This is a genomic window from Enterobacter cloacae complex sp. FDA-CDC-AR_0132 (assembly GCF_003010695.1).
Classification (GTDB): domain Bacteria; phylum Pseudomonadota; class Gammaproteobacteria; order Enterobacterales; family Enterobacteriaceae; genus Enterobacter; species Enterobacter ludwigii.
This window is the reverse complement of record NZ_CP027618.1, coordinates 4070206-4127876: the sequence shown is the minus strand read 5'-3', so window position 1 is coordinate 4127876 and position 57671 is coordinate 4070206. Positions and strand designations below refer to the sequence as shown.

52 protein-coding genes and 2 pseudogenes (2 of these 54 only partly in view) are annotated in these 57671 nt (G+C 53.8%); 33 read left to right on the top strand and 21 right to left on the bottom strand.

The annotated features are described in order from the left end of the window. Positions 1–748, top strand: partial view of an SDR family NAD(P)-dependent oxidoreductase gene (locus AM379_RS19990; protein WP_020884087.1) — the 3' portion only. It extends 2 nt beyond the left edge of the window; 748 of the gene's 750 nt are visible here — the last part of the coding sequence; its start codon straddles the left edge of the window (only 1 of its three bases is visible, at position 1); its stop codon occupies positions 746–748. 29 nt (positions 749–777) lie between these two features. Here the strand turns inward: AM379_RS19990 and AM379_RS19985 are convergent, their stop codons facing one another. The 7 genes from AM379_RS19985 to AM379_RS19955 are packed head-to-tail and all read right to left on the bottom strand — an operon-like array spanning position 778 to position 7612. Next, complete coding sequence (locus AM379_RS19985) at positions 778–1707, bottom strand: oligopeptide/dipeptide ABC transporter ATP-binding protein (protein ID WP_106504143.1); 930 nt, start codon at positions 1705–1707, stop codon at positions 778–780. Beyond that, positions 1700–2686, bottom strand: a complete 987-nt coding sequence (locus tag AM379_RS19980; protein ID WP_020884089.1) for an ABC transporter ATP-binding protein — start codon at positions 2684–2686, stop codon at positions 1700–1702. Before AM379_RS19980 ends, AM379_RS19985 begins: the two co-directional genes overlap by 8 nt. Continuing rightward, a complete protein-coding gene (gene ddpC / locus AM379_RS19975; RefSeq protein WP_020884090.1) occupies positions 2683–3579 on the bottom strand; it encodes a D,D-dipeptide ABC transporter permease in 897 nt (298 codons plus the stop codon). Before ddpC ends, AM379_RS19980 begins: the two co-directional genes overlap by 4 nt. Further along, on the bottom strand, positions 3576–4598 hold the full coding sequence (locus AM379_RS19970; protein ID WP_014170162.1) for an ABC transporter permease: 1023 nt from the start codon (positions 4596–4598) through the stop codon (positions 3576–3578). Before AM379_RS19970 ends, ddpC begins: the two co-directional genes overlap by 4 nt. Before the next feature lie 23 nt (positions 4599–4621). Next, the gene (locus AM379_RS19965; protein WP_106504142.1) at positions 4622–6154 is read right to left on the bottom strand and encodes an ABC transporter substrate-binding protein; all 1533 of its coding nucleotides are present in this window, start codon (positions 6152–6154) and stop codon (positions 4622–4624) included. A gap of 15 nt (positions 6155–6169) precedes the next feature. Then, positions 6170–6745 (bottom strand): D-alanyl-D-alanine dipeptidase, encoded by a 576-nt coding sequence (ddpX, locus tag AM379_RS19960; RefSeq protein WP_014170160.1) that lies wholly within the window; start codon positions 6743–6745, stop codon positions 6170–6172. 12 nt (positions 6746–6757) lie between these two features. Continuing rightward, a complete protein-coding gene (locus tag AM379_RS19955) occupies positions 6758–7612 on the bottom strand; it encodes a MurR/RpiR family transcriptional regulator (protein ID WP_106504141.1) in 855 nt (284 codons plus the stop codon). Between the two features lie 266 nt (positions 7613–7878). Here AM379_RS19955 and AM379_RS19950 point away from each other — a divergent pair, with 266 nt between their 5' ends. The 12 genes from AM379_RS19950 to AM379_RS19895 all read left to right on the top strand — a co-directional run bounded on the left by AM379_RS19950 (position 7879) and on the right by AM379_RS19895 (position 23312). Then, positions 7879–9360, top strand: coding sequence for an alpha/beta hydrolase (locus tag AM379_RS19950; RefSeq protein ID WP_106504140.1), 1482 nt, complete (start codon positions 7879–7881; stop codon positions 9358–9360). Between the two features lie 93 nt (positions 9361–9453). Beyond that, a complete protein-coding gene (locus tag AM379_RS19945; RefSeq protein ID WP_025204149.1) occupies positions 9454–10665 on the top strand; it encodes a diguanylate phosphodiesterase in 1212 nt (403 codons plus the stop codon). Positions 10666–10754: 89 nt separating this feature from the next. After that, positions 10755–11660: an aminoimidazole riboside kinase gene (locus tag AM379_RS19940; RefSeq protein WP_106504139.1), complete on the top strand. Its 906-nt coding sequence runs from the start codon at positions 10755–10757 to the stop codon at positions 11658–11660. A 173-nt stretch (positions 11661–11833) separates the two neighbouring features. Further along, positions 11834–13351: a carbohydrate porin gene (locus AM379_RS19935; RefSeq protein ID WP_014170154.1), complete on the top strand. Its 1518-nt coding sequence runs from the start codon at positions 11834–11836 to the stop codon at positions 13349–13351. Positions 13352–13418: 67 nt separating this feature from the next. Next, a complete protein-coding gene (locus AM379_RS19930) occupies positions 13419–14789 on the top strand; it encodes a sucrose-specific PTS transporter subunit IIBC (protein ID WP_025204151.1) in 1371 nt (456 codons plus the stop codon). Beyond that, positions 14789–16195, top strand: a complete 1407-nt coding sequence (locus tag AM379_RS19925) for a sucrose-6-phosphate hydrolase (protein WP_106504138.1) — start codon at positions 14789–14791, stop codon at positions 16193–16195. Before AM379_RS19930 ends, AM379_RS19925 begins: the two co-directional genes overlap by 1 nt. A gap of 28 nt (positions 16196–16223) precedes the next feature. Continuing rightward, complete coding sequence (locus AM379_RS19920) at positions 16224–17240, top strand: LacI family DNA-binding transcriptional regulator (RefSeq protein WP_063924926.1); 1017 nt, start codon at positions 16224–16226, stop codon at positions 17238–17240. A 97-nt stretch (positions 17241–17337) separates the two neighbouring features. After that, on the top strand, positions 17338–18888 hold the full coding sequence (locus AM379_RS19915; RefSeq protein ID WP_059306097.1) for a methyl-accepting chemotaxis protein: 1551 nt from the start codon (positions 17338–17340) through the stop codon (positions 18886–18888). Between the two features lie 484 nt (positions 18889–19372). Further along, complete coding sequence (locus AM379_RS19910; RefSeq protein WP_106504137.1) at positions 19373–20662, top strand: SIR2 family protein; 1290 nt, start codon at positions 19373–19375, stop codon at positions 20660–20662. Then, positions 20662–22503, top strand: coding sequence for an ATP-binding protein (locus AM379_RS19905; protein WP_106504136.1), 1842 nt, complete (start codon positions 20662–20664; stop codon positions 22501–22503). The genes AM379_RS19910 and AM379_RS19905 overlap by 1 nt, the downstream gene beginning before the upstream one ends. A 15-nt stretch (positions 22504–22518) precedes the next feature. Next, entirely contained in the window at positions 22519–22728 is a 210-nt protein-coding gene (locus tag AM379_RS19900; RefSeq protein WP_106504135.1) for a KTSC domain-containing protein, read from the top strand. A gap of 371 nt (positions 22729–23099) precedes the next feature. Next, positions 23100–23312 (top strand): DUF2158 domain-containing protein, encoded by a 213-nt coding sequence (locus tag AM379_RS19895; RefSeq protein WP_106504134.1) that lies wholly within the window; start codon positions 23100–23102, stop codon positions 23310–23312. A gap of 40 nt (positions 23313–23352) precedes the next feature. Here AM379_RS19895 and AM379_RS19890 read toward each other — a convergent pair whose 3' ends face one another. Together AM379_RS19890 and AM379_RS19885 are read right to left on the bottom strand one after the other, a co-directional pair. After that, positions 23353–24372 (bottom strand): phage portal protein, encoded by a 1020-nt coding sequence (locus AM379_RS19890; protein WP_106504133.1) that lies wholly within the window; start codon positions 24370–24372, stop codon positions 23353–23355. A gap of 1 nt (position 24373) precedes the next feature. Then, positions 24374–25150: pseudogene (locus tag AM379_RS19885) on the bottom strand (phage terminase large subunit family protein); the annotation flags it as partial. On the opposite strand from AM379_RS19885, the gene lysB reads away from it, so the two are divergent. Genes lysB through AM379_RS19870 form a run of 3 tightly spaced genes read left to right on the top strand, consistent with a single transcriptional unit; the run spans position 25142 to position 26163 of the window. Then, positions 25142–25552, top strand: a complete 411-nt coding sequence (gene lysB, locus AM379_RS24415; RefSeq protein WP_106504131.1) for an Rz-like lysis system protein LysB — start codon at positions 25142–25144, stop codon at positions 25550–25552. The pseudogene AM379_RS19885 and the gene lysB overlap by 9 nt on opposite strands. Next, positions 25440–25685, top strand: coding sequence for an Rz1-like lysis system protein LysC (gene lysC / locus AM379_RS19875; protein WP_106504130.1), 246 nt, complete (start codon positions 25440–25442; stop codon positions 25683–25685). The genes lysB and lysC overlap by 113 nt, the downstream gene beginning before the upstream one ends. After that, positions 25648–26163 (top strand): phage tail protein, encoded by a 516-nt coding sequence (locus AM379_RS19870; RefSeq protein WP_106504129.1) that lies wholly within the window; start codon positions 25648–25650, stop codon positions 26161–26163. The genes lysC and AM379_RS19870 overlap by 38 nt, the downstream gene beginning before the upstream one ends. A gap of 75 nt (positions 26164–26238) precedes the next feature. Here AM379_RS19870 and AM379_RS19865 read toward each other — a convergent pair whose 3' ends face one another. After that, positions 26239–27156, bottom strand: a complete 918-nt coding sequence (locus tag AM379_RS19865) for a hypothetical protein (protein WP_106504128.1) — start codon at positions 27154–27156, stop codon at positions 26239–26241. After that, positions 27153–28643, bottom strand: coding sequence for an AAA family ATPase (locus AM379_RS19860; RefSeq protein ID WP_106504127.1), 1491 nt, complete (start codon positions 28641–28643; stop codon positions 27153–27155). The genes AM379_RS19865 and AM379_RS19860 overlap by 4 nt, the downstream gene beginning before the upstream one ends. A 539-nt stretch (positions 28644–29182) precedes the next feature. On the opposite strand from AM379_RS19860, the gene AM379_RS19855 reads away from it, so the two are divergent. The 9 genes and pseudogenes from AM379_RS19855 to dsbG all read left to right on the top strand — a co-directional run bounded on the left by AM379_RS19855 (position 29183) and on the right by dsbG (position 36055). Continuing rightward, positions 29183–29839 (top strand): phage baseplate assembly protein V, encoded by a 657-nt coding sequence (locus AM379_RS19855; RefSeq protein ID WP_106504126.1) that lies wholly within the window; start codon positions 29183–29185, stop codon positions 29837–29839. Positions 29840–30215: 376 nt separating this feature from the next. Next, on the top strand, positions 30216–30644 hold the full coding sequence (locus AM379_RS19845; RefSeq protein WP_106504124.1) for a WapI family immunity protein: 429 nt from the start codon (positions 30216–30218) through the stop codon (positions 30642–30644). A 56-nt stretch (positions 30645–30700) separates the two neighbouring features. Next, a pseudogene (locus AM379_RS24410) lies at positions 30701–30816 on the top strand (phage tail protein); the annotation flags it as partial. Between the two features lie 296 nt (positions 30817–31112). Continuing rightward, positions 31113–31532, top strand: a complete 420-nt coding sequence (locus tag AM379_RS19835) for a hypothetical protein (RefSeq protein WP_014170113.1) — start codon at positions 31113–31115, stop codon at positions 31530–31532. Between the two features lie 5 nt (positions 31533–31537). Further along, the gene (locus AM379_RS19830; RefSeq protein WP_106504372.1) at positions 31538–32095 is read left to right on the top strand and encodes an RNA polymerase sigma factor; all 558 of its coding nucleotides are present in this window, start codon (positions 31538–31540) and stop codon (positions 32093–32095) included. Between the two features lie 87 nt (positions 32096–32182). After that, on the top strand, positions 32183–32554 hold the full coding sequence (locus tag AM379_RS19825) for a hypothetical protein (protein WP_106504123.1): 372 nt from the start codon (positions 32183–32185) through the stop codon (positions 32552–32554). Positions 32555–32601: 47 nt separating this feature from the next. Further along, positions 32602–34635 carry a protein-disulfide reductase DsbD family protein gene (locus AM379_RS19820; RefSeq protein ID WP_032678181.1) on the top strand — a complete coding sequence of 678 codons (2034 nt, stop codon included), beginning with the start codon at positions 32602–32604 and terminating at the stop codon, positions 34633–34635. 7 nt (positions 34636–34642) lie between these two features. Next, the gene (locus AM379_RS19815; protein ID WP_032678180.1) at positions 34643–35254 is read left to right on the top strand and encodes a DsbA family protein; all 612 of its coding nucleotides are present in this window, start codon (positions 34643–34645) and stop codon (positions 35252–35254) included. A 42-nt stretch (positions 35255–35296) separates the two neighbouring features. Continuing rightward, the gene (gene dsbG, locus AM379_RS19810) at positions 35297–36055 is read left to right on the top strand and encodes a thiol:disulfide interchange protein DsbG (protein WP_032678179.1); all 759 of its coding nucleotides are present in this window, start codon (positions 35297–35299) and stop codon (positions 36053–36055) included. Between the two features lie 45 nt (positions 36056–36100). Here the strand turns inward: dsbG and AM379_RS19805 are convergent, their stop codons facing one another. The 3 genes from AM379_RS19805 to AM379_RS19795 form a co-directional block, all read right to left on the bottom strand. Continuing rightward, the gene (locus AM379_RS19805; protein WP_032678178.1) at positions 36101–37393 is read right to left on the bottom strand and encodes a glycoside hydrolase family 10 protein; all 1293 of its coding nucleotides are present in this window, start codon (positions 37391–37393) and stop codon (positions 36101–36103) included. 7 nt (positions 37394–37400) lie between these two features. Next, on the bottom strand, positions 37401–37688 hold the full coding sequence (locus tag AM379_RS19800; protein ID WP_014170105.1) for a VF530 family DNA-binding protein: 288 nt from the start codon (positions 37686–37688) through the stop codon (positions 37401–37403). 153 nt (positions 37689–37841) lie between these two features. Next, positions 37842–39332 (bottom strand): UbiD family decarboxylase, encoded by a 1491-nt coding sequence (locus AM379_RS19795; protein WP_106504122.1) that lies wholly within the window; start codon positions 39330–39332, stop codon positions 37842–37844. A 115-nt stretch (positions 39333–39447) separates the two neighbouring features. On the opposite strand from AM379_RS19795, the gene AM379_RS19790 reads away from it, so the two are divergent. Continuing rightward, complete coding sequence (locus AM379_RS19790) at positions 39448–40332, top strand: LysR substrate-binding domain-containing protein (RefSeq protein ID WP_032678177.1); 885 nt, start codon at positions 39448–39450, stop codon at positions 40330–40332. On the opposite strand, the gene AM379_RS19785 is transcribed toward AM379_RS19790, so the two are convergent. The 4 genes from AM379_RS19785 to AM379_RS19770 all read right to left on the bottom strand — a co-directional run bounded on the left by AM379_RS19785 (position 40323) and on the right by AM379_RS19770 (position 43826). Continuing rightward, positions 40323–41234 carry a LysR family transcriptional regulator gene (locus AM379_RS19785; RefSeq protein ID WP_047744675.1) on the bottom strand — a complete coding sequence of 304 codons (912 nt, stop codon included), beginning with the start codon at positions 41232–41234 and terminating at the stop codon, positions 40323–40325. The genes AM379_RS19790 and AM379_RS19785 overlap by 10 nt on opposite strands. A 13-nt stretch (positions 41235–41247) precedes the next feature. Then, on the bottom strand, positions 41248–42234 hold the full coding sequence (locus AM379_RS19780) for an MBL fold metallo-hydrolase (protein ID WP_106504121.1): 987 nt from the start codon (positions 42232–42234) through the stop codon (positions 41248–41250). Between the two features lie 142 nt (positions 42235–42376). Then, positions 42377–43120, bottom strand: a complete 744-nt coding sequence (locus AM379_RS19775; protein WP_194372958.1) for a 5'-nucleotidase, lipoprotein e(P4) family — start codon at positions 43118–43120, stop codon at positions 42377–42379. 178 nt (positions 43121–43298) lie between these two features. Beyond that, positions 43299–43826 carry a GNAT family N-acetyltransferase gene (locus AM379_RS19770; RefSeq protein WP_014170096.1) on the bottom strand — a complete coding sequence of 176 codons (528 nt, stop codon included), beginning with the start codon at positions 43824–43826 and terminating at the stop codon, positions 43299–43301. A 132-nt stretch (positions 43827–43958) separates the two neighbouring features. Between AM379_RS19770 and treZ the strand changes: the two genes are divergently transcribed. From treZ to glgX, 3 genes are read left to right on the top strand one after another with little or no spacing between them, the layout of a single operon-like run. Then, a complete protein-coding gene (gene treZ / locus AM379_RS19765) occupies positions 43959–45746 on the top strand; it encodes a malto-oligosyltrehalose trehalohydrolase (protein ID WP_106504119.1) in 1788 nt (595 codons plus the stop codon). Then, positions 45743–48211, top strand: a complete 2469-nt coding sequence (treY, locus tag AM379_RS19760) for a malto-oligosyltrehalose synthase (protein ID WP_047356470.1) — start codon at positions 45743–45745, stop codon at positions 48209–48211. The genes treZ and treY overlap by 4 nt, the downstream gene beginning before the upstream one ends. A 16-nt stretch (positions 48212–48227) precedes the next feature. Continuing rightward, positions 48228–50303 (top strand): glycogen debranching protein GlgX, encoded by a 2076-nt coding sequence (gene glgX, locus AM379_RS19755; protein ID WP_047356471.1) that lies wholly within the window; start codon positions 48228–48230, stop codon positions 50301–50303. On the opposite strand, the gene AM379_RS19750 is transcribed toward glgX, so the two are convergent. Further along, a complete protein-coding gene (locus AM379_RS19750; protein WP_014170092.1) occupies positions 50304–50852 on the bottom strand; it encodes a winged helix DNA-binding protein in 549 nt (182 codons plus the stop codon). It abuts the gene before it with no gap. A 244-nt stretch (positions 50853–51096) separates the two neighbouring features. On the opposite strand from AM379_RS19750, the gene AM379_RS19745 reads away from it, so the two are divergent. The 3 genes from AM379_RS19745 to AM379_RS19735 are packed head-to-tail and all read left to right on the top strand — an operon-like array spanning position 51097 to position 53824. After that, complete coding sequence (locus AM379_RS19745) at positions 51097–51819, top strand: DUF969 domain-containing protein (RefSeq protein ID WP_014170091.1); 723 nt, start codon at positions 51097–51099, stop codon at positions 51817–51819. Beyond that, positions 51816–52802 carry a DUF979 domain-containing protein gene (locus tag AM379_RS19740; RefSeq protein ID WP_014170090.1) on the top strand — a complete coding sequence of 329 codons (987 nt, stop codon included), beginning with the start codon at positions 51816–51818 and terminating at the stop codon, positions 52800–52802. The genes AM379_RS19745 and AM379_RS19740 overlap by 4 nt, the downstream gene beginning before the upstream one ends. A gap of 26 nt (positions 52803–52828) precedes the next feature. Continuing rightward, on the top strand, positions 52829–53824 hold the full coding sequence (locus AM379_RS19735) for a DUF2891 domain-containing protein (RefSeq protein WP_047356472.1): 996 nt from the start codon (positions 52829–52831) through the stop codon (positions 53822–53824). A 35-nt stretch (positions 53825–53859) separates the two neighbouring features. On the opposite strand, the gene AM379_RS19730 is transcribed toward AM379_RS19735, so the two are convergent. Further along, a complete protein-coding gene (locus AM379_RS19730; RefSeq protein WP_106504118.1) occupies positions 53860–55269 on the bottom strand; it encodes an MFS transporter in 1410 nt (469 codons plus the stop codon). Positions 55270–55385: 116 nt separating this feature from the next. Here AM379_RS19730 and AM379_RS19725 point away from each other — a divergent pair, with 116 nt between their 5' ends. Next, on the top strand, positions 55386–56309 hold the full coding sequence (locus tag AM379_RS19725; protein WP_032680987.1) for a LysR family transcriptional regulator: 924 nt from the start codon (positions 55386–55388) through the stop codon (positions 56307–56309). Here AM379_RS19725 and AM379_RS19720 read toward each other — a convergent pair. After that, positions 56296–57671, bottom strand: the 3' portion of a protein-coding gene (locus AM379_RS19720) for a Cu(+)/Ag(+) sensor histidine kinase (RefSeq protein ID WP_047356474.1). Its footprint extends 85 nt past the window's final position; only the last 1376 of its 1461 coding nucleotides appear in the window; its start codon lies off the right edge, out of view; the stop codon is at positions 56296–56298. The genes AM379_RS19725 and AM379_RS19720 overlap by 14 nt on opposite strands.

Sequence of the window (57671 nt, the reverse complement as noted above, 5' to 3'; positions counted from 1 at the left end):
GAATACATCTCTCGCAGGTAAAATTGCCCTGGTTACGGGCGGTAGCACAGGTATCGGTCTCGCCACCGCGCAGGAACTGGCGGCCCAGGGCGCGAAGGTTTATATCACCGGACGTCGTCAGGCGGAACTGGACGCTGCCGTTGCACAAATTGCCACCGCGGCGGTCGGCATCCGTGCGGACGTCTCTCAACTTTCCGACCTCGATAAAGTCTATGCGCAGATTGCAAAAGACGAAGGGCGTCTGGATATTCTGTTCGCCAATGCGGGGGGTGGCGACATGCTGCCGTTAGGCGCTATCACTGAAGAGCAGTTTGACCGCATCTTTGCAACCAACGTTCGCGGTGTACTGTTCACCGTGCAAAAAGCGTTACCGCTGTTATCAGCCGGATCGTCGATCATTCTGACCGGATCCACGGTGTCCATTAAAGGAACCGCAAACTTTAGCGTATACAGCGCCAGTAAAGCCGCCGTGCGCAACTTTGCCCGTTCGTGGGCGCTGGATTTGCAGGGGCGCGGTATTCGCGTCAACGTGGTGAGCCCGGGGCCCATCAAAACCCCGGGGCTGGGTGACCTGGTGCCGGAAGAACATCGTCAGGGGCTGTATGACGCGCTGGCCGCCCAGGTGCCGCTGGGACGCTTAGGCGCGCCGGGGGAAGTGGGGAAAGCTGTGGCGTTTCTGGCCTCAGATGCAGCAAGCTTTATCAACGCCACCGAACTGTTCGTCGACGGTGGAATGGCGCAAATTTAAACGTGAAACAGCGCCACCCTGCGTGGCTATTAGCTCAGATTGCGCCAGCAACGCACGCTACAGCCCTCAACTGAAGGCTGTAGCGACTGCGGGCACTCGCATCCTTGCGTTGCCTGCGGACAACGGTCCCGGAAATAACAGCCGGTGGGAAGGTGACGATTGCCAGGAAGCTCTGTTTTACGCAGCACCAGGTTTTCATCCAGCGGTTCACCGGTTCTGGGGACGGAATCAAGCAGCAGCCGGGTGTAGGGATGGCGCGGCCTGACAAGCACCTGATCGGTGGTTCCCAGTTCCACGATCTGGCCCAGATACATCACCGCCACACGATCGCTCATGTGTCTGACCACCGAGACGTTATGTGAGATCAACACATAGGTGAGGTTCCGTTCCTGCTGCAGTTTTACCAGCAGGTTGAGGATTTGCGCCTGCACGGAAATATCCAGCGCGCTGGTGGGTTCGTCGAGCACGATGATGTCTGGATTGGACGACAGCGCCCGGGCGATAGCAATGCGCTGGCGCTGCCCGCCTGAAAAGGCATGCGGTAACCGGTCAAGATATTCCACACGAATACCCACCTGCATCGCCAGCGTCTCTGCAAGCTGGCGCCGTTCGCGTTCACTGCTGCGTTTTTGCACCCACACCGGCTCGGTGATGATGCGCCACACCGGCAGACGCGGGTCGAGGGAGGAGAGCGGGTCCTGAAAAACCATCTGCATGCCGCCCGCGTGATGCGTCCGCTGATAGTCGCCGGTGCTGGGCCTGAGCATGCCCATCAATAGCTGTGCCAGCGTGCTTTTCCCGCAGCCGGATTCCCCAACAATGCCCAGCGTTTCGCCGCGACGGATCTGCAGGTCCAGCCCATTGAGGGCATGCACCTGTTCCGTGACGCGGCCCAGCCAGTTTTTGCGCGCGGGAAAGTTGACATGCACGCTATCCAGTTCAAGCAAAATGTCAGACATGGTGTTTCTCCCGTTGCGGGTACCAGCAGGCAGCCATCTGGCCCTCTGCACCATTAGGAAGCAAGCGCGGTGCCTCACCGCATTTCGTCCCGGCGGCAAAGCAGCGCTCGCGGAACGCGCAGCCTTGAGGAAGCTGGCTGAGATTAGGCACCGTGCCGGGAATGGCCGGAAGCAACTCGCGCGGCGCACCGTTTTCAGGTGCACATTGCAGCAGACCGATGGAGTAGGGATGAACGGGATGGTGGATCAGCGTTTGCGTGGCACCGCTCTCAATTACGCTTCCCGCGTACATCACATACATCCGGTCACAGAGCTGGGAAACCACGGCCATATCGTGGCTGATAAACAGCACCGAGGTTCCGCTGGCCCGCGCCTTGTGCTTCAGCAGACGCAGTACCTGCAGCTGCACGGTCACATCCAGCGCCGTGGTCGGCTCGTCGGCGATGATAAGTTCAGGCTCGCAGGAGAAGGCAAGGGCGATCATCACTCGCTGACGCATGCCGCCGGACAGTTCAAACGGATAACGCGCCATCACCGCTTTTGCGTCCGGGATTTGCATCTCCTCCAGCAGGGCAATCGCTTTTTGCTGCGCCGCGCGACGGTCGAGCGGCTGATGCTGGCGGATCACCTCCACCATTTGCTTACCAATCCGCCGCGTTGGGTTCAGGGCGGTCATGGGCTCCTGAAAAATCATCGCCACTTTTGCCCCGCGCCACTGGCGAAGCTGTTTTTCCGATGCAGTCAGAACATCTTCTCCCAGCAATGTTACCTGACCGTGATGAATTCGGTAGCTGCCTTCCGGCAACAGGCGCATGGCGAGCATGGCGGTAACTGACTTCCCCGACCCCGACTCGCCCACTACGCCGACAATTTCGCCCCGTTTAATCTCCAGCGAGACGTGGTTCAGCGCATGAACCTCACCGCGGTATATCGGGAAACTCAGATGTAAATCCTCGATGGTTAAAACCGAGTCGGTCATGATTGTTTCCCTCCTGATTTCGGATCCAGCAGGTCGCGGATGCCGTCACCAAAAAGATTAAAGCCCACGGCGGTAATCAAAATGGCCGCGCCAGGAAAAGCGCAATACCACCACTGGTCAAGTACATAGTTGCGCCCTACGGCAACCATCGCGCCCCATTCGGCGGTGGGTTGCTGTGCGCCCAGACCGATAAAGCCCAGCGTGGCGGCCATCAGAATGGCGCTGCCAATATCCAGCGAAGCCTGCACAATCAGCGGCGGCAGGGCGTTGCGCAGAATATGCCAGCTGATTAAATGCCAGCGTGATGCGCCGAAGGTGCGGGCCGCCTGAACATAGGTAAACTGGCGCACGACAAGGGTTTGCCCGCGTGCCAGACGCACGTAAAACGGGATACGTACAATCGCGATGGCGAGCATTGCGTTAAACAGGCTCGGCCCCAGCGCCGCTGCCAGTGCCATGGTCAGCACCAGCGAGGGAATGGAGAGCATCACGTCCATAATGCGCATAATAATGGCGTCGCCGCGCCCGCCCAGTACGCCAGACAAACAGCCCAGCAGCGAGCCAATACCGCCCGCAATCACCACGACGGCCAGCCCCGCGCTGATCGACTGCTGGCTGCCGGCGAGCACCCGGCTGAACAGATCGCGGCCAACCTCATCGGTGCCAAACCAGTGTTCGGCAGACGGAGCCTGCAGACGCGCGGTCAAATCCAGCGCATTGGGGTCATGCGGCACAATCCACGGTGATGTCACCATCAACAGGAGCATCAGGATCATGATCGCGGCGCCAATCAGCGTGAGGGGGCTTTTACGCAGCATCCAGAACAGTTTTGCCCAGTTGATGCCTGCTTTCGCTGTTTTAACCGGGACGGGCGTTTCCTGAGTCAACATCATTCGGCACCTCCGCGCCCGATTCGCGGGTCAACCCACAGATAGAGCAGATCGACCACCAGATTAACCAGCACATAGGCCAGTGAGACCACTACCGCGAAGCCCATGACGGCAGGGAAATCGAGTGCCTGAATAGAGGTGACGACCCAGGCGCCCATTCCCGGCCAGGCAAAGACGGTTTCGGTGAGGACTGCGCCATACAGCAGATCGCCCAGTGCCAGTCCAAGCACGGTAATTGACGGGATCATCGCATTGGGCAGGGCATAGCGCAGCACGATGTACCAGCCGGGCAATCCGCTGGCGCGTGCGGTTCGTATGTAATCTTCACTGAGCTGCTCCAGCATGGCCGAGCGAACCTGACGCGCCACAATGCCGAGATGAACAAATGCCAGCGTCATCGAAGGTAAAATCAGATGCTGCAGGGCATTGAAAAAGACCTCCCCGTTGCCTTCAAGCAGCGCATCCACCAGATAAAAGCCGGTAACGCGCGTCGGTGGATCGAGCCAGTCGTCAAGCCTTCCGCCGCCAGGAAGAAGTTGCAGATGCCCGTAGAAGAGGACAATCACTCCCAACCCAAGCCAGAATGCGGGCGTTGAAATGCCCGTCATCGCCATTAACCGCACCAGATGATCCAGCCAGCGGTCACGGTAGACCGCCGATAAAATCCCCAGCGGCACGCCGATAACCAGCGCCAGTAGCAGGGAACAAAAAGCCAGCTCCAGGGTGGCCGGGAAAAAGGCCTTCAAATCTTCCGCAACCGGTCGCCCGGTGCGGATAGAGGTGCCTAAATCGCCATGGGCCAGCGCATCCACATAGCGACCAAACTGGATATACAACGGTTGATCCAGCCCCAGCTGCTGGCGGATACCTTGCACAATGTCGTCGCTGGCGCGGTCTCCGGCCAACAGGCGGGCCGGATCGCCGGGGATCAGGTGTGAAATAATAAAGGTGATGATACAGACACCGGCCACCACCAGGATTAACCCCCAGCAGCGCTGGCGCACAATGCTCCAGAACGTCATACACTTTCCCCCGGCGAGAACCGTTATTTACTCATGGTGGCAATGTTAAAGACCTGCTCCAGCATTGGATTAAAGGTGAAGCCTTTCACCTCTTTGTTCATCGCCAGCTGGTAGTTCTTCTGGAACAGATACACGTAGGCCGCCTCGTCGATCACCACCTTCTGCGCCTGCTGGTAATCGTGGGTACGCTCCGCCTGATCGGTGGTTTTCAGGGCCGCCTTCAGCAGGGCGTCGACCTCTTTGTTCTCGTAAAACGAGCGGTTACCCGGCAACCCTTTTTTGTCCGACTCAAACCAGTAGTTCATGAACATGTACGGGTCGGCAAAGTCCGGACTCCAGTTGCCAATGGCGATGTCATAGTCACCTTTACCGACGCGATCGCGCATGGTGGCGTTAGCCAGTTTTTCCAGCTTCACGTTGATGCCGATCTTGCCGAGGCTCGCCTGCGTGGACAGGGCGATCGGCTCCCAGTTGGGGTCGTTGTCTGAATAGAGGAATGTCAGGCTTGTCGGCTTGTCTTTGACTTTCTCCAGCGCGGCTTTGGCTTTGGCCTCGTCAAAGCTGTACTGCATTGCCGTGGCGTCAAACCCCCACATGCCGTCCGGTATCGGGCCGCGCATCTGTTTACCATTGCCGCTCAGGATGCCTTTCACCATCCCCTGATAATCCGTTGCCCAGGAGACGGCCCGACGTAAATCCACCTGATTGAGCGGGACTTTGCTGTTATTCAGATAAAGATAGGTCACGCGCAGGGACGGATATTCCGCCACCGCCACTTTGCCTTCTTGCTTAAGGGCTGAAAGCTGATCGACGGGCAGTGAATCGGCGATATCCAGATCGCCACGGGAAAGCTGCAGACGGCGTGAAGCGCTTTCACCAATAATTTTCACCGAAACGCGCTTGAAGTGCGGTTTCTCACCCGCCCAGTGTGGGTTCGGAACGAGCACCAGCTGCTGACCTTTCTGCCAGCTTTTCAGCATGAATGGTCCGGACCCGGCGGTGTTTTGCGCTAAATAACCGCGCGCATCATCGGCAGCGTTCGCTTTTAACACCGCCGGGTTAACGATCGACGCACCGTCGTTGGCCAGAGTGTAGAGGAACGGGGCAAACGGCTGGCTGAGGGTGAATTTCACCGTGTGCGGATCGACCGCATCAATTTTGAGGTCTTTCGGGAACGCTTCAGACGGCCCCTGGCTAAGCTTCAGCAGACGTTCAAAGGAGAGTTTTACCGCCTCGGCAGTAACCGGCGTGCCATCGGCGAATTTCGCGTTATCGGTAAGGGTAAAGGTCCACTCTTTCTGATCCGCTGACGCCTTCCAGCCCGTTGACAGGTCGCCCTCCACCTCGGTGGAGCCTGGCTTGTACTTCACCAGACGCTGATAGGCGGGGTAGGTCACCGTCCAGTCGTTGTTATCAATGGTCACCGCCGGGTCGAGCGTTTGCGGGTCGGCCGCTTTCCCGATCACCAGCATATCTTTCGGGACGGCAGCCAGCGCAACCGGGGCGCTGAGTGCCAGCGAGGCGGCGATCAGGGTAGTAAGAAGCGTTGTTTTCATGGCAGTGCTCCAGTTTTAAAGAGGGGTGTGCGTCAACGGGAAACAGGCAAAACGATCGTCAAGCAGGGGATAGCTGGCCGCGTTCGGCAGCTCGAAGTGCCACCATTCGCTGCTGATCCCCACAAAGCCGCCACCGGACATGATGGCGTTAAGCAGCAGGCGATTGCGCTGCGCGTGCGGCGGCACGGACGGGTGCCAGGCGTGCGAGCGGTCGTGCATTTCGTCAAAACCGGCCCCCATATCCAGCACGGTGTTTTGTTCGTCCATCAGCGTAACGTCGATGGCCGTCCCGCGGCTGTGGTTGGAACCAATCGCCACATCAACCACGTATTCCGGGTTCGGGCAGGCATCCCACAACTGAGCCTGCGCTTCCTGCGGGCGATAAGCGTCGTAGACCACCAGCTTCAGCCCGGCCAGTGCGGCGATGCTGATGGCTTTCGCCAGCGCGGTGGCCGCATCAGTATGCAGCAGGCACAGCGCCTCCTGATAAATCGGACGGCCCGTGATGTTGTCGGCTGTGGCGTATTTCAGATCGATATGCAGCGCAGGGAAGGTCTTCGCCACATCAATCAGTTCACTCTCTGGGGGCATAGCTCCGCTCCTTTAGCGTTCGAATTGACCAAACTCTTGTTGTAATTGCCGGTTTACCGCCAGCCGCGGTGGAAGGGCATCACCCAGCGCTTCCACGACACCTGACAGCAGCAGGTTGAACAGACAGCTCACAGGTGCCAGCGAATCCCAGAAATGGCCGGTTTCGGTTTTCACCTGCAGTAAATCAAGCGGGTAATCCCGCGCCCACGGGCACCAGATATCGGTGATCAGGGCCAGCGAAATACCTTTTTCGCTCGCGACCCGACAGTACTGCCGCGCAATGGTGGAATAGGTGCGGGTATCGGTCAGTATCACGTAGGGGTGGGCGAAACCGGAGTTCAGGGATTCAACCCAACTGCCGGACGCGCCTTCGGCGTAGCTGACGCGCGGGCGAAGGTACTCAAGATGACTGAAGAAGGCGTTGGCTATCCCACGTGTCGACTGGATCCCCAGCACGAAAACCCCATCCGCGTGGGCAAGCTGATGAACCACCTGGCGAAATGCGTCGGTGTGCGCCAACTGATAAACCTGAGTGATGGCATCCACCTCCAGCGACAGAGAGTGCTGAAGGCGGTTGGGCAGAGGGGACTGCTGCTGCCATGAGTCCAGCCGCTCGTTCATACCCCAGGGCTGATGCGGGTCGCGCAGGCTCTTTTTGGCATCTTCCAGATTGCGATAGCCGAGTTTTCGCAGAAAGCGTCCCACGGTAATGCCGCTGGTGCCGGTCGCCAGACCCACGCTTTCAGCCGTTTCAAACGGGATCTGTGCGGCATGCGCCAGCAGCCAGCTCGCCACCCGCTTCTCGCTGGGGGTCAGCTGGCTGAAAGTGGCTTCAATACGGCTCAACACCTCGGGTTTCGTCGTCATACCGCCTCGCTGTTAACAGGCTGTCAGTCATCAGGTTTGTGTTATTTGATTAACAATGCATGACGCGTGCCATGTCCACATCGCGACGGGACGCCGCTGTGCTGCAAACTTCATGCAATATTTAGTTAACCAATGATCAACATTTGTGCAGCGTAGTTCACTTTTGGTGCACTGGCTGAGCGGGGAGGTATGAATTTCGTGAATACGTCAGCGTCTTCACATTTTTGATAAGATAGAGACAACGTAAATATGAAAGGGATCCCGGCATGGCGAACTTGCCCTGGCGTATCAGCGTGCGCCTGATGGCGCTCGCAAAGAAAATGGCGATGCTCGCAGGAGTGGTACTGATCGTCCTGCTCGCGGTTCGGGTTTATCTCTCGCAGCAGGGACCGGAACTGCATCTCTGGCATACCTGGCGGGCAGATGAGATGTCCGTACGCGAGATCGATAGGGCGAATTTTGCCCAGTATGTCGCCCGGGAAAACGCCATTTTCACCGATCTGGATAACGCGGTAACGCGCAAAACCCAGGGTGAGGAGCGCACGCCGTTAAACCGCTACTACCGTCAGAGCCTGGTTTGGCCCGGTAAATTTGCACCCGATGCCAACCGCTCCTTTGTGCTGATGCCTGCCGGAACGCCACGCGGCGCGGTGGTGTTGCTGCACGGGCTAACAGATTCGCCTTACAGTGTCCGGCATCTTGCCCGCGATTATCAGCAGCACGGTTTTGTGGCGGTGGTTCCACGCCTGCCCGGTCACGGCACCGCGCCCGGCGCGCTGACGGACGTTGACTGGGAGAGGTGGCTGGCGGCGACGCGCCTTGCCGTGCGCGAAGCCACGCGGCTGGCGGGAGACAATGTTCCCCTGCATCTGGTGGGTTACTCCAACGGTGGGGCGCTGGCGATGAAATATGCCCTTGATGCGCTGGACACGCCTGCGCTTCGCAAACCGCAACAGCTCATCCTGCTCTCGCCAATGATTGGCGTCACGGCGTTCGCCCGGTTTGCAGGATTGGCCGGATTGCCGGCGATGTTACCGCCGTTTGCCAAAGCGGCATGGTTAAACATCTCGCCGGAATATAACCCGTATAAATACAACTCCTTCCCGGTCAATGCGGCGCGCCAGTCATGGCTCTTGACCCAGGCCCTGCAGGAGCAAATGGGGCGGGATGCCCGGGAGCACAGACTGGACCAGCTGCCACCGGTACTCGCATTCCAGTCGGTGATGGATTCAACGGTCAGTACCCGCGCCGTGGTCACCGGGTTATTTGACCAGCTTCCGGCGAACGGCAGCGAGCTGGTTGTATTTGATATCAATCAGGCCGCCAGCTTCCGTCCTCTCTTTAAACCGTCGTCGTGGGCGGCAACCTCTGAGTTACTGCCTGTGGCGAAAAGGCGTTACGGTGTCACGATCATTACCAATGCCAGCGAGGACAGTTTCGCCGCGGTGGCGAAAATAACCCCGGCGGGAGGCACCGATGAGACCGCGGTACCGCTGGCGATGTCCTGGCCGCAGGAGGTCTATTCACTGTCGCATGTCGCCGTGCCGTTCCCGCCTGATGACGATCTCTATGGCCGACATCCTGCGGAGAAAAACCGGTATGGCATTAGCCTCGGCACGATTGCGCTGTGGGGGGAAACCTCCGTGCTGAGCGTAGGCAAAGACGCGTTAATGCGGGTGACCTCGAACCCGTTTTATGCCTACATGCAGGAGAGGATTGACAGACGCATCGGGGATGAGAAAAAGTAGCCTCTCCCGCAAGGGGTTAATCTGTTAGGTCGCGCAGATGAAGTATGTTAAACAGTAATCTCCAACGCATACCTCTTATCGGAACACGTTTTTGTGCTGACTACTCTTATTTACCGCAGCCAGTTGAATTTATCCTGCCGATCCGCCGAACTCCAGGCGCTGGTTGAACAGGCCAGGACGCGCAATGCCGGGTTGAATATTACCGGCGTTCTTCTTTCAAAAGGAGATGATGTCCTGCAACTCCTCGAAGGCTCGGAAGAGAGTGTGGTAAGGCTGTTTCAGAAGATCCGTGAGGATAAGCGGCACAGCGGCGTGGTTGAGCTTATGCGGGATTACGGCCCCCGCAGACGTTTTGAGAATGTCGGTATGCTGCTGTTTGACCTGCAGAACCAGTCGCCGAAAGACGTTCTGCAGTCGGTACTGCACTACAGCAAACTGGACAGTTATCTGACATCTGATGATCGGGTGTTCAAATTTATTCAGACGTTTATTACCGGCAAACGACCGGCCCCGTCGGGGGCGCGTTTTGCCCCGGAGAAATGGACGCTCTCGCGTGAGAAATCGCCGTTTGGCGAGAGTCTGGGTCTGCTGGACAAACAAACCTGCCAGTTCGCCCTCCAGCCCATCGTCGAACCGCTGGAAGGGAAAATCAGTTCGCTTGAGGCCCTTATCCGCGGTAATGACGGGGGAAGCCCGGAGCATTTTTTCAGCCGCCTCGATCAGGACAAAATCTATGAAGTCGATCTCCAGACCAAGGCCTGGGCTTTTGCGCTGGCCGACAAACTGGGGATCGGGAGCCATAAAATCGCGGTAAATCTTCTCCCGATGTCGCTGGTGAAAGTGCCTGGCGCCGTGGAGTTTCTGGTTGAACAGATTAAACAACATGGGCTTCAGCCGGAGCAGGTGGTCATTGAAGTGACCGAAAACGAGATGATTTCCGGGTTCAACAAGTTCAATAGCGCCATTAAACATCTGCGTGCTGAAGGTATTGGCCTGGCGATCGATGATTTCGGTTCCGGTTACGCCGGGCTTTCACTGCTGACCCGATTCCAGCCGGATAAAATTAAAATTGACCGCGAAATTGTCAGCAATATTCATCTCAGCGGGCCAAAACAGGCGATTGTGCGCTCGATAGTCAGCTGCTGCACCGACCTTGAAATTACCCTGGTGGCGGAAGGCATCGAGAAGCTGGAAGAGTGGTGCTGGCTTGAATCTGCCGGGATCCGACGCTTTCAGGGCTTTCTGTTTGCCCGTCCAGCGCTGAATGGCGTAGGCGATATTAGCTGGCCACACCTGGTGCGCTAAGCCAATTTTCCTTCCGTATTATTTCCCCTTCGTCCTGCCTGTGCTTAAATAGCTAAAACGGTTTAATAATGTTTAGCTTAGAGGATCACATGCAAAAAATCTGGGTACTTGGCGATGCGGTAGTGGATTTATTACCGGAGGGAGAAGGCCGGTTGCTGCAATGCCCCGGCGGCGCGCCGGCGAACGTGGCGGTCGGTATTGCCCGTCTGGGCGGGAAAAGCGCCTTTATCGGCAGGGTAGGCGACGATCCTTTCGGTCGCTTTATGCATAAAACGCTGGCTGACGAGCAGGTTGACGTAAACTGGATGCGCCTCGACCCGGCACACCGCACGTCAACCGTGGTCGTGGATCTGGACGAACAGGGCGAACGCTCTTTCACCTTTATGGTTCGCCCGAGCGCCGATCTGTTTCTGGCATCAGCCGATTTGCCGCCCTTTAGCGCAGGAGAGTGGCTGCATGTCTGTTCCATTGCCCTGAGCGCTGAACCGAGCCGTTCTGCAACGTTTCAGGCCATGAACGCGGTCAGGGAAGCGGGGGGTTATGTCAGTTTCGACCCCAATATCCGCCCGGATCTCTGGCCGGATGAGGACGACCTGCGCCGCTGCCTCGAACAGGCGCTGCAATGCGCTGACGTCGTCAAACTCTCCGTCGAAGAACTGGCTTTTTTAACCGCCGATCTTGGGGTCACGGAAGGGCTGGCCGCGCTGATGCGCCGCTGTCCGGCCCGGCTGGTGCTGGTCACTCAGGGCAAAGACGGGGTCATCGCCTGGCATGACGGAACGATGAAACATTATCCGGGAACCCCCGTTGAATGCGTGGACACCACCGGCGCAGGTGATGCCTTCGTGGCGGGACTGCTTTATGGACTGGCTTCCGCTGGGAGTATCGACAGCCACGATCTTCCACGCGTCATCGCATTAGCCCAGCGCTGCGGCGCGTTAGCCACCACGGCTAAAGGGGCGATGACCGCGCTGCCTTATCACCCGCAACTGTAATTCCTCCCGCAACGGGCCGTCTGTCGACGGCCTGAATTGTCGCCTCGATCACACTTACTAAATCGGTTTAGCAAAAAAGATTGCCGATCCAAAATTGGCAGGTTTAGTATCATCAACCTAAACCGGTTTAGCAATTTAGCACTTTCAATGACTTCTTTTAGGGATGCGACAAAATGTATAAAAAACGCAGACTTGCCGTGATGATAGGCATGCTGGCCGGGAGTACCTCTGTTTTTGCCCAAACGGATATGACGAGTATCGAAGCGCGTCTTGCTGCTCTGGAGCAGCGTCTTCAGGCTGCGGAAACCCGCGCGCAGGTTGCGGAGAAACGCGCCACCGACGCAGAACAAAAAACGCAGCAGTTGGTGACTGCCCAGCAGCAGGCGCAAACAACAACCCAGCAAGTGGCGCAGCGTACCGCCGCACTGGAGAAGAAAGCCGATCAGAGCAGTGGGTTTGAGTTTCATGGCTATGCCCGTTCTGGCCTGCTGATGAACGATGCGGCGTCGAGCAGTAAAAGCGGCCCTTACCTGACGCCAGCCGGGGAAACCGGTGGTGCGGTCGGGCGTCTGGGGAATGAAGCCGATACCTACGTTGAGCTGAATGTGGAACACAAACAGACCCTGGATAACGGGGCGACCACGCGCTTCAAGGCCATGCTGGCGGATGGTCAGAAAACCTATAACGACTGGTCCGCTGACACCAGCGATCTCAATATTCGTCAGGCGTTTGCTGAACTGGGCAATCTGCCTGATTTTACCGGCGCGCTGAAGGGCAGTACCTTCTGGGCCGGTAAACGCTTTGACCGTGACAACTTTGATATTCACTGGCTGGACTCCGATGTGGTGTTCCTGGCCGGTACCGGTGGTGGCGTGTATGACGTGAAATGGAATGAATCGCTGCGCAGCAACTTCTCTCTTTACGGGCGTAACTTCGGCAGCGAAGAGCAAATCGACAATAACGTTCAGAACTACATCCTCAGCATGAACCACTTCGCCGGGCCATTCCAGCTGATGGTGAGCGGCCTGCGGGCAAAAGACAACGACGACCGCAAAGACAGCAATGGCGATCTGATAAAAACCGACGCCGCCAACAATGGCGTTCATGCCCTGGTCGGATTGCACAATGAAAGTTTCTACGGCCTGCGTGAAGGCTCAGCCAAAACGGCGCTGCTGTACGGCCACGGGCTGGGGGCAGAGGTGAAGAGCATCGGTTCCGATGGCGCATTGCTCTCTGAAGCCGATACCTGGCGCTTTGCAAGTTACGGTGTCACGCCTCTAGGTGGCGGCTGGCATATCGCGCCTGCCGTACTGGCCCAGAGCAGTAAAGACCGCTATGTCAAAGGCGACAGCTATGAGTGGGTCACGCTCAATACCCGCCTGATTAAAGAAGTCACGCAGAATTTCGCCCTGGCGTTTGAGGGCAGCTATCAGTACATGGATTTAAATCCGGAAGGGTATAAAGACCGAAACGCCGTCAATGGAAGTTTCTACAAGCTGACCTTTGCCCCAACGTTAAAAGCGGGCAAGATCGGCGATTTCTTCAGCCGTCCTGAGTTGCGTCTGTTCGCCACCTGGATGGACTGGAGCAGCAAACTGGATAATTACGCCAGCGATGATGCCTTTGGCAGCAGCGGTTTCAACGCCGGCGGGGAATGGAACTTTGGGGTACAGATGGAAACCTGGTTTTAACCTTTTACGCTCCCGCAGTGCGGGAGCGTTTCTCACATCATAAAAATACAGTCAGGCAGAGGTATCTATGGATTTTGATAATATCGCCCGCGCGCTCATTCCGCTGCTCGGTGGCAAAGAGAACATCGCCAGTGCGGCGCACTGCGCAACGCGTCTTCGACTGGTGCTGGTCGACGACACGCTTGCCGATCAACAAGCCATCGGCAAGGTTGACGGCGTTAAAGGCTGTTTTCGTAACGCCGGGCAGATGCAGGTGATTTTTGGTACGGGGGTAGTTAACAAGGTCTACGCCGCGTTTATCCAGGCGGCAGGGATTAGCGAATCCAGCAAGTCCGAAGCGGCTGACCTGGCGGCACGCAAGCTGAACCCGTTCCAGCGCATTGCCCGACTGCTCTCAAACATCTTTGTGCCGATCATTCCAGCGATTGTGGCCTCCGGTTTACTGATGGGCCTGCTCGGGATGGTCAAAACCTACGGCTGGGTTAATGCCGATAACGCGCTCTATATCATGCTGGATATGTGCAGTTCAGCGGCGTTTATCATTCTGCCGATCCTGATTGGCTTCACGGCCGCGCGTGAATTTGGCGGTAACCCTTATCTGGGGGCGACCCTCGGCGGCATTCTGACGCACCCGGCGCTGACAAACGCCTGGGGCGTGGCGTCTGGCTTCCACACCATGAACTTCTTCGGCCTTGAGATTGCCATGATTGGCTATCAGGGAACGGTATTCCCGGTGCTGCTGGCCGTCTGGTTTATGAGTATCGTGGAGAAAAACCTGCGCCGTATTATTCCGGATGCGTTAGATCTGATCCTGACGCCGTTCCTCACCGTTATTCTCTCCGGCTTTATTGCCTTGCTGATCATTGGCCCGGCCGGGCGTGCGTTAGGGGATGGCATCTCCTTTGTTCTGAGCACCCTGATCGCCCATGCGGGCTGGCTGGCCGGGCTGTTATTTGGCGGGCTTTACTCGGTTATCGTTATCACCGGTATTCACCACAGTTTCCATGCCATTGAAGCCGGGTTACTGGGGAATCCTTCGATTGGCGTTAACTTCCTGCTGCCTATCTGGGCGATGGCTAACGTGGCGCAGGGGGGAGCCTGTCTGGCGGTCTGGTTTAAAACCAAAGATGCAAAAATTAAAGCCATTACGTTACCGTCTGCGTTTTCGGCCATGCTGGGCATTACCGAAGCGGCAATATTTGGTATCAACCTGCGTTTCGTGAAACCGTTTATCGCCGCGCTGATTGGCGGTGCGGCAGGCGGGGCGTGGGTGGTCTCGGTGCATGTTTATATGACCGCCGTCGGGCTGACTGCCATCCCGGGCATGGCGATCGTGCAGGCAAGCTCGCTGCTCAACTATATTATCGGCATGGTGATTGCCTTCGGCGTGGCGTTTACCGTCTCGCTGCTGCTGAAATATAAAACGGATTCTGAATAATGACGTTACCTTCCCGCTGGCCTGCAATCCTGCAGGCCGTCATGAAAGGCCAGCCGCGTGCGTACGCCGACAGCCATTATCCGCAATGGCATCCGGCACCGGTGACGGGGCTGATGAACGATCCTAACGGGTTTATCTGGTTTGCCGGGCGCTACCACCTGTTCTATCAGTGGAATCCGCTGGATTGCGACCATCGCTATAAGTGCTGGGGACACTGGAGCTCCGCAGACCTGGTGCACTGGCAGCATGAACCGATGGCGCTGATGCCCGATGAGGAGTATGACCGCAACGGCTGCTATTCCGGCAGCGCCGTCGATAACAACGGTGTCCTGACGCTGTGTTATACCGGCAACGTGAAATTTGATGATGGCAGCCGCACCGCCTGGCAGTGCCTTGCCACGCAACAGGCTGACGGTACGTTCAAAAAACTCGGTCCGGTTCTTGCGCTGCCGGAAGGCTACACCGGGCACGTGCGTGACCCGAAAGTGTGGCAGCACGACGGGGTGTGGTACATGGTACTGGGGGCGCAGGATCTGCAAAAACGCGGCAAGGTGCTGCTGTTCACATCTGCCGATTTGCACCACTGGGCGTCTTGCGGAGAGATTGCCGGTCATGGCGTGAACGGCCTGACCGAGGCGGGATACATGTGGGAGTGCCCGGACCTGTTTGCCCTCGACGGGACACACGTACTGATCTGCTGCCCGCAGGGGCTGGCGCGCGAACCGCATCGCTATCTCAATACTTATCCGGCCACGTGGACGAGCGGGGCGTTCGACCATACCCGCGCTACGTTTGAACATGGTGAGTTACACGAGCTGGACGCCGGTTTCGAGTTCTACGCTCCCCAAACCACGGTGGCGGAAGACGGACGGCGGATCCTGATCGGCTGGATGGGCGTGCCGGACGGAGAAGAGATGCTTCAGCCCACACGGGCGCAAGGGTGGATCCATCAGATGACCTGCCCGCGAGAATTACACTTCCGTGACGGCAAACTGTGGCAGATTCCGGTGCGCGAACTGCAGGCACTGCGTGAAGAAGAATGTCGCTGGCAGGGTAACGCCAGCGATGCCCCGGTTTTTGATGCGACGCGCCTTGAGTTTGAGCTCACCTCATCTTCAGTAGCCGTGGATTTCGCCGGTGCGTTGCGCCTTATCGTCGAGGACAGCGGGTTGCGTCTGGAACGCGCTAGCCTGAAAAACGGGGAGACATTGACCCGTTACTGGCGGGGCGACGTTCATCATTTACGCGTTCTGTGTGACAGCTCCAGCGTTGAAATTTTCATCAATCATGGCGAAGGGGTGATGAGCAGCCGCTATTTTCCTGACCATCCGGCACGGGTGCGATTCGAAGGTGGGTCCGACATCACATTACGCTACTGGTCGCTACGCGGCTGCATGGTAGAATAAGGGTTTTGGCAGCCGGATCTAAGTCGTTGTGAGAAAAACAAAACGCGTCACAATTAAAGACATCGCGGAACTGGCGGGGGTTTCAAAAGCCACCGCCAGCCTGGTACTGAACGGGCGCAGCAAAGAGCTTCGCGTGGCGGAAGAGACGCGTGAGCGCGTGCTGGCGATTGCGAAAGAGCATCACTACCAGCCCAGCATTCATGCGCGCTCGCTGCGTGATAACCGTAGCCACACCATCGGTCTGGTGGTGCCGGAGATCACTAACTACGGCTTTGCGGTATTTTCTCACGAACTGGAGACGCTGTGCCGTGAGGCAGGCGTTCAACTGCTCATCTCCTGCAGTGATGAAAACCCGGGGCAGGAGACGGTGGTGGTTAATAACATGGTGGCGCGTCAGGTGGACGGGCTGATTGTGGCCTCCAGCATGCTCAATGATGCCGACTACCAGAAGCTGAGCGAACAGCTGCCGGTCGTCCTTTTTGACCGCCATATGAACGACAGCACATTGCCGCTGGTGATCACCGATTCCATTACCCCGACGGCGGAACTGGTGGCCGACATTGCGCGCCAGCATCCTGATGAAATTTACTTCCTTGGCGGGCAGCCGCGGCTTTCCCCGACGCGCGATCGTCTGGAAGGGTTTAAGCAAGGGCTGCAAGAGGCCAATGTGGCGCTGCGCCCGGAGTGGATCATTCACGGAAACTATCACCCGAGCTCCGGCTACGAGATGTTCGCCGAGCTGTGCGCCCGCCTGGGACGCCCGCCAAAAGCCTTGTTCACTGCCGCCTGTGGTCTGCTGGAAGGGGTATTGCGCTATATGGGGCAGCATAACCTGATGCAAAGTGATATCCGGTTAGCCAGCTTTGACGATCACTACCTTTACGACTCGCTCACCATTCCGGTTGATACCATTCGCCAGGATAACCGCCAGCTGGCGTGGCACTGCTTTGATCTGATTGGCAAACTGATCGACGGCGAAACGCCACAACCGTTACAGCGAAAACTGGATGCCACCCTGCTGCGGCGCTATAAAGCGAAAGCATAGCCCTGGCTGCTGAAGGGAAACGTTAATAACTTTAATTAATTTAAGTTTTGGATCGGCCGATAACGATAGGGAATGTTTATTCTTGAGGTATCGGTCCATGTCGTTAAAAAAATCATCCCTGATTGTCCTTTTTGCTCTGCTTTTCTTCTTTGTCGTCAGCACCATTACCAGCGTTGGCCTCATTATTAAAAGTAATAATTCCCTGGATAATGTGAACAAAGAAATCCAGGTTGTGCTGTCGATCATTGATCCCATCAACCACAGCCGTACCTTGCGTGTCAGGGTGATGGAGTACGTGAAGATGGTGGAAGCGGGGAACTCGGCTGACGAGTCGGCGAAACTTTCCGCGGTTAAAGAGGCCCTCACAAAAGCGGATCATGCCTTTGCGGCGTTTATGGCGTCTCCGCGCCTGTCGGATGAAGCGCCGCTGGTGAGCGCGTATCAGGATGCCTGGCAAAACTACCGTAACCAGGGGCTGGCACCGTTGATTGATGCCGCCGCTGCGCACGATGTCGCGAAGTTTAATGCGCTTATCCCGGAGGTGTCCCGCCTCGACCGTCAGTATGAAATCGTTCTCGACCAGGTACTTGCCGTTCACCAGAAATATGCCAAAACCCTGAACGAGGATGCGAGCAGTAATTTCATCTCCGGTCTGGCGATCATTGCGGCGATTGCTTTGTTGTTTGTAATCGTGATTGTTGCCGTCAGCCTGCTGATGAAGCGCTTTGTTTTCGCACCGGTCAACCTGGCACGCGAGCACTGCAGCCAGATTGCCGCCGGTAAACTGGACATTCCAGTGCCGGTAAAAGGCACCTCCGGCAATGAAATCGATCACCTGATGGGCTCAATGGAGCAGATGCGCCAGGCGCTTCTGTCGACTATCGCCCAGGTGCGTGACGCGAGCCATACCGTCACCCACGCCGCGCAGGAAATTGCTTCCGGGAATATCGATCTGGCTTCACGCACCGAGCAGCAGGCCTCCGCGTTAACCCAGACGGCGGCCAGCATGGAAGAGCTGAGCGCGACCGTGGCGAATAACACCGATAACGTTCACCAGGCAGGAAAACTGGTGCAGGACGCGGTGAACAATGCGCACACCGGTGAGGCCGTGACCCGCGAAGTGATCGAAACGATGAATACCATCGCGGCGAACTCTAAGCGCATCGAGGACATCACCAGCGTCATCAACAGCATTGCTTTCCAGACTAACATTCTGGCGCTCAACGCCGCGGTTGAAGCAGCACGCGCCGGCACACAAGGACGCGGCTTCGCCGTGGTGGCCAGTGAAGTGCGCACCCTTGCGCAGAAAAGCGCGGTTGCCGCGAAAGACATTGAAAGCCTGATTGCCCAGTCGGTTTCCAGCGTCAAAAACGGTGCTGAACTGGTGAACCGTTCAGGCGAAGTTATTGATTCAATTATCAGTTCCGTGAATAAAGTGAATACGTTGATGGAGCAGATCTCCGTGGCCTCTGAAGAGCAGAGCCGTGGGATCAGCCAGGTCGGACAGGCGGTGACTGAGATGGATGGCGTGACCCAGCAGAACGCCGCGCTGGTTCAGCAGTCCGCCGCAGCCGCCGCTTCCCTGGAAGAGCAGGCGCAGCAGCTCTCAAGGAGTATTTCGAGCTTTAGTTTGCCGGCGCAGGCTTGATTGATAATGAGAGGCTCCTGAGGGAGCCTTTTTAATGTCTGGCGTAGCTGGAAATCTGCGGAAGCACTCCTATGAGGGAAAGCGTGGGGGCATTTACGGCCAGCATTCGGACTCCGAGCTGGTACAAATTACCTGAGTAGCCGAATGACGCATCGTTCCAAAGCTTTTGGTCGTTAAGTCTTTGACTCCAAAAAGCAGCCTTGCCGCGCCTCGGAGTCCTGTCAATAACTGTGGAATGGGGTGTGACCCCAATCGATATTATCTTGCCCCGCCATCGTTATTGCCCATAGGTTCACGACTAAAATTGATATGACAACTTAGTGTGTAAAAGAATTTTTTAAGTTAGAAAAGAGCACTGAATCACAGTAAAGATTTCTTTCGTTCTCTTGTGAGTTTCTCTTGTTTTTCGCGCAAATCCTTTTGTCTTTTTTAGCTTGTAAGGGTATATGTATGAAAGTCTAAATGGAACTTTTTAGGAATTGATATGCTTCATGAAACGATTCACAATCCTGATCGGTATATGACTGATTTGCGACAAATTTTATCTAAGGGTCGTAAGAAAATAGGTATCCTGTTGGGGGCTGGAGTTCCTACATCGATAAGAGTTGACGAGAATGGCAACCTAGACCAGAGCGGAAAAGCTCTCATTTGCGACATTGCTGGCCTAACAACTTATGTAATTCAGAAACTGAATAAATCGGATTCTGAGGTAATTGACATAATCATACAAGAGATGAAAAAAGTACCAGGGAGAGAAGAGGGGTACTCTCCAAATATCGAAGCCATATTGACTAAAATAAGAAAGTTAGCCCTTGCGATAGGAACGCAAAAAATTAATGATCTTGATGGTGATGGATATAGAGACTTAGGGAGAAGAATTTGCCAGAAAATTGGAGAGCATGTGGCTCCAAAATTGCCTAAAGAAAATAATGCATATAATGAATTAGTGTCTTGGATTTCGGGGATACATAGGGAAAAGGCAGTTGAAATATTTACTCCAAATTATGATCTTTTAATGGAGGAAGCTTTTGAACGTGCAAAGGAGCCTTATTTCGACGGCTTTACTGGTGCGCATTGTCCATTTTTTGATCCTGTCAGCATATCTAATGACGAATTGCCTGCTAGATGGTCTCGACTGTGGAAAATCCATGGTTCATTGGGTTGGGATGTCAAAGATGATGTTGTCATACGAACTGGTAGTCGTGATGCAACAACATTGATTTATCCAGATCATCTTAAATACGACGAAATTACAAGGTTGCCTTATTCAGCTTTATTCGAGAGGCTGCGTAGTTTTTTAACGACTCCTGATAGTCTTTTAATATGTAGTGGTTTTTCATTTTTTGATTCTCATATATGCGCTGTTTTCGATGAAGCATTGGCAGCTAATTCTCACACTGCCATATTCGCTTTTCAATATAAGAATTTAGAGGATGAATTAAACGCGGTAAAATTAGCGAAAAAAAGACCAAATCTGAGTATTTATGCACGTGACGGTGCGGTAATAAGCGGGGTCTCAGGAAAATGGGTACCCGGGGAGCCGCCGAATGATTCTTGGGAAGAAATCAGGAAAACATTTTGGAAGAAAAGCGATAGCTCTGGAATTCATGAGTTCATATTAGGGGATTTTGCTGCATTAGCCCGCTTCTTTTCATTGGCCCAAGCGCTGAATCTTAAAGAAACTTTACTTAGTACTAGCACTCATGCTGGCTTCACCTCGCAACATCCATATGTTGAGAACGAGTCTGAAACTACACTGTATGAGGGCAAGTAATGTTCGCAAATGACCCAACATATGTAGGAAAAGTAGCTGCAGTTACTGGTTCTTCAATCAAAATATTTCTTTCCCATTCAATTTCTTCAGGAATATCGATAATACAGGGGCAAACATATAGTGTTGGACAGGTCGGAAGTTTCATAAGAATTCCTCAAGGATATCAAGATCTTTTTGGTGTTGTCTCAGATGTCGGTGCAAGCGCAGCTCCGGACAACATATACCCTAATGAGCCAGATACTGGCCGATGGATGAATGTTCAATTAGTAGGGGAAGCGTTAGGGGGATATTTCGAGAGGGGTATTAGTCAGTATCCCAATATAGGTGATAAAGTTCATATAGCGATTGAGTCTGATCTAAGGAGGATTTATAACACTAAAGACCAAGGTCATATTCCAATTGGAACATTATCCAGTGCTGAAAATATCGAAGCCAAAATAGCTCTTAATGAACTAATTACAAGGCATTCAGCAGTTTTAGGTTCAACAGGGGCAGGAAAGTCTACGACTATTGCTAGTTTATTGAGGTCCATTACTTCGACAAGCAAAGGGATTCATTTGCCAAGTGCTAGGGTGTTAATGCTGGATATTCATGGCGAATATTCGTCTGCATTAGGTGACGTTGCGCAAGTGTTTAGTGTTGACCCTATTAACAAAGAAGAAAAACTATTGATCCCTTTTTGGGCGCTTGATTCTGATGCTCTGCTCGATTTTTTAACAGGAGGAGTCACTGATAGTCATCAAATTGCATTTACTGATAAAATTAACGAGCTTAAACTAAATTCTCATCATTTGCAGAACTTTGCAGGTATAGATATTCAATCTATAACTGTTGATACGCCTATACCATTTAGCCTTAAGAAGATGTGGCATTCACTTATTAAGTTTGAAACAGCTACTTTTATTGGTGATCAAAGAGATATTTCGACTCTGCAAGATGATGGTGATATTTCAACACTTACAGCTCCAACTTTCACACCTCATGCTATGGGGTCAAAAGGTCCATTTATTAATACCCAAGCACATGGTATTAAACGGCCTTTAAGTCTATTGCGCTCCAAACTATTAGACAGACGTTATGATTTTCTTTTACACCCCGGCCCATGGGAACCTAAAGAGGATGGTAGTGTTGAAAAAGATCTTGATGAATTATTAAAAGGGTGGTTGGGTGGGCCCAAACCAATAACAATTCTTGATTTATCTGGAGTGCCAAGTGGTGTACTTGAGCAGCTTGTAGGGTCAATATTAAAAATAATTTATGAATCATTATTTTGGAGCAGAGAAAAAACTGAAGGCGGCAGAGAACGACCTTTACTGGTTGTTATGGAGGAAGCACATAGGTATTTGTCAAAGCAAAACAACACTCCTGATAACTTAGCCTCTCAAATTGTTCAGAAAATCGCCAAAGAAGGCAGGAAGTATGGTGTGGGAGCAATGATTATTAGCCAGCGGCCTTCAGAAGTGAATGAAACTATACTCTCCCAGTGCGGTACTTTTGTAGCATTGAGATTGACTAACCCTGCAGATCGTAGTCGAATACAAGGTACTTTGCCTGACGGTCTAGTTTCTTTAATGGATGCGCTTCCTATCTTAAAAACTGGAGAAGCAATAGTTACAGGAGAGGCTGCTAAGCTGCCTATGAGGTGTAAGATATACTTACCTGCGCCAGAACATAGACCTCTGAGTGAAGACCCTAAAGTTACAATCAAATGGTCTATCCCGCGAAGAACAGAGGGTTATGATCGTGTAGTTGCATCTTGGCGAGCACAAAACCCAAGAGCAGTGGTAAATACTCTTCTCATAAAACGTGAAGCTGTAGAAGATGAATCCTCAGACGAATAATTTAATGGAGTAAATATGCAACGTAACAATGTCTCATCGTCAAATATTAGCTCGATTGGGTATGATGCGGCCTCTGAAACATTAGAAATAGAGTTTTTGAACTCGTCTATTTACCAATATTATGGAGTACCTTCATTCCTATATGAAAATTTAATGAAGGAAAGTTCTAAAGGGCAATTTTTCAACGCATACATTAGAAATGCATTCCCGTTCTCACGAGTGTAGTTCAGGAACTTCTGAAGGAGTAGATTGACTAGAGAGCTACTCCTTCAGTAATTCACAGATTGGAAGCTTAACGTATGCATTGCCTTGCATGTAAATGCCTGAGGTTTTTATTAGCGAGAATAACTTTCTAGCCAGCTTGGATGCTATCCAGAGGAAAACATGCACCTGCATTAAAACCGCCCCATGAAGCGGGCAGGCGTGGAGGGGAAAGCATTGCGCGCTAAGTTGGCAAATGGATTAAATCATCCGAACGTCTGAGCGCGTTTTTGCCCATTTCAAACTATTAAATCTATGGTGGTTTACGGTCATGCCTCACTGCGATGTCAGGAGGGGCCACGACAGCATTTCATGCATAAAGAATAGGGGGCACTATGGCGTTTGTAGAGGGCAACGTAGTTACATTGAATTCTGGAGATCGTCCGATGACGGTTTTGGGTATCGCTAAAGATATGGGCGCTGCTTGGAAGCATGTTCCGGGAGACTATGTTATAGCAAGATGGATGACCGAAAATGGAGACTCCAAAACTGATGCATTTGACCCTGATACTCTCACTTTTTCAGATCCCGACATCGAATTAGGCTGACATTTGGCAATAGCCGCATTAAGCGGCTATTGCATGTGTTTCATTCATCCTTATCGAGTTTGAAAGGTTTAAATCGTATCACCTCCATTCCGAGCCAGTCGTTAATCTCTTTAAATCGCTTCTGCAGTGGTGACAACTCATTACGCACAAACACCTTTGCCACTTTCTCGACGTCACCCATTGAGCCAATATTCTCGGGCTTGCCGCCCATCAGCTGGAACGGCACGCGGTGCGCGTCGAGCAGGTCAGCGGCGCTCACCTTTTTGATATTGAAAAAGTCATCTTTGGTGGCGACCTCACTCAACGGGGCGATCTTGATGCCGTCCGGTTTCCCATTAAGTGCGTAGAAAAACAGGTTTTTGAAATTCCCGAGTCCCTTTGAGTTGCGCATCGCATCACGCAGCGATTCGACGTCCGTGCTGCTTTGCGCGGCGTCGGTCACATACATGATGTAACCCGCGTGAGCGCCATTCTGATAATACTTGCGACGAAATAGCGTGGCGGATTCATTCAGCCAGGCGGAATTCAATGCGCTCAGGTATTCCGGCATACCGTAAAGCTCCTGATTGATATCCGGCTCCAGCAGGTGAAACACCGAGCCGGGCGCAAATTCGTGCGGATGGGTGAAGCTCGACACGTACCAGTAAACTCCATCCTCGACACCACGGCAGGTGTATTTGGCCGGGGAGGTTTCCAGTTTCAGGAGCTGACCGGTGACTCTCATGCGTTTCTCAAGATAGCCGTTGGCAAAGACCAGATAATCAAGCACAAGGCGGCTGAAATCCTGACGCGACAGCAACGGGGGCGGGATGTAGGTACTCGCCAGAATGTTACGTTTCACGTAAATCGGTGAGCTGTGATGCACGGCGGCGCGCAGGCTTTTCGCCAGTCCCGAGAAGTTGACCGGCGGCTCGTACCATTTCCCGTTATGAATACACTCGACGTAATCGAGAATATCGCGCCTGTCCATCACGGCGGAGGGCTCGCCAAAAGTGAACGCCTCCATTTTTTGCGGTGCACTGGCGGTCGTGGTGGTCGATTTAAATTTTGGTTTTGCCATCTTAATAAATTTCCAGAATAGAGTTTGAATGCATCCCGCTACCGGCGGAAAGCGGTTCGTTTAACAGGGCGTGCATGGTCGCCCACGCGATATCCGCGTGGCTGGTCTCTTCGCTGCGGCTCGCTTCATAGGTCGAGCTGCGCCCGCTGCTGGTCATGGTTTTACGGATAGCCATAAATGACTGCGTGATATCGGTCGCACCGGCGTCATATTCCAGACACCCGCGTCGAATGGTGTCTTTTGCTTTCAGCACCATCGCGGTCTTCATTTCCGGTGTGTAGCGGATGGCGCGCGCCGCCGGGAAGAATGAGCGCACGAGCTGGTAAACACCCTGGCCGATGCCGATCGCATCGATGCCGATATAGTCGACGGTGTATTTTTCAGTGAGTGAACGAATGGCCTCGGCCTGCGCCGCAAAGTCCATGTCTTTCCACTGGTGACGCTCAAGGATGCGGAACTTGCCACCGGCAACCAGCGGCGGAGCCAGTACCGCACAGCCTGCGCTGTCGCCGGTGTGTGACGGGTCATAGCCAATCCAGACCGGGCGCCAGTTAAACGAACGGTCGGCAAATTGTTCGAAGTCATCCCACTCTTCCATCGCATCGACCATGCAGCGCTGCAGCTCCTCGAGCGGGAATACTGACGCCTTATCGTCGACGAACTCACACATAAACAGATTGCGGAAATCGTCGGCACTGTTTTCCTGTTTCAGCTGATCCAGATTGAACAACGTGCAGCCCCCGGCGAGAGCGTCCTCGATGGTGACAATCTGCCGCCACTACCCATCCTAGCCGTGGTGCTGTGGCTGCGCCACGATAACGCGAATTTATCCTGCTCCTTTGAGCGCGCGAACCTGGTCGCCAGTGAGCAAAAGACGACTATCGGGATGCTGAAAAATCAGCTGACCATTTCACAGCGTATTTTCAGGACGAATGAAACCGCGCAGGTCAGGCTCAGTGACGAGCTGACCGCCGCCGGTGAGCTGGCGGCAAGACGAGAACACACCATCACGAGGTTACTGAATGAAAACGAGGAATTACGCCGCTGGTATAGCGCTGATTTGCCTGATGCTGTGCGCCGGTTGCACACCCGAACGGCCTGCACCTCCGCCGGTCATTGTTTACAGCGCCTGCCCGAAGGTGAGCCTCTGCCCGATGCCGGGAAGCGACCCCGTCACTAACGGCGACCTGAGCGCCAATATTCGCAGGCTGGAGGGCGCGCTGGCTGCATGCGCGCTCAAAGTCGAAACCGTCAAAGACTGTCAGGACAAACTCGATGAAGAAAGCACACGGCCTGCGTCAGGCGTTAATTGACGCCGTACCGCAGATAAAAACGAATCCCGAAATGATGCGCATCTTTGCCGATGAGGGGAATATTGACGCGCGTCTCGCGGCCTCGCTCTCGCATGAAAAGATTTACACCCTGAATGTGATCGTGTGTGACTTTGTCGGCGACCCCGATTTGATTTTCGTGCCGGTGGCCGTATGGCTGCGTGAGAATCAGCCGGATATCTGCACCACGGATGAGGGGCGCAAAAGGGGCTATCGATTCCAGATGGTTTTAAACGACGGTGATAGTGTTGATATCAGCATCAGCCTGCAGCTCACTGAGCGCACGCTCGTCAGGGAAGAAAACGGCGCGCTTCACGTCAGCTATGCGCCTGAGCCGCCATTGCCCGAGCCGGTCACGCGTCCGACCGAGCTTTATATCAATGGCGAGCTGGTGAGCAAATTTATCTATCTGCAATTATTTTGCAAGCCCCCATTTTATGACATGAGAATTATAAATTGATTCTTTAAGTTAGCCTCATTGTAGATAATGCTGAGGCTAAGGTAATAATAAAGAAAGTTTTTTAAACTAAAGCTACTATGGTTGTTGTGAATATTGTTTGTAAATACCTTGAAGAAGTTTTCCAAGAAGTTGGTTTTGATAGGCGTTGTGATTAAACATTAATGCCGAGCTTTCATCAATATCTCTGATGATATCTATTTGGTTGTTATTTTTTAATTCATCATAATAAATTTTACAACGAGCAAAATTTACTGCCTCAAAAATAAAACTCTCATACCTTTCTTCAATGATGAAGGTTTTTACTGAGTTGGAAGATTTGGTGTCGTTATTATATTCTACTTTAATATTGAATTCTTTGGTGTTAATGTCTAATAACGCAACTATTTCCTCTCTTGATTTTGTAGTTTCAAGAGAAAACTCAATGCTCTCGTTATCAAATAAAGGGTGTAAATGGGGTTTTTTAGAGAAATTAATTCCTCCTTTTAAACTTGAATTGCAAAGAGAGCAAGATGGTACGAGGTTATATAGGCTTAATGCTAAGTGAGGATAGCTTTCTTTTGGGAAAAAATGATCTAATGTTGGTCTAAATTCTTTTTTAGGCGATCTAACTGTGAAAGCATATGATTGATTGCAATATGGACAACTTCTAGTTTTAGATGCGCTGCATAAATCATAGGCATCATAACTGATGGTTTTAGTGATGAAATTGTTATAATCAAAAATATTAGTTAAATCTTTTTTAAACCCTTTGATTAATTCCCCGTTGTGTTTGTTTTTCCTAATGATGAGATCATAATATTTTGCCGCTAAAAGTAAATCATTAAGTTTATTGGAAATTATGAGGTCTTTTGTCTTTTCGATAAAGTATGTTGTTAAGGTTTTTGGCCCATAACATAGTCCTGCCGTGCTTAAGTGTTTCTCAATTTTACGCATGACAAATGCGTTATGCTTGGATTCTATGGTAGCCCAATTATTCTTAATAGAAATGATCATTTTAAATCCCCGTTTAAAGGAAGTAGTTTCATAATTTCTCTCTCCAGAATATCATTATCTATTGATTGAATAACTAAATAATCTTTTTTTGAGGCTTTTTTTTGTTTGATGTTTATTACAGTCTTATTGATCCGTTGAGATGCGAATTCTCCAATAGTCTTGGTCCCAAAAGATTCATTAAGTAACAAATGAATCGGTGATGCGAATCCTGATGTGGCTTCTGTCTTATCCATTGGGCATATGAAATTTTTAGGAATATCTGTTGCTAATAGTGGCGAATGGGTGGCTAGAATAACCTGTAGGACAGAAATGTTATTGATAGCTTTCACTTTGCGCAAAAAATCATTGACTTTCAGTATATAATTTCTCTGCCATTCTAAGTGAAGATAAGCATCACCTTCATCTATCATTAAGAGTATTTTGCTTATATTTTTTTCAGCAAGTTGATTTATTGCTTTGGAAATTAAGCCCATTTGATGTATGACGGCCAACTGTCCAGAACTCATTTCAATGAGTTTAAACTCAAAGTAATCTTCTACTTCATAATCACTAAGTAATTTCTCTCCCTCATAAGCATCGACAGGGAATGTCATGTATTCAGTGAAGGTGAAGTTACTGTTTATAAATTTCAAAAACGATTCAACTTTTTTTCTTTCTTTCTCAAATTCCTCTAGAGATTTCATTTCGTGACGATTAAGATTTTCGGCCCCATTAAGAAAGTAGTTAAGTATGTTTATTGCTGATGAGTTTTTTATTTTATTTTTTTTCTTAAGTCCGTTAATCGTTATAAGTGATGAAGTAATTTCAATGGGGTTTTCAATTGAAGTAAGGCTTAAATATAGTTCTTGAATTAGTGCGCCAAAAATTGATCTTCTTTTATTTAAGATGCTTGAGTAATTTTTAGTGTTGTCAGGATCCTCATTTTCATTACTCATTTCTCTGGTGAGTTTTTCCAGATGTATTAATTCGTTGAAAATAGAGTGTCGTTGAAGTATTTTTTTTATACGACGATCACTAAGTTTAAAAACTTCATCAAGAATTGATTTTATTATCATCTTTGTGTTGAATTTATATTCAATGCGCGATGCTGGTTTGATATTGAAATATTCAAGTATCTCTTTTGATTCATTTAAGTTGCTTAGCTTTATACCCCTCCCAAATACAGGTGAGGCATCAATGAAATTTTTTGATGGAGAATATCTTTCTCTAAATGGTATTGGTGAGAAATATACAACCCCCCAATATCTAGATTCGTTTTTGACATCTTGTCTAGGTATATTGAAAAAATCAATTTCACAACCTCCAGTAAATGCTCCTATATGAGATGATTTGAATTCATTTATAACCTGACTAAGGAAATGTGTTTTCCCTGTTCCGTTCTCACCTATTAATAAAGAAATGGAATCAATGTCAAAAATATTTGAACTTTCATCCACTGCATTTCTTAACTCTAATTTTTTTTCATCAACAGAAAGGCTGCGTATCAATTTGAACTCCTGAGTATATTATTTATACAAGAAAGAAAAGATTTGGTTGATATGTTACCAAAAATTGCATTGCCAGACTGAAAAATGTTGGTGGTTGCAAGCGAAATACATATTCGCATATTATTGAATCATTTGTCATTAATGTGAACTGAGTTAGTTTAGAATTTTACACCTTAGCGGATAGACACCGCAATTGCGTGGGTCGTATCAATCAGTTTACTTTTGTATTGTCGAGCCTTGTTGTAGCTAGTTATCCTGCTGTTCCTGTGTAGGGAAGTACGTTTTGTATACAGTTTTTGACGCTATAAATTTATCAACATAGTGGTAGAGCTGTTCAAAGTAGAGATATTCTCCATTTTTTTAATTTATGGCAAGATTGTATGTACCGGTTTCAATTCAATACTTTACAGTTTGAGTTCACAAAGATTAAACGTTCAGCAAAAATTTAAATTGGTATTTCTTGGTCGCTGACTGTTGTTTCATCCCTCACCAAACCCCGTTCGATTGCCGCTGACCTTGCCCAGCGGCATGCTTTCCCCATGAACAATCTAAATTCTCTGCAGGATATCGCTCGGGCGATCCGCAACCTTATCCGTACCGGCATTGTGACCGACATCGACCACGTCGAGGGGCTCTGTCGCGTCCAGACCGGCGGGATGGAAACCACGTGGCTAAACTGGCTGACCTCTCGCGCCGGTCGCTCGCGTGTGTGGTGGGCTCCGTCCGTTGGCGAGCAGGTGCTGATTCTTTCTATCGGCGGCGAGCTTGATACCGCTTTTGTGCTGCCTGGCATTTTCTCTGACGACAGTCTCGCGCCGTCTGCTTCCCCCGATGCGCTTCATGTGTCCTTTCCTGACGGGGCGGTTATCGAGTGCGAGCCCGGCAACGGGTCGCTCACCGTATCCGGTATCAAAACCGCAGACATTACCGCGTCGGATTCCCTTACCGCCGCCGTGCCGGTGGTGGTGCTGAAAGCCCAAACCCGCATCACCCTCGATACACCCGAGGTGGTGTGTACCAACAAGCTCATAACCAGCTCACTCGAAGTGGAGAAGGGCGGGACGATGAAAGGTGATATCACGCACAATGGCGGGAAATTTATCTCTAACTGCGTCCAAGCGGATGACCACGCACACGGCAATGTTCAGAGCGGCGGGAGCTGGACAAAGGAGACCAAACCCCGCAAGGCATGCTAGCGGGGCTTCTCATATCGATGTGGTCAACATGTGGGCATGGCCTGAAATAAATCCTTTTATTTCATTATGTTGGAGTATTTTCAAAAGCTCCTGCGGGAGCCTTTTTAATGTCTGACGTAACTGGAAAGTCGCGCCCCCCCCCAGGTCCGCTATGTGCCTTTGCAGATTCAGGAAAAGGCCATTCGATACGGTATCAGAACGCAAGGCCCTCTGTAAAAACCGGGGTTTTTCCGGTACAAAGCACGTATGTATAAGCTTGTGGAAGACAGGAAAAACAAAGGCACTTAGAGTTAAGAGTCTAATCGTTTTGAGGTTCTGTTCAGGGAGACTAACTGGACAATCATGAATTTTCAGTACATGCCGTGAAGAGGGGATCATGATAGATATCACAAGTGGTGACAGGCATCTTAAATTAACACCCTATGAAAGGCTGACTGAAGAGGAGGTACCTGCCTATAGCCGTATTATGGTATGGGTTGAATTCTCGATCCCTGTCTTAAAAACGGAGTTTGCTGCAGAGTTTTTTGTCGGTCAGCTAGAGCAGTTCAGGAATGATACACATGCTCTCCACCAAGCCTTAAAGACAGGGGGAAAGTCTAAGGATATTAGTTTAACCTCGGCATTCGAGCAGGTTATGCTTAAGTTTCATCAGGCGCATTTTGCCGGTGCTGTTGCCGTTAGTATGGTACTGAAGCCCGAAAACCATGCTGACAGTATTACCCTTGACGATTCCTTCGATATTGATGAAAGTTACTTTCCCGGCATGCTCTCAGGTCTGGACGACATCATTTCATGGCAAAACTGATGCCTGGATTAAGCAAAAAAACCGACACTTAAAATGCAGGTCGTTTTATTCCTTAAGAGGAAAACGGCACATTACATGTCAGTTATGCCTGGAGCCTCCGTTGTCGGAGCCCGTCACCCGGCGAAAAGAGCGCTATACCAACGGCGAATTGGTAAGCATATGGTATGAGTGACTTTAAGCCTTTTAACGACCAGCGACTTCACCCGTTTAGGTGGCATGCTAAACACGCTATTATCCTCACTCATCTTCCTTGCGTTGTTGGCAATCATCCTGGCCGCTATCGCCACCGCATTAGTTAAACGAATTTTCGTAGTCGGGAGGCGACGCATAGCGCCCACCCGTCGTGAGCGATATGCGTTAAAATCCGTAAGCACAAAAAATTTTATATTCTCCCCAGCAATATTTCCCCGCCTCATCCGTCTACCTCATCACAAGCCATACTCAATCACTGTAAATGAGGTAAACACCATGAGAGATTTCGATATGCACGGAAGAGGGCACGGACGCGGGTTTGGCCGCCACCGTATGGGTAAAGGGCTGGTGATAGGCGCGGTAATCGTCCTTGTACTGGGACTGGTGGTCATGACCCTGTGGAATGCCTTACTCCCGGCCATTCTTGGCGTGAAAGCCATCGGTTTCTGGCAGGCGCTGGGAATTCTGGTATTAAGCCGGATCCTGTTCGGCGGACTGGGTTTCCGCCCGGGGATGTTCGGCGCGCACCGTCGTATGCACGAACGCTGGATGAACATGACCCCCGAACAGCGTGAGGCGTTTATTCAGCAGCGTCGCGAAGGCTTTGGTCGCCATGGTCGCGGGCATTGCGGCTGGCACGGTCATCGCGAAGATAAACGCGACGACAGCGCGCCAAAAACGCCGGAAGCAGAGTGAGCGAGATGAAAACCGGGCTGGCGGGAGAGTCATTGCTGATGTCGGCGCTTAATGCCTGCCGCGCCCGGCTGAAATCCTTTATCCGCGGACGAACGTCCGTGCGCGATGATGCCGACGATATTTTGCAGGAAGTCACCTATCAGCTGATGAAAGTGGAGCAGCCGGTCGAAAACGTCGCCGCCTGGCTGTTTCGCGCGGCACGTAATGAGATGACCGACCGGGCGCGGAAAAAACGTGAGGTCTCTCTTTCAGGATATTTTACCGGGGATGATGAGGACTTCCCCGAAGATGAACTGGCGGAAACCCTGTTCGGTGTCCCGCATACGCCGGAGGAGGAGTACCTCAAAACGCTGCTGTGGGAAGAGCTGGGCCAGGCGCTGTCTGAACTTCCGCTGCTTCAGCGCGAGGTTTTTGAAAAAACGGAGCTCCAGGGCTACAGCATTAAAATGCTGGCAGAGGAAACCGGGGCCAGTGAGCAGGCGCTGTTATCGCGTAAGCACAAGGCGGTGCTTTTCCTGCGCACGCGACTGCGGGACGTCTATGATGCGCTGACCGGTGACTAACGGCGACAGACAAAACCTTACATTATCAGGACTTGTAGATTCATCACTATCGTTTATGATCGGGGCGTCTGGTAAATTTGGAGCGTTATGCGCAACCGTCAGCTTCTGGGAAAATGGCTTTTGATAATCACATGTGTGGCGATGGCTATTTGCCTGGTGCAGCGTGCGGTTTATCTCAACCATTTTTTGCAGGGACTGGATCCGCAAACGACCCTGATTGCTGATGCCCCGGCTCAAACCAGCGACGCTGAGCCGTCCGGGCCATCGCCGTGTCAGTTAGGCGCACACTCGCTGCTTTGTGCTCAGCCTCTGTTCTTTGATGGTGCGCTACCGGCGATTATCATCTTCTTCGCGCTACTTCAGTTGTTTACGCAAGGGCGGGCATGCGTTCCGAGAGAACAGCCCGTTCATGCACCGCCTCCCCGAATACACCTCAAAAACTGCGTTTTCCGTGAATGAAAAGCATCGTCACCACACGATAATTTTCACTATTCACGGAGTAAAACATGTTTAACCTCTTCAGGGGATTCGTCTTCCTGTGGCTGTCCTGCATCGGCATTGTCCATGCGGCGGATACAGGCTGGCTGGTTTCCCCGCAAAACGATCATGCCCGGATCCGCGTTCAGGCGGAAAGGGAGCAAAACCGCATCCTCGCGCTGCTCACCGTTGAGCTGCAGCCAGGCTGGAAAACCTACTGGCGTTCACCCGGCGAGGGCGGCGTAGCCCCGAAAATCACCTGGCCGGCTGGCGTAACGGATGACTGGCACTGGCCGGTGCCTTCGCGCTTTGATATCTCCGGGATGACCACCCAGGGCTATCACGATAAGGTCATCATCCCCATCACTCTCGACGGTGCGGCGGGGGATGCGCTCGACGGGACGCTTACCCTTTCCACGTGCAGTAATGTCTGTCTGCTGACGGACTATAAGCTGCACCTTGATTTTAACCAGCCGGTGGATGAGGGATTCAGCCACGCGTTTGAACGCGCGATGCAGGCCATTCCCGCGACATCTGGCGTGTCCGCAGACCTGTCAGCCTGGTTATCAGACGACAAGCTGATCATTACGGGAACCACGCAAGGGCAATGGGACAAGCCGGGGATCTATTTTGACCCGCTGGAAGGCGACATTCTTCCCGGTGAACCGACCCTCGAAGCCGACGGCAATCAGCTTCGGGTAACGGTGCCCGTGACCGATGAGTGGGGAGATAAACCCACTTCGCTGCAGGGAAAAGCGCTGTCGTTTGTGCTCACCAATGGCGATAAAGCGCAGCAAACCGTGATGACCGTCGGGGCAACGCCCGCGGAACCGTCAGCGGCGGGCGTGTCTGAGGGAACCGGCAAAATGGTGCTCTTTGCGCTACTGGGCGGGTTGATTCTGAACCTGATGCCTTGCGTGCTGCCGGTGATGGGCATGAAGCTCAACAGCGTGCTCCATGCGGGCTCAGACAGACGGATGATCAGGCTCCGTTTTCTGGCAACCAGTGCCGGGATCCTGGTCTCCTTTATGCTTCTGGCCGCAATGGTCACCGCGCTTAAGCTGACCGGTGCCTCGCTGGGCTGGGGTATTCAGTTCCAGAATCCGTGGTTTATTGGCCTGATGGTTGCGGTGACCTTCCTCTTCGCACTCAATCTGTTCGGGGCGTTTGAGATGCTGCTGCCTTCTGCCGCCGCAGGACGGCTGGCAACGGCAGGGGGAACGGGGCTTGCCGGCAGTTTCTGCGAAGGGATGTTTGCAACGCTGCTGGCCACACCATGTTCTGCGCCGTTCCTCGGCACGGCGGTGGCCTTTGCCCTTGGCGCACCGCTGCATTCCCTGTGGCTTATCTTCCTGATGCTCGGCGTGGGGATGAGTTTGCCTTGGTTGTTCGTTGCACTGGTTCCAAAAACCGCCATGCTGCTGCCAAAACCCGGTCGCTGGATGAACGGCCTGAAGATTATTCTTGGCCTGATGATGCTGGCTTCCAGCCTGTGGCTGGTGACGTTGCTTAGCCCTCATCTGGGTGAGGCGGTGAGCCAGAGCGTGATGTTAGTGCTTATCGTCGTCGCTATCGCACTGCTTGCGATGACCGGGCATAAAACCTCGCCACTGTTCTGGTGCGTGGTGATCGCGCTGTCAGCCTTTGGCGGGTACCAGCTGCGCGGGTTGCTTACCTCACCGCCTGTAACAAACACCGCAAGCGTCGCTCAGGCAATCCCGTGGCAACCGCTAAGTGAAGATGCTATTCAGGGTGCCCTTGCGCAGGGCAAACGGGTCTTCGTGGATATCTCCGCGGACTGGTGTGTTACCTGCAAGGTGAACGAGCATCGGGTGTTGAATCAGCCTGACGTTATTGCCGCGCTTAGCCAGCCGGACGTGGTGGCGCTGCGTGGCGACTGGAGCAAGCCTTCAGCGTTTATCGCCGAATTCCTTGAAAAGCGAAACCGTTACGCCATCCCGTTTAATGAGGTGTACGGCCCGGGCTTCCCTGAGGGGGAGATGCTTTCGCCGCTGCTGGATAAAGACACGCTTATTGCCACCCTGAACAACGCTAAAGGCTAAATGTATTATGAAAAGAATCCTTATTACGCTTCTGCTACTGTTGACCTCAGCGCAGGTGATGGCGGCGCAGACCATGACGCCGGAACAGGAGCAACGTGCACAGAAGATGGTTTATGACTTTCTGTTTAACGACCCGGACTCGCCGCGCATTGGCGCTAAGGATCCGAAGCTCACCCTGGTGGTCTTTACGGATTACAACTGCCCGTACTGCAAGAAATTCGATCCTTACCTGGAAAAGATCGTCGAAAAACACCCGGATGTGGCGGTGGTATTTAAGTTTTTGCCTTTCCGGTCGGAAAGTTCACTGACCTCAGCACGCGATGCCTTAACCGTCTGGCGCTCGCATCCTGAGCAGTTTATGAAATTTAACCATACCCTGATGGCCAAAAAGGGATATCACGATGACGCCAGCATTCAGGAGGCGCAAAAACGGGCCGGGGTGAACGTCACAACGCCTGATGATGAGAGCCTGGTGACGATCAAACGCAGCCTGATCATCGCCGAAAAGATGGGTATCCAGGGAACACCGGCCACGCTGATTGGCGACGGGTTACTCCCGGGCTGGGTTCCTTTTGAACAGTTCGATGAAATGGTCAGTGACGCACTGAAAAATCGTTAACGTGAAGGGGGCGGTTCGCCCCCAATGATCCCGGAGCGGAAAATGAAAAAATTACTGTTACTGTCGGTGCTGGCAACGTCAGGGCTGGCACAGGCCGCTGAAGCGATACCGGATGTGGTGAAGCTCTTCAGCGAGCAGCAGAATATCAAAATCATTAAGAAAATTGATGCGCCAGGGGGCGCGCCGGCCTGGCTGGGGCAGTATCAGGATATGGGCGTTACGCTGTTTTTAACCCCTGACGGCAAGCACGTAATTTCTGGCTATCTGTACGATGAAAAAGGAAAAAACCTGAGTGAAGGCTATTTCCAGAAAGAGATCTACGCCCCGATGGGACGCGAAATGTGGAAGCAACTGAATGCGGCGCATCCCCTGAAAGAGGGGGCGGATAACGCTCCGCGCAAAGTCTTCGTCTTTGCCGATCCGTTCTGCCCGTACTGCAAGCAATTCTGGTCCGAGGCGCAGCCGTGGGTGAAGGCGGGCAAGGTGCAGCTTAATACGCTGCTGGTGGCGTTTCTCAACCCCAACAGTGGGCGTAATGCCTCCGCTATCCTGAATGCGAAAGATCCCGTTTCGGCATGGCGTGATTACGAGCTTTCTGGCGGGAAAAAATTGCCAAAACCGCAGGGCACTGCATCCCGTGAAACCGTCGACATACTGCAAAAACACCAGACGTTAATGGACAACCTGGGCGCGAACGCTACGCCCGCCATTTATTATCTGAATGCCGATAATGAGCTTCAGCAGGTGGTCGGCATGCCGGATGAAAAACAGCTTGAGGCGATGTTTGGGCCGAAGCCGTAGTCAAAAACAGGCAGAAACAGGGTGTTTCTGCCTGATGTTGACCGGTCAGCTACCCCAGCGTCCGCGCAGGTAGCTGACGGCTTCCTGCGTCTGCGGCTGGTTAAGATAATCTTCGCGGAACAGGATCGTGCCATTCACGTTGGGCAGTGAATCGTTCAGATCGAGCTGTTTTTTCAGCTCCGGCACGCCGCCCTGAACCGTCCAGTCCGGTTCATTTTTCGACGGTTCACCTACCTTGTAGAACGCAATGCCGATATACAGGCGGGTATGCGTCGGTTTCACCACCTCTGCCCACCATTTCGTCAGCACGTCATAGCGCGCCGCATCCCGGGAGAAAGGCCAGTAAATTTGTGGCGCGATATAGTCCAGCAGACCCTGCTGCACCCACTGACGCGTGTCGGCATAGGATTCATCGTAGGCTGCGGCACCGCGCGTGTCTGAGCCTGCCGGGTCGAATGAGCGGTTACGCCATACGCCAGCCGGGCTGACACCAAACTCCACGCCCGGTTTCGTCTGCTTAATGGCCCGGGAGACCTGCACAATCAGCTGCTGTGTATTGTGGCGGCGCCAGTCTGCTTTAGAGGCAAATCCCTGACCGTATTGTCTGAAAGTCTGCGCGTCATTGAGCGCGGATCCCGGTGATTCGGTATAGAAATAGTCGTCAAACTGCACGCCATCAATGGGATAGTGCGCAACCACTTCGGTGACCACCTGCGTTATCCAGTCACGCACTTGCGGAATGCCGGGGTCGAGCACAAAACGATCGCCGGCAATACGAATCCATTCCGGGTGCTGGACATAAACGCTGGAAGGCTGCAATGACGACGTGCGGTTCAGCGCGGCAATGGTCGACGGTTTGGTATTGGTTGAAACACGGTAAGGGTTGAACCAGGCATGGACTTTCATGCCGCGTTTGTGCGCTTCATCGAGCATAAACTGCAGCGGATCGTAGCCCGGGTACTCGCCGATATTGCCGGTGAGCATATCTGACCACGGCAGAATTTTAGACGACCAGAGCGCCGTGCTGTCCGGTTTGACCTGGAAAAACACGGTATTGATACCGAGGTGCCTAAGCTTGTCGAGCTTGTTCGTCAGGGCCTGTTTTTGCATCGCGATACGGTCTTGCGCATCGCGGCCATTCACTGAGGCCACCGGGGGCCAGTCCAGGCGTGAGACGGTTGCCAGCCAGATCCCACGCATCGGCTCGTTAGCCTGCTGGGTCGGTTTGCTCGCGGTCGGGAGAGGCGTTACCAGTGATTTTGGTGGTTTTGAGGAGCAACTAACAAGTAAAAGTGCGCAGGCAGTCAGCGCACCAATCCGTTTTACATGTCGCGTCATTTGCGTTTTAGCTCTTGGTTATCCGACTGTTAGCCCAGGGGTTAAAGGCGGGTTCGTCCGGTTCTGCGATCCCCTCATCATTCAGGGAATCAAGATACAGGGCTTCAACTTCTGCGCGAGCCCAGGGCGTGCGGCGCAGAAATTTCAGGCTCGATTTAACGCTTGGGTCTTTTCTGAAACAGTTAATTTTGATTCGATCGCCCAACTCACTCCAGCCATATCGTGCAACCAGGGCATTGACCTGCATCTCCAGCGTTACGCCATGTAAAGGGTCTTTAGAAAGGTGTGCAGTCATAAGCGTCCGGATGTCTCAGTTCTTGTGGGGTTGGGGTTAACGACGAAAGGGTACAAGAAAGCAGGGGAAGCGGCAATTTCCCTTTTTGCCTGCGATGAAAAACAGAAGAGCGTATGACCCGAAAGCCATACGCTCTTTTGTATCGCGAACGCGCTAGTCGTGTTTTGTGTCAAACAAATCTGTTGCCCACGGACGTGGGTCAACCTCCATAAACGGCGCGCGTTCGAAGCGGTCCTTCAGCGCCCACGGTACCGTGCAGTCGAAGATGGTCTTACAGGAAATGCCGTTTCCGCGAATCGACGTGCTGTAATCCGGCGACTGCGACGGATCCAGCTGGTGGCCGCGGATCCCTGGAATAGTGGTGATGCTGACATCTCCCTGCATGCGGGTGGTCATCGCCCACAGGATGTCGTCGCTGTCGAAAATATCCACGTCTTCGTCGACAAGAATGATGTTTTTCAGCTCGGAATAGGTCGCGAGTGCGATAAGCGCCGCCTGTCCCTGACGTCCTTCATCGGATGGCTGGCGTTTTTTCACCTGCAGAATGCCGAGGAACTTACCGCCGCCCGCGGTATGCGCATAGACATTTTGCAGGAAGCCCGGAATGGCCTCTTCAACGGCATTGCGGATGCTGGCCTCCGTTGGCAGGCCTGCGAGCGTGGTGTGCTCTTCACCTGGCCCCACCAGCGTTTGCAGGATTGCCTGGTGACGCAGGGTGACGGCTTTCACTTTGATGACGGGCAAAGAAGGGTTTGCCTCGCCGCAGTAGCCCGGAAACTCCGGCATCGCATGGCCACTGTTGGTATGCTGGTCTTCTCTAACGCGCACGCCTGGCAGCAGTTCGCCTTCGATAATGATTTCAGCCCGCGCGATCGCTTTCTCTTTTACCGCCACGCCCTGCACCAGTTCGACCGGTTTCTGACGCAGCGCCCCGGCAACGCCCAGTTCGTTATAACCAAACGGCGTCGTGGGCGCTTCAAAGCAGGCGCCGATATAAATCGCCGGGTCGAGCCCCATGTTGATCGTCACCGGCAGCGGTTTTCCGGCTGCTTCAGCCTTTTTACGAAAGACCTCAATGTGGCGCCCCGCGGCCAGGAACATGGAAAGCTCATCGCGCTCCTGAACGCAGAGACGGTGAATCGTGACGTCAGTCAGCGAACTGTCTTCCGGATCGCTTGCCAGTACCAGCCCCAGACAGAAGAACGGGCCAGCATCAATCGGCGTGTTGGTCGGGGCCGGAAGCAGTTTACGCAGATCAAAATCAGGATCGTCAGCGTAGAATACCTGCTCCTGGCAAGGGGCCTGCGATGCCGGAACAACAACCGGCGCGATCGGGTTTTTCACGGCCTGACCGACGTGCTGCGCGAGCGTCGAGGGTTCACATCCCAGAAGGAGTGCCGCTCTTTCCCGGCTGGCGTGCATGCCCACCAGGATACGCGAATCCGGATAGCCTTTAACGTTATTGAACATCATGGCCGGGCCCGTTCGGGTAGGGCGTTTCACCGTGCCGCCCGCACCAATGTGTCGATAAACACCCGCCAGCTCCGCGTTGGGATCCACCGGATGATCCGTTTCAATATACTGTCCTTCGTGGCGTTGCAGTAACGCGATGGCACTTCTGAGATCGTTGACTGGGCTTTCCATTTTTTTCCTCCCGTGTTTGCATGCCTCCATTTTTATGGCAATAGCCCATAGCATCAATTGCATCATTACTGCTATTTTGATAATAAATTTATTATCGAAAATTCGGGGAAGCGTTATGCAATTTCGTCAGATGCGTAATTTCATTGTCGTTGCGGAAGAGCTTCACATGCACCGGGCTGCGGAGCGCCTGAACATGGCACAACCCGCGCTGAGTCAGCAGATTAAAACGTTAGAGGAACGGTTAGGCGTTACGCTCTTTAGCCGGGCGAACCGCCGTTTAACCCTGACGCCGGCCGGTGAAGCTTTCCTGGAGAAAGCCAGGCTGGCCATCGCCCTGACGGAACAGGCGGTACTGGACGCCAGACAAACGGCGAGGGGGGAGCAAGGGGTGTTGAATCTCGGGTGCGTATCGAGCGCCATGTTTGACACCAGGCTGCCTGCCGCGCTGCGCCAGATGCACAGTCGGTGGCCTGCCATCACCATGTCGCTAATGACGGGGAATGTGCAGACGCTCTATAGCGCCGTGCAAAGCAACCAGCTGGATGTGGCCATCATCCGGGCGCCGCTGCCGTCTCTGCCTGACGACCTGCAAAGCCGCCCGTTTACGTCCGAGAAAACGGTGCTGGCGCTCTCTTCGCAGCATCCTCTGGCAAAATCGTCCGCGCTTACGCTCGCCTCGGTGAAAGACGAAAAATGGATCTCCCTGCGCGACCCGAAGGGAATGGGCCTCGAACAGTACTTCTATGACGTTTGTTACGGTGCAGGTTTCCAGCCTGAGGTGGTACAAAACGCCACCGACGTACCTACTGTCATCAGCCTGGTCTCTGCGGGGTTTGGCATGGCGCTACTGCCGGTCTCCGCCAGGGCAGTCAGCGTGGAGAATGTCGTGTACGTCGACATCATTGACAGGCTCAGGGAAAGCGAGCTGAAGCTGGTGTGCCACAGGATCATTCGCTCAGAGGTGTTAAAGAAATTCCTGCATACCCTCGATCACATCTGACGTCCCGCGGCCAGCAGCAGTTGCTCGCGCAGCCAGAGGCTTGCCGGATCCTGACTGTTTTTCGGGTGCCAGTACATGCTGATGGTAATCGGCTGCAGCGGCAGCGGCGGGGGAAAGATATCCAGCGTCGAGGCAAAGCGTTGCAGCATACGTTCCGGTAAGGTGCAGAGCAGGTCCGTGCTGGCGACAAGCGGAGGTGCCATGGCGTAGCTCTGCGTGGACATCACCACGTTGCGCTGATACCCCAGTCCGCCCAGGGTTTGATCCACAAAGCCGGTAAACGGGTCACCCTCTGAAGAGACCACCAGATGAGAGAGCGCGCAATAGTGCTCCAGATCCAGTGGCCCGACACCGCGGGGGTGGCCTTTTCGCTGGGCTGTTGCAAACTGGTCATCGAAAAGTTTACGTCTGACCCAGCCGTCGTGCGCGCCGGTGCTCACACCGATATAGACATCCACATCACCCTTTTCCAGCTGCTGTGGCAGGGTTGCCATTTCTGGCAGCGCGAATCGCAAGCGGATCCCCGGGGCATGGGCCCGGAACTGATTAAGCAATTCCGCACCCAGCATCAGAGCCGGATTTTCATGCAGGGCAATCACAAATGTCCGCTGGCTGGTTTGCGCATCAAAGGTGGTGGGGGCAAACATCGCGTTAATGCCCCGCAATACGGTCATGACCTGCGGCCGCAGCGCTTCCGCTCTGGGCGTGGGCAACACCCCACGTCCATGTGGGGAAGGGATAAACAACGGTTCACCAAAGAGCGAACGCAGGCGCGCCAGACGGGCGGACATCGCGGGCTGGCTGATGCCGAGCCGCGCGGCCGCATGGGTGATGTTCTGATCCTGGAGCAATGCATCCAGCGTCAGGATCAGGTCGATATCCATCTCAGCAACGGGCGTCATCGTGTTATCCGTTTTACTTTGCGCTGTGGCTGTCGCGATTGGTGTAGGTGACGGGCACCCAGGCGTAACCGCCGTGCTCGCCTTTCGTGACGTAACCGATACCCGGGAACGGCAGGTGGGGGGCTGCGACAAGGTCTCTGTTTTTCACAAAATCAGCAAAAGCATCCTGGCGGACACGTGCCGCACCGTCCTGATCCTGGTCGTAGGCGATGGTCACGGCGGGCTGCGGGAACTGTACCGCCGCGACGTGGATAATATCGCCGACAAAGGTGATTTTCTCGCCTTTACTTTCCAGCGTATAGAAGGCCGAGCCAGGCGTATGGCCCGGGTGAACCGTGCCGGTTATCCCGGGCAGAAGCTGCGAGGTTCCGGAAAAAGGAACCACCTTGCCGGCATCACGATACGGTTTTAAGGTTTTCAGCGCGACATCGAAGTAGTTCTGGTCGTAGCCGGTTTTTTTCTGATTATCGTTGTTAAAGAAAAAGTCGATGTCAGGTTTGCCGACAAAAACGCGCGCATTGGTAAACACCGCCTTGCCATCTTTGACCAGGCCACCGGCATGGTCGGAATGTGCATGGGTCAGTAAAATCTCGGTGATGTCCTGCGGCGCGATCCCCTGCGTTGCCAGACTCTCAATCAGTCGCCCGCCGTTACCGGGGCCAAAAAGCTGGCCTGAGCCGGTATCCACCAGAATCTTGTGGCCGGGCAGAGCAATCAGAAAAGCATTAATGGACGCCTCTACCGGGTTGGTCTGGAAATTTTGTGTGAGCAACGCATCGGTTTTCTGCGGGGTCGTCCGACGAAGTAATTTGTGCAGGTCTTGCGCCACGGTACCGTCGGTAAACGAGGTCACCATAATATCGCCAACCTGCACGCTGTAGCCCCCGGCAGGCTGTTTAACCACGTGCTGGGGCGTTTCTGCCGAAGCCTGAAGCGCAGGGTAGAACAATAACGAACTGGAAATCAGCGTTGTCAGGGCAAGTTTTTTTACGGTCAGCATAAGGGTCTCCTTCAGAAAGAGCTCATCTTACTTCTCCGTAAAATTATATGAACCCGCCTGATAATGATAGGACCTATAAACGGGATGGATAGGTCGGGTCAAATGTCGGGTGGCAGCAATGTGCCACCCGGCAAGCCAGACGTTATTGCTTCAGCGGGGCTTTCCAGCCTTCAAGCGTGGCTTTTGACCACGAGCCATACGCGGCATTGGGCAGCACAATCCAGTCACTGCCAAAGCGATCGGCACTGGCCTCAACGAGTTCACGCTGCGCTTCGCTCGGCTTTTTGTTTTTAAATTGCGCGGCGAAATCAGGCAGGCTGTCACCGAAGAGCATGATTATCTGCTGTTTCTTCAGGATGCTCTGGCGGCGGGCTTCTTTACTGACCGTATCGAGCAGAACGCTATCCTCTGAAACCTGCGGTAAGCCGAGGGATTTTAACGTATTGAGCGTATCTGCTTTGTTTTCCTGCATCCGGTCAGATACATAATAAATACGGACCTTACTTTGATTCACGCGATCAAGAAACGCCTTCGCGCCAGGAATTAATCCCGGTTTTCCCTGCTTTTCCCAGTCACTCCAGGTGTCCCATTTCGTGTAGTCGTGGCACTGTTCGGCATCACGCGCCAGTAACGGAGTGTTATCCAGCACCGTTTCATCAAGATCCATCACAACGGCATAGTTCTCAGGCGCAGTCAGCCCTTTTATTTTTTCGTTAAAACGCTCGGTGGCGAAACGATAGGTCTGCAGCTGTAGTGCCATAATTTCTGCCGATTTCTGTTGGTAGCGCAGCGCCATCTCATACGCTTTCGGCTCACAGATTTCGTGGTCGGCTGCCGTGGCGGTCGCGCTCATAACAGGTAATGCCAGCAGTAATGCCTTAGCCATTGAATTCACTCTTCTTTCCTTAACGTCATTTTCAAAATCATGTAAGCGTATTGAAATTAAGTGACAGAAAAATGAAGGGAGGCAGGTGAGTCATATTCTGACGCACATTCCCTTGCGCGCCGGGTGGATAATTTTCAGACAAATCGCTTTCGTCCGCCAATATCCGTTAGAGCCAGAGTCAGATCAGCATGTAATACCAGAACAGGGCGATTTCGTCTTTTTCCGGTAATGCGTTGTAGAGGAAACGATCGTATCCGCCTAACGTAAAGCCATAATGACGGTAGAACAGGCAGGCAGAAACATTCACATTCTGGGTTTCGAGCCTTAATCCAGCCGCGTTGACGCTTCGCGCCCACACGTGTGCGGCCGCCATCAATTTTTGCGCCGCGCCAGCTCTGCGTTTCGTGCGCTCAACGGCAATATAGTCAACGGCGATAAATTTATTCCAGCTCATTGACGCGGTGATAAAACCGGCAATTTCTCCCTCATCTGTTTCGGCCACAAGAAATATGGCATCCGGATTAACGCAATGATTTTCAAGGGTCTGCATATCGAGCTCATACGTTTTATGATAAGGCACGGCGACAGCGTCGATATGCAAATCACAATGTATAAAAGGCTCCCGCGCAACGTGACTGACGGTGAATGAAAAGTCACAGCATTCAAGACGTGCGAGGTCGGTATTTAATCCTTTTCGAATCTGCATGGTATTCCTTGTGGCGAATATTTTTATAAATAATAGATGAAGCCATTAAAACCGCTGGCGTAACACTCTTTTGATCCTGAACTAAGCTTGTACTTCATTCCGCGTAAAATGTGGGTCATTCGAGGACAATGAATGGAATTCAGGACATTTCAAAAACACTGGGGTGCTGAGTTTATTTCCAATGACGTTGTACGTTTTCGCGTCTGGGCAGAAGGACAGAAAGAACTTACGCTACGTCTGGCAGAAAACGACTTGCCAATGACGGCGGTCGGCAGCGGCTGGTTCCAGATTGACGTCCCCGGCGTCACGCACGGCACAGAATATCAGTATGTTTTGCAGGACGGCATGGCCGTACCCGATCCGGCGTCGCGCGCCCAGGCTGGGGATGTTAACGGTCCCTCGGTTGTTATCGATGCCAGACGGTATCCGCCCGGCAACCGGGAGTGGGCAGGGCGTCCGTGGGAAGACACGGTGATTTACGAGCTGCACATCGGCACCTTTACCCCGGAGGGCACCTTCCGGGCCGCCATTGAAAAACTGCCTTACCTGGCTGAACTTGGCATTACCCAGATTGAAGTCATGCCCGTCTCACAGTTTGGCGGATCGCGCGGCTGGGGATATGACGGGGTATTGCTGTATGCACCGCACGCTGCCTATGGCACGCCAGAAGACTTCCACGCCTTTATCGATGCTGCGCATGGGCTTGGGCTTTCTGTCGTGCTGGATATTGTGCTTAACCACTTCGGCCCGGAAGGGAATTATCTGCCTGTGCTGTCACCCGCGTTTTTCGACGCGGAACGGATGACGCCCTGGGGCAACGGGATTGCTTACGAGGCTGAGCCGGTCAGGCAATACATTACCGAAGCCCCGTTGTTCTGGCTGACGGAATACCATCTTGATGGGTTACGGTTTGATGCCATCGACCAGATTGAAGACGCGTCGGATAAACATATCCTGCAGGAGATTGCCGAACGCATTCGCGAGGCTATTCCCGGGCGGCAGATCCATCTCACCACCGAAGACAGCCGTAACGTTATCTTCCTGCATCCGCGTGACGCACACGGTGCGACACCGCTTTTTACCGCGGAGTGGAACGATGACTTTCACAATGCCGCGCATGTCTTTGCCACCGGCGAAACGCATGCGTACTACCAGGATTTTGCCTTTGAACCGGAGAAAAAACTCGCCCGTGCGCTGACGGAAGGTTTTGTCTATCAGGGCGAGGTTTCTCTCCAGACCGGCAAGTCACGCGGCGTGGAATGTCACACGCAGCCGCCACAGTTTTTTGTCGATTTTATTCAAAACCACGATCAAACCGGCAACCGCGCTCAGGGAGAGAGACTGATCGCCCTCGCGGGGGCCGATAAAACACGGGTGTTGCTTGCTGCACTGTTGCTTTCGCCCCATATTCCGCTGCTGTTTATGGGGGAAGAGTTTGGTGAAACCAATCCGTTTTTGTTCTTTACCGATTTTCACGGTGAGCTTGCCAAAGCAGTGCGAGAAGGGCGCGCAAAAGAGTTTACCGGCCATGCCGGGCACGATGCGTCCGTCCCCGATCCGAATGACGTGAAGACCTTTGTTCGCTCCAAAATTGACTGGAATAAGGTCGCCACCGATGACGGTAAAACGTGGCTTCGCTTCACGCGAACGCTGCTGACGTTGCGCCATCGTCATATCGTTCCGTTACTGCGAAAGGGCGTCACGGTGGAGAGCAAAGTCATCAGAACGGCACCCGGCATGATTGCAGTGAGCTGGCGATTCCCGACCGGAACGTTGTCTCTGGCGTTCAATACCGGCAATAAGGCTGTTGATGTGCCTGCACTGGCAGGAGAAACGCTCTTTAGCTGGCCGGAGGTGAACGAGGTGTTACCGCCGAACAGTATTGTTGTTCGCTTTGCTGATGGAGAAGCATCGTTATGATCCCTTCCGCGACCTACCGTATTCAGTTCCGTAACGGCATGACGTTTGACCGTGTCGTGGAACTGGTGCCGTATATGAAAGATCTCGGCATCAGCCATCTTTACGCCTCACCTGTGTTCACCGCCACGACCGGCTCTACGCACGGCTATGACGTGACCGACCCGAATGAAATTGACCCCGCCATTGGCGGACGAGAAGGATTCGACCGTATGGCGGCCGCGCTCAGGCAGGCGGGAATGGGCTTGATACTGGATATTGTGCCTAACCACATGTCGACCTCGCTGGAGAATCACTGGTGGCGAGACGTGATTGAGCACGGCAAACAGAGCCGCTACGCACGCTATTTCGATATTGACTGGTCACGGCCGCTTACGCTGCCGTTTCTGGGCGACACCTTTGAGGCGGAGCTTGAGAAGGGTGCCATCACTGTAAAATGTGACCCTGTCACGGACAAAGCCGCGCTGGTCTACTACGACACCGCCTATCCTCTTAACCCGGGGACCTTTGTGGAGGGTAAAAGCATTGCGGCGCTGCACGAGGCCCAGAGCTGGAGGCTAATGTCCTGGCGTGAAGCCCCGAAACAGCTCTCGTGGCGGCGTTTCTTCGAAATCACCGGCCTGGTGGGCGTGCGGGTTGAAGACGCGTCGGTATTTAATGATACACACCGATTGATCCTTGAACTGGTTCATTCTGGCGTCGTTGACGGTCTGCGAATTGACCATATCGACGGTCTGGCCGATCCGCTGGGCTATCTGCAGCGTCTGCGCCAGGCAACCGGACCGGCGTGTTACATCACGGTTGAAAAAATTCTCGCCAAAGGGGAACAGCTGCCCGTCGAATGGCCAGTCTCTGGCACCACGGGGTACGAGTTTATTGCCTCGCTGGCGGAAGTTCTGGTGGACGACAGCCGCCTTGACCGCCTGGAGAAAATCCATGACGACACGCTCGGGGAAACCGTTGATCGGTTTGCAGCGTTACGGGATGCCAAAGGGCTGATGACCGATCGCAATTTTGAGGGCGAATTCACTACCCTGTTAACTATCGCCACCGATCTTGCCCGACGCAATGCGGTTGAACTGCAACCCGACGAGATCCACCATGCGTTGCGCGAACTGCTGATCGCGTTTCCGGTGTATCGGACCTACGGCACCCGTGAAGGATTAACCGCCTCTGACGTGGCGCTGCTCAATCGCGTTGTCGCAAGCGTTAACACCTCTGAAGCGGCCCTGAGCCTGATCGTGTGCATTCTCACGGGCGATCTTCCAGAAAATTGCCACGACGACGCGGCACGTTTCAGAACCCGCTTCCAGCAGCTCACCGGGCCACTGATGGCGAAATCCGTGGAAGATACGCTGTTCTTTCGCCATAACCTGGAGCTGGCGCTTAACGAAGTGGGGGCAGACCCGACGCCGCGTGCCTTTTCGCTATCGCGTTTTCATCAGGAAATGCGCATCCGTCTTGCCCGCCAGCCTGACGCCTTACTCGGGACATCCACCCATGACACGAAGCGTGGTGAAGATGCCCGGGCACGCCTCTATACCCTGACGGAAGCGCCGGAACAGTGGGGCGAAAATCTGGCCCGCTGGCGGCAGATGAATCAAACCCACGTGCGTTTTCTGAGCGACGGTACCGCACCGAATGCTGCCGATACCTGGATGATTTATCAGGCTCTGGCCGGCGTCTGGCCCGCCACGCTGTCACCTGACGATGTCGACGGGCTGAAATCACTCGAAGAGCGCTTCCTCGGCTTCCTGGAGAAAGCGCTGCGCGAAGCCAAACAACGCACAGACTGGATAGACAGCAACGAAAGCTATGAGAGCGTGGTGTTGAGCTATGCCCGGCATCTGCTTTCACCGGACAACACGCTGTTCCTGAAGGATTTCAGTGAGGCGATGCAGCCCTTTATCCGTGCCGGGCTGATGAACAGCCTCAGCCAGACGGTGATCAAACTCACCGCACCTGGGGTACCGGACATCTATCAGGGCTGCGAAGCGCTTAACTTTAGCCTTGTCGACCCGGATAACCGACGGGAACCGGATTTCCCCGCGCTGGTGCACCACCTCAGCACGGCGGATGCCGGGGTATTTGCCCGCCCGGAATGCTGGCGAGACGGAAGCGTTAAGCAATATGTCACCGCCACGCTGTTACGGCTTCGTCCACATTATGCCGCGCTATTCCATTACGGTGACTGGCTGCCGCTGAAGGTGAGCGGCGAGCGGGCGGAGAACCTGATTGTTTATGCACGCGTGAAAGACGAGGAGGCGCTGATTGTTGCCGTGCCGCGGCTGGTCTTCGACGTGACAACCCATGAAGCACTGTGGGCCAATACCACTATTGCTATACCCGATGCGCTGGCAGGAAAACGCTACCGGGATCTGTTCACCGGTGAAAGCCGGGTTCTGCAAGAGACGCTGGATGTAACGTCTGAAACGGGTTGCTTAATGGTTCTGCTTACCTGCGAATGATCGTGGAGAACAAAAAATGCCAAAGGATAATACGTTTGAAATTCGGGCCGGTCATGGCCAGCAGCAAGGCGCAAATTATGACGGGAAGGGGGTCAACTTTGCGCTGTTTTCAGCACATGCGGAGCGGGTTGAGCTCTGTCTGTTTGACCCTTCAGGAAAAACCGAAATCGCCCGGCTGGAGCTGCCGGAATATACCCATGAAGTGTGGCACGGCTATGTGCCGGATCTGAAGCCTGGCGCGCTGTACGGCTATCGTGTTTACGGCCCCTATGACCCGGAAAACGGGCATCGCTTCAACCCGAATAAACTGCTTATCGATCCGTATGCCCGTGAACTGGTGGGCGATATCGACTGGAACGACGCCCATTTCGGCTATGAGCTGGGTCATGACGATCTCGACCTCAGTTTTGATACCCGCGACAGCGCGCCGTTCACGCCAAAATGCAAGGTCATCGACCCCAATGCTTTTGACTGGCAGGATGATAACCGGCCAACCATTCCGTGGCCGAATACCGTTGTGTATGAGAGCCACGTGAAGGGCTTTACCCAGCTTAACCCGGCGATTCCGCCTGAACTGCGCGGTACGTTTGAAGGGATGGGGCACAAAGCCTCGGTCGATTACATCAAAAGCCTTGGCATCACCTCGGTTGAACTGCTTCCGGTTCACTGGTTCCCGGACGATCAACACCTGCTCGACAGGGGGCTGAAAAACTTCTGGGGCTACAACACGCTCGGCTTCTTTGCATCGGCGTCACGCTATTACGGTCCGGCGGGGATCCAGGGTTTTCGCGATATGGTGCGCGCCTATCATGACGCAGGCATCGAGGTGATCCTTGATGTTGTCTATAACCACACGGCAGAAGGCAATGAGCTCGGCCCAACGCTGTCGTTTAAGGGCATCGATAACTTCAGCTATTACCGCACCTTACCCGATCAACACCGGTATTACATTAACGACACCGGCACGGGGAATACGGTGAATACCTCCCACCCGAGAGTGCTGCAGATGGTGATGGATTCACTGCGCTACTGGGCCGAATCGATGCATATTGACGGTTTCCGTTTCGACCTCGGGACAATTCTGGGCCGTGAGCCTGAAGGCTTTGATCCGCGCGGTGGCTTTTTCGATGCCGTCACGCAGGATCCGGTGTTATCCCGTCTGAAGCTGATTGGTGAGCCCTGGGATATCGGCCCTGGCGGTTATCAGGTCGGCGGTTTCCCGCCAGGCTGGGGGGAGTGGAACGACAAATACCGCGATACCGTACGTGAGTACTGGAAGGGCGATAACGTGTCTAACGACTTCGCGGCGCGCCTGCTCGGTTCCGGTGACTTGTACGACCTGCGCGGACGCCGTCCGTGGGCCAGCATCAACTTTATTACCGCCCACGACGGCTTTACGTTGAACGACCTGGTGTCTTACAACGAAAAGCATAATGCCGACAATGGTGAAGACAATAACGACGGGCACAACGATAACCGGTCGTATAACTACGGAGAGGAAGGGCCGACAGAGAATCCGGATATTATCGCTACCCGGGAGCGGCAGAAGCGTAATTTCCTTACCACGCTGTTGTTCTCTCACGGCACGCCAATGCTGCTGGCCGGGGACGAGTTTGGCCGTACGCAAAAGGGCAACAATAACGGGTATTGCCAGGACAGCGAGATCTCCTGGATCGACTGGAAGGGGTTATCGGAAAACGACACTGCCCTGCGCGACTTTACCCGCCATCTGATTGCCCTTCGCGCGAAACAGCCGTTGCTGCGGCGTGAAAGCTGGCGCGACGGGCTTGAGATCCGCTGGTTTAACGCCGGCGGCGGCCCGCAGCAGGATGAGCAGTGGGATGAAGGTTCAACCCTCGGCGTATCCATCAGCAGACCGGACCTCAGACAGGAGCCGGGCCTCTGGCACGATGTGCTGATGCTGTTTAACCCGTTTGAAGGTACCGTGCCGTTCCAGATCCCCCAGTTTGGCGAAGGAGGCTGGGTACTGGAACTCTCCACGGCGGATGACGTTGTCCCCGGGACGGTCATCACCAAAGCCGTGGAATACCATCTGGCCGGACGAAGTATTTCGCTTTTCAGACGCCCTTAACTACAGTGATGCCGCCGCCCGCGCGGCGGTGTCATACAGGGAAGATATGGTCCGGAGCAGCTGCGCGGTATCACCAATAGACGCTCCGGAAATCCCGCTCTCCGCATGGATATTGATCAGACACGCTTCCCGCACGTCGCGGTATTTCATGCATAGCGCTTTCCCTTCCTCCGTCGTTGAGAAATAGAGCTCTTTTCCGGCTTTTTCACTCGTCACGTAGCCCGCCTTGACCAGCTTCTTCAGTGCATACGTCACCACATGGGTATCTTCCACGTTCAGGACAAAACAGATGTCGGCCAGCTTTTTCTTGCGATCGCGGTGGTTCACGTGATGCAGAAGCGAGACATCAAAAGCGCCCATATCTGGCTCACCGGCGGCTGTCATGCAGCGCACCATCCATTTGTTAAACGCGTTGCTGGTCATGATCAACGCGTACTCCAGCTCTGATAATTCCGCGCAACGTTCCGATACCAGATGGCGAGAGGACACGATACGGCCATCGGTTATATCGTCGTGATTTGATGATCCAGCACTCTTCTTTGCAGTCATAACGTTCCTTACGGGGGGTGACGTTGGCCCGGAAATGTAAACTCATCGATAAAATAAGAACATTTTATTGATAAATTGTTTACATGTTTTTGTGGTTCAGATATAGCTTTTTAGTGCAGGTTCTGCGGAGCCTGACGCAAAACACAACATCGCGCGCCGCACTGCATCCCGCTTCGCCATGATGCGAAGTATTAAAAAAATAGCCGCCGGCGCGCAACGCTCACTTTGCATAGGGTAAACGTTTATGGACGGTTCGACACTGTTGCCGCTCATCGGTATACCGGTGGTGGTTATTGGTTTTGCTCTGCGTTTCAACCCGCTACTGGTGGTTGTGGTGGCGGGGCTGGCTACCGGACTGCTGGTTGGCATGGATTTTGGGATGTTGCTGGAGACCTTTGGCGAGAAGTTCGTCAACAGTCGTTCCCTGGCAACCTTTATTCTGATCCTGCCGGTTATTGGCCTGCTGGAATATTACGGGTTGAAAGAGCGGGCGCAGGCGTGGGTGGCAAAGATTGCCAGCGCCACCTCGGCACGTATTCTGATGCTCTATTTTGTGGCGCGTGAAGGGACGGCCGCGCTGGGATTGATGTCGCTGGGTGGGCATGCTCAGACCGTTCGTCCGCTGTTAGCACCAATGGCCGAAGGCGCAGCGCTCAATGAGTATGGCGAACTGCCGCAACATATCCGGGACAAGATCAAAGCGCATGCCGCGGCGTGCGATAACATCGCAGTTTTCTTTGGCGAAGATATTTTTATCGCGTTTGGCGCGGTGCTGCTGATCGACGCTTTCCTGAAAGAGAATGGGATACAGGGCATTGAACCATTGCATATCGGTCTGTGGGCCATTCCGACCGCCATCGCGGCATTGATTATTCATATGACGCGCCTGTTGCGTCTGGATGCCAGCATCCGTCGTGACGTTATGTCCTGGCGCGCTGAGCAGGGTACACAGGAGATCGCGCCATGATGACCCTGATCACCATTAACCGCGTGTATTACCTGATCGGCTTTGTCGTGATGCTGCTGGTCGTGATGACCCTGCGCGATCGCGCGAATCCTAAACGTTTTACCACTGCGCTGTTCTGGTTCCTGTTCGGCGGGATCTTCCTGTTTGGCGACCTGATGGTGCAGGAGCTGGGCAAATCCCTTGCTTATCGAATTATCGGCGGCTGCGTCATTGTGATTGCTCTGCTGGCGGGCTTTGGTCTGGTCGGGAAGGGGCATTATAAAATGGCTACCGATGCCGAGCGCGAAGCCTCGTCAACGCGGCTGAAAAACTGGCTGTTCCTGCCTGCGCTGATGATCCCGGTGGTTACGGTGATCGGGACATTATTCCTGAAAGGGGTGTCGATAGGGGGCGTATTCCTTCTTGACCAGAAACAGCTCACGCTGGCGGCACTGTGCGTCGCCTGTGTGGCGGCGATCCTGACCGGCTGGTGGCTGACAAAAGGCACGCCATTGCAGGCTATTCGCCAGTCCCGGCGGCTGGTCGACACCATTGGCTGGGCGGTGATATTGCCACAGATGCTGGCCATGCTGGGTGGGGTGTTTGTGGTGGCGAACACCGGCGAGTCAGTCCAGAAGGTCGTTAGCCTGTTTGTGAACCCCGACAGCCGGTTCATGCTGGTGGTGATTTACTGCGTGGGCATGGCGCTTTTCACCATGATCATGGGCAACGCCTTCGCGGCATTCCCGGTGCTCAGCGCCGGTATCGCCTTGCCGTTCCTGATTAACGTTCACCATGGTAACCCGGCACCGCTGCTGGCGATTGGCATGTACGCGGGCTATTGCGGCACGTTGATGACGCCGATGGCGGCCAACTTTAATATCGTCCCGGCCGCGCTGCTGGAGCTTAAAGATAAGTACCAGGTGATCAAGATCCAGATCCCAACGGCGTTAACCCTGCTGGTGGTCAACGTGTTCTTAATGTATTTCCTCGTTTTTCGCTAAGCGCGGCAACGATCTAAGGAGCTGATATGGAATTAACGCAACACCAGGCCGACGCGTTTGCCCGCATGCCTTTGACCTATTTACGCCAGGAATATCCGAACCACATTATGCACCTGCTTAATGATGATGGTGATGTCCTGCCACCCCGCGAACTGCACCCCATTTTTTATGGCTGCTTCGACTGGCACTCGGCGGTGCACGGCTACTGGCTGCTGCTGCGCTGCGTGCGGCTTTACCCTGAACTGTCGTGCCGGGATGAAATTGTCGCCCTGTTTGATGAACACATCACGCAGGAGAAGGTGGCGAAAGAGCTGGTCTATTTCAATGCACCGTTTCGCGCCTCGTTCGAGCGCCCTTATGGCTACGGCTGGCTTCTGGCGCTGGCACAGGAGCTGAAGCAATCCGCGTTACCTCAGGCCGCCAGCTGGTATCAGACACTGCAGCCGTTAACGCAGGACATTCGCGACAGGCTGGTGGATTACCTCAGCAAACTCACCTATCCGATCCGTGTCGGTACGCATTACAACACCGCTTTTGCCCTGGCGCTGGGGATTGATTACGCCCGTGAAGTGCAGGATAACGCCCTTGAACAGGCTATTCTGACGGCGGCGACGCGCTTTTATCTGGCTGACACGCATTACCCGGCTCACTATGAACCGGGTGGTGATGAGTATATTTCCGGCGCGCTGACGGAAGCGCTGTTGATGAGTAAGGTGGCGGAGCATTTCCCGACGTGGTTTGACGCCTTTCTTCCTGATGTGGGGTCTGTTTCGGCCCTGATGCACCCGGCAGAAGTGAGCGATCGTACCGACCCGAAAATTGCCCATCTGGATGGGTTAAACCTCAGCCGCGCCTGGTGCATGAAGCATATTGCCCGCGCATTGCCGGATAACCATCCGGGACAACAGGCGCTGCGCGAGGCAGTCAACCGACATCTGGCGGCAAGCGTCGAGCATGTGGTGGGAAGCCACTACAGCGGTGGACACTGGCTGGCGAGTTTTGCGCTACTGGCGCTGGAGTAAATCACAGGTGCAGCGCGTAGTGCGCTGCACCGTGTTTATGCTGTAGCCTGACGCGTGGCGCGCAGCCGGCTCACGCTAAACACGACGGAAACCGCCGAAGCAATGACCGCAATCCACAGTGAATAATGAACGGCCCGATCGTCAAAGGCCGGCTGATTCTGCGTTGTGGCCAGCAGAACGCCGACCACGGCAGCCCCCAGGCATTGTCCAAACGTCCGCACGATAGCCAGTACGCCGGATGCGTAGCTGGCATACTCCCGCACCACGTTAGAGAGCATTTCCCGGTTATTGGGACTCTGGAAACAGCCAAAACCAATCCCGCACACCAGGCTTCGCAGGCAGATATTCCATGCGGAAGGGCTGGCGGGCAGTGTCGCGAGCAGGATCAACCCCACCACAAACACGATAAGCCCGAGGGTAGATATCAGCGGGGCTGAAATTGTGTCTGCCCAGCGGCCCGCATGCGGCGCAATCAGTACGATACCTATCGGCCAGGGTGTGAACAGCAGCGCGGAGACCACCGGACTGTAGCCATATACGCTCTGAAACAGGAACGGCAGGGCGATAAAGGTGATGCCCTGGCTCACAAACGAGGCCAGCGACGTGAGCGCGGCGAGCGTAAAGCGTCCGTTGTGAAAAATAACGGGAGGCAGTATGGGGCTTCGGGCGCGGCGAATATGCCAGACAAAGGTGATGGCGCTAATCGTGGCGAGCAGCGCCCAGCTGATAGCCTCGTGGCTGATGTGGTGCGAAGCACGCTGGAAACTGTTGGCCGTCATGATCATCGCCCCCAACAGGACCGCGGAGAGCAGTGCCCCCGGGGCATCGAACGGAGAGGGATCTGAAGCCGGTTGTCGTGGTAAGGCCTTCCAGGCCAACAGCAGGGCAATCGTCCCGGGAACAAGGTTAATGGCGAATAACCACTGCCAGCGCAGTACGTCCAGGATCGTCCCGCCCAGTACGGGTGCAATGGCCGTGCTGGAGGCGATCAGCAGGGCGTGCAGTCCCAGAATGCGGCCAAGCAGTCGACCGGGGAAGACGGCGCGCAGTATCGCCGGGGCAATACTCAATGTGGCCGCCCCGCCAATCCCCTGCAAAATCCGCATCCCGATCAGCATGTCCGGGGTGCGGGCCAGCGCGCAGCCGAGCGAGGTGAGTGTAAAGACGGCAAGTCCGGTCAGAAACACCGGGCGGTAGCCAACGCGGGCCGCCAGGGCAACGAAGATGGCCAGAGTCATGGCCGCGGACAACAGATATCCATTGGCGAACCAGACGGCCACATTCGCGGGCACCTGCATCGCGCTTGCCATCGAAGGCAAGGCGATGTTGATCATGGTGCCATCAAAAACGCCCATCAGCGTGGTGGTCATTACCGCGGCCATCACCCGGGCGCGTTCATGGCCGGGCAATCCTTCGTCGCCGGGCTGGTTTGAAAATAGCGTCATCGTCGTAACTCCGGAAAGAATGTTGATGACGAAACTATAATCATGGGATATACAAGGCGGAAGACGCAGCAGTTGCACTGTTCAGTTGCATATAACGCCTTATCTGAGGATGCATCATGTCCGATCCGGATTTTAATTTGCTTGTCGCCCTCGACGTCCTGCTGGCCGAAGCCAGCGTGGCGGGCGCGGCGCGGCGTTTAAACCTGAGTACGTCAGCCATGAGCCGTACCCTGAGCCGGCTGCGAGAGGTGACCGGCGACCCGATCCTGGTGCGGGCAGGGCGTAATATGGTGCTGACGCCCTGGGCCGAGGCCACCCGGGAGCGAGCCAGAGGCGCCGTATATGAGGCAAGAGCCGTACTGCAGCCCTCTACTGAAACGCTGAAGGTGGAAAACCTCGAGCGGCTGTTCACCATCAGAGCCAATGATGGTTTTGTGGTTGCATTTGGCCCATTGCTGATTGCCGCCGTGGCCGAAGCTGCGCCCGATGTGTGTATTCGGTTCTCGCCGAAGCCTGAGAAAACGTCACGCTATCTGCGGGAAGGGCTGGTTGACCTGGAAATTGGCGTGCAGAGCAACATGGGACCTGAAATACGCCTGCAGCGATTATTTCAGGATCGGTTCATTGCCGCGGTGCGTAAGGGACATCCGCTGGCGGCACACCCCACGGTCAGCCTTCACGATTATGTTTCCTGGGGCCACGTGGTTGCCGCGCCCGACGGGTCGCTACACGGCTTTGTCGACGATGCGCTGGCTGAAGTGGGGATGAAGCGCAAAATTGCCAGCGTCGTGCCCGGTTTCCCGACGGCGCTATCCGTGGCGCTGGCGTCCGATCTGATCGCCATGGTTCCGGCATTGTATCTGCTGAACCAGCCGATGGCGCAGAGTGTGCATGTCTTTGAACTGCCGTTTAAAACCCGAACCATTACGGTATCGCAGATGTGGCACCCGCGAATGGAAAGGGATCCGGGGCACCGCTGGCTGAGAGAGAAAGTGCTGGACGTGTGTCGGGCTGTGCAGCAACCACTCAGTACTGGGTAACCCGCTTAGGCACGGACAAGATAAAGCGCGTCGACTGAGCATCCGATTCGACGCGGACTTTGCCATGATGCGCGGTGACAATTGACTTCACAATGGCAAGACCAATCCCGCTGCCTTCGCCTTTTCGCTGCCTGGAAGGATCCACCCGGTAAAAACGGTCAAACAGCCTGGGTAGATGTTCTTGCGGGACAGGTTTCCCGGGGTTGGCAATCATCAGCTCAAAATCGTTTTCCCGTTCGGCGATTGAGACGGTTACCGTCTTGCCTTCCGGCGTATAGCGCAGGGCATTGGATAACAGGTTGTTGATTGCGCGTCTGAACATCTGCGGATCGCCTTCGATCAGGCAGGGCATCCCGTGAAACGTCAGCGTGATATGACGTTCTTCCGCCCAGGCCTCGAAGAAATCAAAGACTTTAATGACCTCCGCGCTTAAATCAAACATCACCCTGTCCGGGATCAGCTGATTATTATCCGCCTGCGCCAGGAACAGCATATCGCTGACCATCCGGGTCATCCGGTTATACTCTTCAAGGCTGGAGTAGAGGATATCTTCCAGCTCTTTCGGCGTCCGGTTCTGGCTGAGTGCGATTTCAGTCTGGGTCACCAGATTGGTGATGGGGGTTCTGATTTCGTGGGCGATATCGGCAGAAAAATTCGCCTGGCGGGTGAACACATCTTCAATCTTTTCAATCATATGGTTGAACGAAATCACCAGTTGCTCCAGTTCAACCGGAACGCGCGACGGTTCCAGCCTCGCATCGAGATTTTCAGAGGTGATATTTTTAATGGCATTGCTGACGTTACGCAGCGGCAGGTGTCCCTGACGGACCGCGATTCGAATGATAAGAATAATCAGCAGGCTGATCACCACGGCAATCGCAATCAGGTTCTTTTTCAGCGCATCGAGATAATGGAGATGGAAATTAATAGAAAGCCCGATCAGCATAACGTAATTCTGCGCTTTTCCCTGCAGCGTTGCCGTGCCTGACGAGGCGATAATCCGGTACGTGTCACTTTTCATCTCAGCGCCGGAATGACTTTGCCGGGTGGAGTCATCCACTGTCCAGAGAAACACATCCCGTGCCCGGCTGTGCGTGCTGAACGCCGCCGTGTTCACGGCAGGGCGTAACGCTGCCCCCTGCGCCATACTGAACAACACCTCCCCACGCGCGTCGAGAAGCAGAACCGCAACGTTACGATAGCTGGCAATTGACTCTTTGATTTTACTGATTTTCTTCTCGTCCGGATCTGCCGGGGACTGCAGGATACGGTGCATCGCGGTACTGATTTGCTGCAGATCGTTGATATCCTGCTCGGCAAAATGCTTTTCGACGGAGTGCAGCATAAACCAGGTGAAGGCGA

Excerpts from the sequence above, each read along its gene's own strand:
- AM379_RS19985 (WP_106504143.1), bottom strand. The coding sequence starts at position 1,707 with ATGTCTGACATTTTGCTTGAACTGGATAGCGTGCATGTCAACTTTCCC.
- AM379_RS19980 (WP_020884089.1), bottom strand. The coding sequence starts at position 2,686 with ATGACCGACTCGGTTTTAACCATCGAGGATTTACATCTGAGTTTCCCG.
- ddpC (WP_020884090.1), bottom strand. The coding sequence starts at position 3,579 with ATGATGTTGACTCAGGAAACGCCCGTCCCGGTTAAAACAGCGAAAGCA.
- AM379_RS19970 (WP_014170162.1), bottom strand. The coding sequence starts at position 4,598 with ATGACGTTCTGGAGCATTGTGCGCCAGCGCTGCTGGGGGTTAATCCTG.
- AM379_RS19965 (WP_106504142.1), bottom strand. The coding sequence starts at position 6,154 with ATGAAAACAACGCTTCTTACTACCCTGATCGCCGCCTCGCTGGCACTC.
- ddpX (WP_014170160.1), bottom strand. The coding sequence starts at position 6,745 with ATGCCCCCAGAGAGTGAACTGATTGATGTGGCGAAGACCTTCCCTGCG.
- AM379_RS19955 (WP_106504141.1), bottom strand. The coding sequence starts at position 7,612 with ATGACGACGAAACCCGAGGTGTTGAGCCGTATTGAAGCCACTTTCAGC.
- AM379_RS19950 (WP_106504140.1), top strand. The coding sequence starts at position 7,879 with ATGGCGAACTTGCCCTGGCGTATCAGCGTGCGCCTGATGGCGCTCGCA.
- AM379_RS19940 (WP_106504139.1), top strand. The coding sequence starts at position 10,755 with ATGCAAAAAATCTGGGTACTTGGCGATGCGGTAGTGGATTTATTACCG.
- AM379_RS19935 (WP_014170154.1), top strand. The coding sequence starts at position 11,834 with ATGTATAAAAAACGCAGACTTGCCGTGATGATAGGCATGCTGGCCGGG.
- AM379_RS19930 (WP_025204151.1), top strand. The coding sequence starts at position 13,419 with ATGGATTTTGATAATATCGCCCGCGCGCTCATTCCGCTGCTCGGTGGC.
- AM379_RS19925 (WP_106504138.1), top strand. The coding sequence starts at position 14,789 with ATGACGTTACCTTCCCGCTGGCCTGCAATCCTGCAGGCCGTCATGAAA.
- AM379_RS19915 (WP_059306097.1), top strand. The coding sequence starts at position 17,338 with ATGTCGTTAAAAAAATCATCCCTGATTGTCCTTTTTGCTCTGCTTTTC.
- AM379_RS19910 (WP_106504137.1), top strand. The coding sequence starts at position 19,373 with ATGCTTCATGAAACGATTCACAATCCTGATCGGTATATGACTGATTTG.
- AM379_RS19905 (WP_106504136.1), top strand. The coding sequence starts at position 20,662 with ATGTTCGCAAATGACCCAACATATGTAGGAAAAGTAGCTGCAGTTACT.
- AM379_RS19900 (WP_106504135.1), top strand. The coding sequence starts at position 22,519 with ATGCAACGTAACAATGTCTCATCGTCAAATATTAGCTCGATTGGGTAT.
- AM379_RS19895 (WP_106504134.1), top strand. The coding sequence starts at position 23,100 with ATGGCGTTTGTAGAGGGCAACGTAGTTACATTGAATTCTGGAGATCGT.
- AM379_RS19890 (WP_106504133.1), bottom strand. The coding sequence starts at position 24,372 with ATGGCAAAACCAAAATTTAAATCGACCACCACGACCGCCAGTGCACCG.
- lysC (WP_106504130.1), top strand. The coding sequence starts at position 25,440 with ATGCTGTGCGCCGGTTGCACACCCGAACGGCCTGCACCTCCGCCGGTC.
- AM379_RS19870 (WP_106504129.1), top strand. The coding sequence starts at position 25,648 with ATGAAGAAAGCACACGGCCTGCGTCAGGCGTTAATTGACGCCGTACCG.
- AM379_RS19865 (WP_106504128.1), bottom strand. The coding sequence starts at position 27,156 with ATGATCATTTCTATTAAGAATAATTGGGCTACCATAGAATCCAAGCAT.
- AM379_RS19855 (WP_106504126.1), top strand. The coding sequence starts at position 29,183 with ATGAACAATCTAAATTCTCTGCAGGATATCGCTCGGGCGATCCGCAAC.
- AM379_RS19845 (WP_106504124.1), top strand. The coding sequence starts at position 30,216 with ATGATAGATATCACAAGTGGTGACAGGCATCTTAAATTAACACCCTAT.
- AM379_RS19835 (WP_014170113.1), top strand. The coding sequence starts at position 31,113 with ATGAGAGATTTCGATATGCACGGAAGAGGGCACGGACGCGGGTTTGGC.
- AM379_RS19830 (WP_106504372.1), top strand. The coding sequence starts at position 31,538 with ATGAAAACCGGGCTGGCGGGAGAGTCATTGCTGATGTCGGCGCTTAAT.
- AM379_RS19825 (WP_106504123.1), top strand. The coding sequence starts at position 32,183 with ATGCGCAACCGTCAGCTTCTGGGAAAATGGCTTTTGATAATCACATGT.
- AM379_RS19820 (WP_032678181.1), top strand. The coding sequence starts at position 32,602 with ATGTTTAACCTCTTCAGGGGATTCGTCTTCCTGTGGCTGTCCTGCATC.
- AM379_RS19815 (WP_032678180.1), top strand. The coding sequence starts at position 34,643 with ATGAAAAGAATCCTTATTACGCTTCTGCTACTGTTGACCTCAGCGCAG.
- dsbG (WP_032678179.1), top strand. The coding sequence starts at position 35,297 with ATGAAAAAATTACTGTTACTGTCGGTGCTGGCAACGTCAGGGCTGGCA.
- AM379_RS19805 (WP_032678178.1), bottom strand. The coding sequence starts at position 37,393 with ATGACGCGACATGTAAAACGGATTGGTGCGCTGACTGCCTGCGCACTT.
- AM379_RS19800 (WP_014170105.1), bottom strand. The coding sequence starts at position 37,688 with ATGACTGCACACCTTTCTAAAGACCCTTTACATGGCGTAACGCTGGAG.
- AM379_RS19795 (WP_106504122.1), bottom strand. The coding sequence starts at position 39,332 with ATGGAAAGCCCAGTCAACGATCTCAGAAGTGCCATCGCGTTACTGCAA.
- AM379_RS19790 (WP_032678177.1), top strand. The coding sequence starts at position 39,448 with ATGCAATTTCGTCAGATGCGTAATTTCATTGTCGTTGCGGAAGAGCTT.
- AM379_RS19785 (WP_047744675.1), bottom strand. The coding sequence starts at position 41,234 with ATGACGCCCGTTGCTGAGATGGATATCGACCTGATCCTGACGCTGGAT.
- AM379_RS19780 (WP_106504121.1), bottom strand. The coding sequence starts at position 42,234 with ATGCTGACCGTAAAAAAACTTGCCCTGACAACGCTGATTTCCAGTTCG.
- AM379_RS19775 (WP_194372958.1), bottom strand. The coding sequence starts at position 43,120 with ATGGCTAAGGCATTACTGCTGGCATTACCTGTTATGAGCGCGACCGCC.
- AM379_RS19770 (WP_014170096.1), bottom strand. The coding sequence starts at position 43,826 with ATGCAGATTCGAAAAGGATTAAATACCGACCTCGCACGTCTTGAATGC.
- treZ (WP_106504119.1), top strand. The coding sequence starts at position 43,959 with ATGGAATTCAGGACATTTCAAAAACACTGGGGTGCTGAGTTTATTTCC.
- treY (WP_047356470.1), top strand. The coding sequence starts at position 45,743 with ATGATCCCTTCCGCGACCTACCGTATTCAGTTCCGTAACGGCATGACG.
- glgX (WP_047356471.1), top strand. The coding sequence starts at position 48,228 with ATGCCAAAGGATAATACGTTTGAAATTCGGGCCGGTCATGGCCAGCAG.
- AM379_RS19750 (WP_014170092.1), bottom strand. The coding sequence starts at position 50,852 with ATGACTGCAAAGAAGAGTGCTGGATCATCAAATCACGACGATATAACC.
- AM379_RS19745 (WP_014170091.1), top strand. The coding sequence starts at position 51,097 with ATGGACGGTTCGACACTGTTGCCGCTCATCGGTATACCGGTGGTGGTT.
- AM379_RS19740 (WP_014170090.1), top strand. The coding sequence starts at position 51,816 with ATGATGACCCTGATCACCATTAACCGCGTGTATTACCTGATCGGCTTT.
- AM379_RS19735 (WP_047356472.1), top strand. The coding sequence starts at position 52,829 with ATGGAATTAACGCAACACCAGGCCGACGCGTTTGCCCGCATGCCTTTG.
- AM379_RS19730 (WP_106504118.1), bottom strand. The coding sequence starts at position 55,269 with ATGACGCTATTTTCAAACCAGCCCGGCGACGAAGGATTGCCCGGCCAT.
- AM379_RS19725 (WP_032680987.1), top strand. The coding sequence starts at position 55,386 with ATGTCCGATCCGGATTTTAATTTGCTTGTCGCCCTCGACGTCCTGCTG.